Here is a 54,446-nt window from a genome sequence, read left to right as displayed (position 1 = left end):
CTCATAACCTGAAGGCCGCAGGTTCAAATCCTGCCCCCGCAACCAAACATTCCCCCTCGATCTCAGTGTGACAAGCCTCCCTCGGGAGGCTCTTTGCGTTCATCGGACGCCAGGAAATCCTGATCACTCGCAAACCGTCGTGCTTGCTGGAAACCGCTCAATGCCGCGAGAGAGCGGGCCTCACACCCGCTCCAGCGCCACCGCGATGCCTTGGCCGACGCCGATGCACATGGTGGCGAGCGCCTTGCGCTTGCCGGTGAGCGACAGCTCCAGCGCCGCTGTGCCCGCAAGGCGCGCGCCGCTCATTCCAAGCGGATGACCAAGTGCGATCGCTCCGCCATTCGGGTTCACGCGAAGATCGTCATCGGCGATCCCAAGCTGACGCAGCGTCGCCAGCCCCTGCGAGGCGAAAGCTTCGTTAAGTTCGACCAGGTCGAGGTCGTCGGCGGTCCAGCCGAGACGTTCCAGCAGTTTCTTCGCCGCCGGGGCCGGGCCGATGCCCATGATGCGCGGCGGCACGCCGGCGCTCACCCCGCCGACCACGCGGGCGATCGGCGTCAGGCCATGGCGGCGGGCGGCGGCTTCCGAAGCGAGGATCAAGGCGGCCGCGCCGTCATTGACGCCGGAGGCATTGCCGGCCGTCACCGTCGCGTCGGGCCTGCTATTGACCGGCTTCAGCTTCGCCAGCGCCTCCAAGCTCGTAGCGCGGGGATGTTCGTCCTGGCTGACATGAAGCGGCTCGCCCTTTTTCTGCGGCACGGGAACGGCGGTGATTTCCTGGCCCAGCCGGCCATTTTCCTGCGCGCGCGCCGCCTTCTCCTGGCTCCTGACCGCGAAGAGATCCTGATCCGCACGGGAGACGGCATAATCGGCCGCGACATTGTCGCCGGTCTCCGGCATGGAGTCGACGCCATATTGGGCTTTCATCAAAGGATTGACGAAGCGCCAGCCGATGGTGGTGTCATGGATTTCCGCCTTGCGGGAAAAGGCGCTCTCGGCCTTGGGCAGGACAAAGGGCGCGCGGCTCATGCTTTCCACGCCGCCAGCGATCATCAGCTCGGCCTCGCCGGATTTAATCGCGCGGGCGGCCATGATCACCGCATCCATGCCAGAGCCGCAGAGGCGGTTGACGGTCGTGCCGGTCACCGACACCGGCAGGCCGGCGAGGAGCAGCGACATGCGCGCGACATTGCGATTGTCCTCGCCCGCCTGGTTGGCGCAGCCGAAGATCACGTCCTCCACTGCCGCCCAATCCACGCCCTTGTTGCGTGCGACCAGCGCTTTGAGCGGCATGGCGCCGAGATCGTCCGCCCGGACGGTGGCCAGCGCGCCGCCGAAGCGGCCGATCGGCGTGCGGATATAGTCGCAGATGAAAACGTCGGTCATGGGAAGAACCTCAAGCAAGAGGGGAGTAGAGCGCCGGGGCCAGGAGATCGGTCACGGGCCCGTCACGGTGGAGCGCAGCACCGGTCATGGCCTGCAGCGTGTCGAAGGCGAGGCCCGGCCGCATCTCGCGCAGCACGAAGCGGCCCTCGACAATGTCGATCACGGCATGGCTGGTATAGACGCGGGTGACGCAGGCGACCCCTGTCAGCGGGAAGGAGCAGCGCTCCACCAGCTTCGGCTTGCCGTCCTTGGTCACATGCTCGGTGATGACGAAGACCTGGCGGGCGCCATGCACCAGATCCATGGCGCCGCCGACGGCCGGCACGCCCTTGGAGCCGATGCGCCAATTGGCGAGATCGCCGGTCTCAGCCACTTGGTAAGCGCCGAGGATCGCCACATCGAGATGGCCGCCGCGCACCATGGCGAAGCTGTCGGCATGGTGGAAGAAGGCGGCGCCGGGTTTCAGCGTCACCGCGCGCTTGCCGGCATTGATCAGATCCCAATCCTCCTCGCCTTCGGCCGGCGGCTCGCCGAAATCGAGAATGCCGTTTTCGGTGTGGAAGATCGTCTGGCGGCCCGGCGGCTGGTAGCGGGCGACCATTTCCGGAAAGCCGATGCCGAGATTGACATAGGTGCCATCGGCAATGTCCTGCGCGGCGCGCCAGGCGATCTGGGCATTGCTGAGCTTCAGCGCGTCAAAATCCTGGGTGCTCATGCGTAAACCGCTCCCGCGCGAATGAGGACTTCTTCCTGGGCCGGATCGGCGATCTCGACAACGCGGTCGACAAAGATGCCGGGAGTGACGACATGCTCCGGGTCGATGCCGCCAAGCGGGACGATCTCGGAGACCTGGACGATGGTGGTTTCGGCCGCCGTGCACATCAGCGGGTTAAAATTGCGCGCCGCCTTGTTGTAGGTGAGATTGCCGTGGCGGTCGCCGAGATGGGCCTTGATCAGCGCGAAATCGGCCTTCAGCCAGCGTTCCTGCACATAAGACCGCCCATCGAATTCGGCGATCACCTTGCCTTCGGCCAGCTCGGTGCCAAAGCCGGTCGGTGTGTAAAAGGCGGGAATGCCGGCCCCGCCGGCGCGGATGCGCTCGGCCAGCGTGCCCTGCGGCACCAGCTCCAGCTCGATCTCGCCTGCGAGGTAGCGGTCGGTGAAGGCGCGCGGGTCGGAGGAGCGCGGGAAGGAGCAGATCATCTTCTTGACCAGCCCCGCATCGATCATCGCGGCAATGCCGATCCGGCCATTGCCGGCATTGTTGTTGATGACCGTCAGGCCCTTTGGCCCCTTGTCGATCAGCGCGTGGATCAGTTCGATCGGCGCGCCGGAGCCGCCAAAGCCGCCGATCATCACCGTTGCGCCATCGCCAATGCCAGCGACGGCCTCGGCCGCGCTCGCCACTTGCTTGTCCATGTCGAAATCCTCCATCCGGCGCGGCGCGTGTGAGCGGCCGCATCGTCTGGAAGAAAGAATAGAGGCGTGGCCTGATCGACTTCAAGCCATTTGTGCGATATACGATATTTGTTCGATTATCGCACAAATTTAGGAGGGACGAATGGCCGTGAGCGAGCGCGACATGATGGGCGGGCTGGCCAAGGGGCTGAAGGTGATCGAGGCCTTCAGCGCCGAGCGTCCAAGACTGTCGATTGCCGAAGCGGCCGAGATCTCCGGGCTCGACCGGGCAACGGCACGGCGCTGCCTGCTGACGCTGGCCGAGCTCGGCTATGCCGCCTATGACGGCAAGTTCTTCACGGTGACGCCGCGCGTGCTCAGGCTCGGCACGGGCTGTCTCGCCACCATGCCGCTGCCGCGCATTGTCCAGCCGACACTGGATCGGCTCTCGGAAGAGATCGGCCAGAGCACCTCGGTTTCGATTCTCGATGCGGGGCAGATCGTCTACGTCGCGCGTGCCGCGCAGCAGAAGGTGATGTCGATCGCGCTGATGCCGGGCTCGCGCCTGCCGGCCTATTGCACCTCGATGGGCCGCGTGCTTCTGGCGGCGCTTGGTGAGGATGCGGCGCGGACCGCGCTGGAGGCCTCGCAGCGCCCGGCCCGCACGGAGCATACGATCACGGAGATCGAGGCGCTGATGGACGCGCTGGCCACGGTGCGCCGCCAAGGCTATGCCACCATCGACCAGGAGGTCGAGATCGGCCTGCGCTCGATCGCCGTGCCGCTTGTCAACATGCGCGGGCGGGTGGTCGCGGCGCTGAATGTCGGGCTCGCCGCACGTGGCGAGCCGATGGAGGCGATGGCAGACCGCTATCTGCCTGCGCTGAAAGCCGTGCAGGCGGAGCTTGCGGGCATGCTCACCTGAAGCTCATAGGAAACGACGCTGACGATTTATGGGCTTGGCGGCCCCCTGATCCGCCTGCCGGCACCTTCTCCCCGATGGGGAGAAGAGACCGAGGCGATAGGTGGCGCCTCAATCGAGCGCCAAGAAAAAGGCATGTCCGGCTTTACGGTGCTGAGGGCAGCATAGGACGGCGCGGCGCGTTTCTTCTCCCCAGCGGGGGTCTGAAGGACGGGACGAGACCCGTGGCTCGTCCCCGGTCGGGTGGCCCGAAGGGTCGGATGAGGGGGCCGCCTAGCCGTGAAACCTTTGTGTCGTGGACCACGATCAGGAATTGGTTCGACGCCCTAAACCTTTGGCATGCCGTCCGGCCGCGCCAGGCGACGCTGGGCGGCGATGCGGAAGGGGGCGTTCATCGCGCCGTAGCCGGCATAGGCGCCGCGCCGCTCGACGATTTCGAAGAAGAAGCCTTCGCCGAAGGTGCGGCTATAGATCTGAAAATATTCACCCCGGTCGTCGCGATCGTAGAGAATGCTCGCCTCCCTGAGGGCGTCGGAAAAAGCGGGTTCGAGGCCAAAACGCGCTTCCAGATCGTCATAATAATTGCGTGAAATCGGCAGGGCCTGGAAGCCAAGTGCCGCCAGTTGCTTCGCCGTGGCGAAGATATCGTCGGTGGCGAAGGCGATGTGCTGAATGCTGGTGCCGAAGCCTTCGGCCAGGAACTTGCCGGCAAAGGTCTTGCGGTTGTCGGCGCCGTTCATGGTGACGCGGAAACCCGCCTCAGGAAGGCTTTCGATCGCCTGGCTACGCACGAGGCCGCCGGGATCGACCACATCGACCATCGGCGTGCGTCGGGTTTCGAAGATCGAGGTATAGAACAGAAGCCAGGTCAGCATTTCGTCATAGCGCGTGGTCTGGGCCAGATGGTCGATCCGCCTGAGACCGGCATCTGCCTGCGGCGCGTCGGTCATGAGAGGTGCAAACTCCGTCTCCCAGACCGACGACAGCGCCGGCGAGCTGTCGAGAAAATAGATGACGCCATTGCCGACGCCCTGGATCGCGGGAATGGCGGTCTCTCCTGCCTGGCGCGGCTCGGCAAAGCGGGTGGCGTCCAGCGCCGAGGCCCGGTTCAAGGCGTTTTCGGCATTGTCCACCTTCAGGCCGAACGCATAGGCATTGGTGCCATGGACGGAGTAGGAGGCGCCGGCGAAGCTGGTGCCGCCGGTATCGCTGTTGATGACGATGCGGATGTCGCCCTGGCTGTACAGCTCCACGGGGCGGCTCCTGTGCTGTCCGGTTCCGGCAAAGCCGAGGCTTTGCAGAAGGGCTGCGAGATGGGCCTTTTCCTCGGCGCCAGTGGTGAATTCTACAAATTCAACGCCATCGACCGCAACGCGCGGCGGCATGTCGGTCAAGCCGATGCGGATGTCCGGCTCCAGCCGGCGCACCTGATCCATCAGATAGACGAGTGAGCGGTGCCCGTCCTCGGCCAGCGCCCGGGCCGAGCCGCCGCGAAACTGATCGTTGAAGATTTCGAGCGAGAGTGGGCCGGCATAGCCCGTCGCGGCCACCGCGCGCATGAAATCGACCACCGGCAGATCGCCTTCGCCGGGCATGTTGCGGAAGTGACGGCTCCAATAGAGCAGGTCCATGTCGATCAGCGGCGCGTCGGCCAGCTGGACGATGAAGATCTTGTCGCCGGGGATGGAGCGGATCGAGTTCGGATCGATCTTGCGCGACAGCGTGTGGAAACTGTCAAGGATCAGCCCGACCTGCGTATGATCGGCACGGCGCACGATTTCCCAGGCATCGCGATGGTCGTTGATATGGCGGCCCCAAGCCAGCGCCTCATAGCCGACGCGCACGCCGTGGCGGGCGGCACGCTCGCCCAGTTCGTGGAAATCGGCTGCCGCCCGGTCGATACCCCCGAGCGATACCGGCGAGACGTTCGAGCAGATCAGCATGAGGTCTGTGCCGAGTTCGCCCATGATGTCGAATTTGCGCTCGGCGCGCTCGAAAGCACGGGCGCGATGCGGCTCCGGCATGCCCTCGAAATCGCGGAACGGCTGGAACAGGGTGATCTCCAGCCCATGGTCGCGCGCCATTTTCGCCACTTCGCGCGGTGCGGCGTCATAGGTCAGAAAGTCGTTCTCGAAGATCTCGACGCCGGAAAAGCCCGCCTTGGCGATGGCTGCCAGCTTCTCGGGAAATTCGCCGCTGATCGAAACCGTCGCAATCGACGTGCGCATTGCGCGTCCCGTGGTCTGGCTCGTCATCTTGCCTTCCTTTCCGGCGTTCTGTACTGGTTGGTTAATATGAGGGCCTGCGGGAGGCGAGCCCGGGGGTGGATGAATGGCGACGCGCAAGGTGGCTGATAATGGTGGCGGGGAACACCGGCCGGCCAAGCGAGACCCCGAGGGGGTCCGGCGCGACATTCTCTCGGCGGCAATGGAGGAGTTTTCGCTGAACGGTCTGTCCGGCGGGCGGATCGATGAGATCGCCGCGCGCACCCGCACGTCGAAGCGGATGATCTATTATTATTTCGGCGACAAGGAGCGGCTCTACGAGCGGGTGCTGGAAGAGGCCTATGGCAAGGTGCGCGGCGGCGAGAGCGATCTGGGGCTCGACGCGCTGGAGCCGGTCGCGGCGCTGACCAAGCTCTGTCGCTTCACCTTCGACCATCACCGCGCCAATCCGGCCTTTATCCGCATGGTGATGATCGAGAACATCCATCACGGCCGGCATCTCCAGCATTCCGAGACAATCCGCGGCCTCAATCGGCCGGCCATCGAGGCGCTGGAGACCGTGCTGTTGCGCGGGCAGGCCGAGGGGCAGTTCCGCAAGGGACTGGAGGCGCTGGAGTTGCACTGGCAGATCAGCGCATTGTCCTTCTTCAACGTCTCCAACCGCGCGACCTTCACGGCGATCTTCGGCGATGGTCTCTTTGCCGGCGACGGACAGGAGCAGCTCTCGCGCCATGTGGCGGAGATGGTGCTGCGCTATGTGCTGACCCCGGATCATGTCGGCGCTATCGCTGCGACAGGCGAATGAGCTGGCCGAGCGCCACCGCATAACCTTCGACCCCGAGCCCGGCGATCACCGCTTCTGCCCGCGTCGAGACATAGGACTGGTGGCGGAAGACCTCGCGCTTGTGAATGTTGGAAATATGCACTTCGATTACGGGCCCTTCGAAGGCGTTGAGCGCGTCGAGGATCGCGATCGATGTATGGGTAAAGGCGCCGGGATTGATGACGATCCCCTGCGCCTGCGTTCGCGCTTCGTGGATCCAGTCGATCAGCTCATATTCACGGTTGGACTGGGCGAAGAAGATGTCGTGGCCCGCCGCTTCGGCAAGCTGACGGCAGCTTTCTTCGACATCGCCAAGCGTCTCGCGCCCATAGATCTCTGGCTGGCGCTGGCCGAGCAGGTTGAGGTTCGGGCCATTGAGGATGAAGAACAGGCTCATGCGACGGCCTCCGCTCGGCAGAGTTCGGTGAAATGCGCGCTCATGCGTTCCGCATCCGGCTCGCGCCCGCAGAACAGCCGGAAGGCGCCCACCGCCTGAAAGACGGCCATGCCGCCGCCGGGCAGGACGGCGCAGCCCTTGGCTTTGGCAGCCGCCAAGAGCGCCGTGACCAGCGGCATATAGACGATATCGGCGACCCAGTGCCGGGGCTCGATCAGATCGGCTTCAAGCGGCATGCCGGGATGGGCGGGCATGCCCATGGGCGTGGCGTGGATCAGGCCGTCTGCTTCAGGCATCGACTGGGCGGGATCCTCGACGGCAAAGGCGCGGTCTTCGCCGAAGCGGGCGTTTAGGGCCTTGGCCAGACTGCCGGCGCGCGCCTTGTCCTGGTCGAAAATATCCAGCCTCGCGATCCCGAGCTTCAGCGCCGCATGGGCCACGGCCACGCCGGCGCCGCCGGCGCCGATCAGCAGAGCCCGCTCGCGCTTGGCATCGGGCAGGCCGCGCTGGAAGCTCTCGTAGAAGCCGGACCAGTCGGTATTGTGGCCGAAGCGCTTTCCGCCACGAAACACCACCGTATTGACCGCGCCGAGCCTGCGCGCATCCTCGGAGAGGTCGTCGAGAAGCGGGATCACCGCCTGCTTGAACGGATGGGTGATGTTGGCGCCGGCAAAGCCGCGGCCTTCCAGCTCCGCCAGAAGATCGGGCAGGGCGCTTTCCTCCACCTTGCGGGCGTGGATATCGACCAGCTCATAGCGATAATCGAGCCCATGGGCCGTGCCCTCTCGCATATGCAGGGCAGGTGTCTTGGAGAGCTGAATATCGGCGCCGATCAGGCCGACCTGGAACTCGCTTGTCTCTGTCATCTCAGTGTCCGTTTACTCAGCGTATCGGTCATCCCGGATTGGAGCCGGTGGGTCCTTCGCGACAAGTCCTGATGTGGCACGGGGTCAACCCCCTCATCCGCCTGCCGGCACCTTCTCCCCGATGGGGAGAAGAAACCTCGCCGCGGCCTTTCGACCCCGATTAAGGCCGTTGCATTTGGCACCATTCTCCTCTCCCCAGCGGGGAGAGGAGAATGGTGAGGGCGCATCGCGGACCTGTCAGTCTCGGCAATTTTCCGCGACACCAACAGCGCTTAGTGATGCGCCAGTATCTCGCCCAGAAAGGCCCGGGTGCGCTCGTGTCGGGGCGCCTGAAAGAAGGTCTCGGGCGGCCCTTCCTCGATGACTTCGCCCGAGGCCATGAACACGACGCGATCAGCCACCTGCCGGGCAAAGCCCATTTCATGGGTGACGCAGATCATCGTCATGCCGTCGCGGGCAAGGCCGATCATGGTGTCGAGCACCTCCTTGACCATTTCCGGATCGAGCGCCGAGGTCGGCTCGTCGAAGAGCATGGCCTTGGGCTCCATGCAGAGCGCGCGCGCAATCGCCGCACGCTGCTGCTGGCCGCCGGAAAGCTGGGCCGGATATTTGTCGGCCTGGTCGAGAATGCGCACGCGGGCGAGATATTTGCGGGCGATCTCCTCAGACTCCGGCTTGGAAAGGCCCTTCACCCGCATCGGCGCCAGCGTGCAGTTTTCCATGATGGTCTTGTGCGGGAAGAGGTTGAAGCTCTGGAACACCATGCCCACCTCGCGCCTGACCGCATCGATGGCGTGGCCGGAATCGGTGAGCGTCGTGCCCTCGACGGTGATCTTTCCCTCCTGGATATCCTCCAGATGGTTGATGCAGCGGATCAATGTCGATTTGCCCGATCCCGAAGGTCCGCACAGAACGATCTTCTCGCCCTTGCGAACCCTCAGGCTGATGTTCTTCAGCGCATGATAGGCGCCATACCACTTGCCCACCCCGTCAAGGGCGATCAGCGGAACCTCGGCAGCCGTGGATTGCGGCATGGAACCCTCCCTCTTACTGCGCGGTGAAGGGGATGTCGGGCAGCTGTTCCGGGAATTTCGGAACCTCGCGCTTCATCCACTTGTCGTAGATCTTGGCCAGCTCCCCATCGGCCTTGATCTTGTCGAGGAAGGCGTTGATCGTTTCGTTCCAGTCCTTCTCGCCGGGCCGCGTGCCTGCGCCGTTGTAAAGCGTGGTCAGGTCGAATTTCGGTTCGTACTTGTCGGGCGCGGCCGTATTCAGCCGGTCGCCGTAGAACTGATTGCCGCCGACCACTTCGACCTGGCCCGACAGCAGCGCCTGAATATTGGCGGCATCGTCATCGAAACGCAGGATATTGGCCGACTTGGCGCCAGCGCTGATCGCCGTGTCCATCGCGCTGGACTTGGGCACGCCGACGGCGACGCCCTTCAGATCGTCATAGCCACCGATCTTCTTGTCCTTCGGGCCATAGACCGACAGAACGTTGCCGGCATAGGGCTTGGAATATTGAATGGTCTTGGCCCGCTCGGCGGTCATGCCCATGGTGGCGAAGAGCACGTCGACCTTGCCGGTCATCAAAGCGGGAATGCGGTTGGCGACTGCCAGCGGCACGAACTGCGCCTTCACGCCGAGATAATCGGCAAAGGCCTTGCCGATATCGGCATCCAGCCCATCCTGCACGCCGCTGGAATTGACGAAGCCCCAAGGCGCATTGTCGCCCTGGATGCCGATCACCACGGTGCCCTTGGCCTTGGCTTCGGCCACGGTGCCGGCCTGTGCTGCAAGCGGCATAAGGCCGAGCGCGGCCGTTGCGGCTGCGAGCGCGACAAAGGCGCGGCGGCGGCGGATCGTTGTTCTGGTCTGCGTCATCTCTTGCTTCCTCCTTGCAAAATCGATGAGGGGTTGGTCCGGTGGCACCTCCTGCCACCGGCATGCGTAATCTGTTTCAACGGGTCGCCGTCTGCAGCCGGCGCTCGGTGCGCGCGCCCCAGAGCGAAAGCGGCCAGCAGATCAGGAAATAGGCGAGCCCGACGATGGCAAAGACGGTGAGCGGCCGGAAGGTCTGGTTCGAGACGATCTGACCTGCACGCGACAGCTCGACGAAGCCGACAATGGCGGCAAGCGAGGTGCCCTTGATCAGCTGCACCAGGAAGCCGATCGTTGCCGGCAGCGAGATCTTGAAGGCCTGCGGCAGGACGACGTCCTTCATGGTCGAGACATAATGCAGACCCAGCGCCTTGGCTGCTTCCGTTTGTCCCTTGGGCACCGCCTGGATGCCGCCGCGCCAGATCTCGCCGAGAAAGGCGCTGGCATGCAGTGTGAAGGCAATCGCCACCGCCAGCCAGGCATCGATGTTCAGGCCGATCAGGGCGACGCCGTAATAGACGACAAAGAGCTGCATCAGGAGCGGCGTGCCCTGGAAGACGGCGATATAACCTGTGGTGACGCGCCTCAAGGCCGCGCTCTCGGCGGTGCGGGCGAGGGCGACGATCAGGCCGAAAATCCCGCCGCCGACAAAGCCGATCAGGGTCAGCGCCAGGGTCCATTTCAGGCCCTGCGCCAGGAAGAAGAGTTCGTTGGGGCCGATGCTTGCCATGATGTCAGCCTCACTTGACCGGATAGTTGAAGGAGATGCGGGAGATCAGCGCGAAGACGCCCATCATCAGCGAGGAAATCACGAGGTAGAGCAGAGTGATCGAGAAATAGACCTCGAAGGAGCGGAAGGTGTCGGCCTCGATCTTCTGCGCCACCGAGGTCAGCTCGTAAGCGGCGATGGAGGTACAGACCGACGTCGTCAGCGTCAGCATCACGAACTGGCTGGTGAGCGAGGGATAGACCGTGCGCAGCGCCGGCTTCAGGATGACGTGGCGGAAGATCTGGCCGCGATGCAGGCCGAGCGCCAGCCCCGCCTCGATCTGCCCTTTCGGAATGGCATCCACCCCGCCGCGAATGATCTCGATCGCATAGGCGCCGCCGTTCAGCGCCAGCGCGATGATGGCGGTCACTGTCGGGTTGAGGCGCACGCCGAGCTGGGGAAGGGCGAAGAAGATGAAGAAGATCTGCACCAGAAAGGGCGTGTTGCGGATCACCTCGACAAAGCCGATGACGAGCCCGCGCAAAAGCTTGAAGCGCGAGCGGCGCGCGACCACGCCGAGAACGCCGATGACGGTGGCCAGCGACATACCCGCCAGCGCCAGCCCGATGGTGGCGAGCGCCGCGAGCAGCAGCTCCGGCAGGCGCTCGATAACAGCTGAAAAATCGAGTGTGTAAGACATGATCCCTCCGGGCTTCTGCGGCTTGCGGCAGCGGAAACCGGTCCGTCCGGACTTGTTACCACACGCGCTCCTGCCGCTTTCGCCTTGATTGCGCCCGATAGCCCGGTCTCCTCCCGGCCTCGATCGCAGCTCCTCAAGATTGTTTGTACTGGTTAGTTCATTCTGAAGTCAAGCAAGCTCTGAAACCTGGAGGTTCATCTCCAGGCGCTCCTGCGTCTGGCAGGTGCGTATCGGGCAGGGGCTTATCGGTCATGACGTCGCCATCCGCTCCGCTCCGGGCGGCATCCGGCCCATCCGCTCGATCTGCCCGAGCAGCCTGTTTGCCGTCGTCAGCGCCACGCCCGTGGTCATCACCATCTGCGGCAAGGTGAGCCATTCCAACCCCCAGGCAGCACCTGAGCGTTCCTGTTCATGCACCAGCGCCTGATGCATGGCCGAGACCTGCGTGGCATTGAAGCGCGCCAGCGTCACCAGCAGTTCGGCGGCGACGGGGTTCTGCTTGTGCGGCATGGCCGAGGAGCCACCGCCACCGGACAGGCGGATCTCACCGCCCAGCTCCGCCATCAGCGCGATATCCTGCCCGAGCTTGCCGAGGCTGCCGGTGACCAGCGAGAGCAGGCCGGCAAATTCCGCCAAGCCGTCGCGCTGGCTCTGCCATTGCGGGCGATCAGCAAGGCCGAGTATTTCGGCAAGCCGGGCCCGCACGGCAGCGCCCTTCTCGCCGAGCTTATCCAGCGTGCCGGCCGCCCCGCCCAGCTGCACTGCGAAACCCTGCTCCGCATAAGAGGCGAGCCGGTCGGTGCTGCGCATCAGCAGCGCACGCCAGCTGGCGACGCGATCCGCCGCCGTGATCGTGATGGCCGCCTGCATGCGGGTGTGGCCCATCATGGAGCGCGCGCCGTCGCGTTCAGCAAGCACGCTCAGGGCATCCGTCACAAGGGTGAGCCGGTCCTTGAGCACATCCGAAGCCGGCTTAAGCCGCAGCATCAGGCTGGTGTCGATGACATCTTGGCTGGTCGCCCCGAAATGCACCGTCTCCGCCGCCTCGCCGCCGACAGTGCGGCGCAGCTGCCGCACGAATTCGGGAATGACCACCCCGTCCTTCGCCGTGCCCTCCCGCAAGCCGTCCATGTCCGGCTTGAAACCCTCGAGACCCTTGGCAATCGCGACAGCCGTTTCCTGCGCAAACACGCCGCAATCGGCCTCGGCCTGTGCCAAGGCGATTTCGAAGCGCAGCATGGCGGCGATATCGGCCTCGGCGGTAAACAGCGCGGCGAGTTCGGCATCCCCGAAAAGGCCGGCGAGAAAGGGATGTTCGAAGGGCGAGAGGCTCATGGGTGACAGGCTCTTGGATGAAGGGCTCTTGGGCGTCAGATATCGAAGAACACGGTTTCGTCCTCGCCCTGCAGGCGAATGTCGAAACGGTAGCTGGCCTCGCCATCCTGTCTGGCGATCAGGGTCGCCACGCGCGGCTTGTGTTCGATACGGGCGAGCACAGGGTCTCCCGCATTGGCCTGCGCCTCCTCGGGGAAGTACATGCGTGTGTGCAGGCCGATATTGATGCCGCGCGCGACGATCCAGAAGGTGATGTGCGGCGCCATCATCCGCCCGTCCTTGAAGGGCACGCGGCCGGGCTTGATGGTCTCGAACAGGAATTCACCGGTGTCCATGTCGCCGGGCGAACGGCCCCAGCCGGCAAAATGCGGATCGGCGCTGCCACGCGTTTCGCTCGGGCTGTTGTAGAGCCCATCGGCATCGGCCTGCCAGATTTCAACGAGCGCATCCTTCAGCGGATTGCCGCCGCCATCGATTACCGCGCCACGGATAGTGATGCGCTGGCCGCGTGCGGCTTCGCCATAGAGCTTGCCGGCGCCGAGATCGCGCTCGAAGACGCCGTGAATGCCGACGAAGTTGGGCGTGCAGCCGATATGGACATAGGGGCCTGCGGTCTGCGAGGCGCTTTCCTTGAGATAAAAGAGTGGCTGAACCATCTCAATTGCCCTCCGGGCGGTTCTCGAAGAAGGTGGAGTGGCGGCCGCGCAGTACGATGTCGAACTTATAGGCGCGCATGTCCATCGGGATGGTCGCGCTCATATCGAGCGGCGCGATCAGCCGGTCGATGGCGCCGGCATCGGGAATGGTGCGCACGATCGGACATTTGGCGATCAGCGGATCGCCCTCGAAATACATCTGCGTGATCAGCCGCTGCTGGAAGCCATGGCCGAAGACCGAGAAATGGATATGGGCCGGGCGCCAGTCATTCACTCCGTTCGGCCAGGGATAGGGGCCAGGCTGGATGGTCTTGAACCAATAGGAGCCATCCTCGTCGGTGATGGTGCGGCCGACGCCGCCGAAATTCGGATCGATGGCGGCGAGATAGGTTTCCTTCTTGTGGCGGTAGCGCCCACCGGCATTGGCCTGCCAGAATTCCAGAAGCGCCCCTGAGACGCCGCGCCCGCGCTCGTCCAGCACCCGGCCATGCACGAGGATGCGCGGGCCAACAGGCATTTCGCCCGGGCGGGCATAGTTGAGGATCAGGTCATTGTCCAAGGGGTTGAGCATGCCATGGCCGAAGACCGGCCCGGTGATCTCGCTCTTCGTCGCCTCCAGCGAAATCAAGGCCCGCTGGGGCGAGCGCAGCACGCTGGTCTTGTACCAGGGCGTGAAGGCCGGCGGGTGCATGTCGCGGTCGCGAGCAAAGAAGGGTCCGGTTTCGGGCGCGCGGTTGCTCATGCCTGCTTCTCCTCCTCCATCGCGGCATCGCGCTCGGCAAGCGCGCGCTTGGCGATCTTGAATGCGTGATTGGCGGCAGGCACGCCGGCATAGATTGCCACATGCATCAGCGCCTCGCGAATATCCTCCGCGCTCGCCCCGGTCTGGGCCGTGGCACGCACATGCATGGCCACCTCCTCGTCCTGCCCAAGCGCCGCCAGAAGCGCGATCGTCACCATAGAGCGCTCGCGCTTCGTCCATGTCTCGCCGGACCAGACCGTGCCCCAGGCGCCTTCGGTGATCAGCGCCTGGAAGGGCGCGTCGAACGCGCTCGCCTGGGCGCTCGCCCGGTCGACATGCGCATCGCCCAGCACGGCGCGTCGCGTCTGCATGCCCAGGGCATAGCGGTCAAGAGAGGGCGAAGGCATGTCAAAGCTCCGGCAGGCGGGTCAGGAAGTCGGCGACGCAGGCGGCATAGGCGTCCGGCTGCTCCAGGCAGGGAATATGGCCGCAGGCGTCGATTTCGGCATAGTGGCTGCCGGGGATCAGGGCAGAGAGTTCCCGCACCAGCGCCGGCGGCGTCGAGCCATCGCCGCTGCCGGCAATGCAGAGCGTCGGAAGCGCGACGCCGCGAAGCGCCTCGGTGAAGTCGGCATCGCGAACGGCAGCCGCGCTGCGGCAATAGCCTTCGACCTCCTGGCGGGCGAGCATGGTGCGGGCGCCGGCATAAAGCGGATTGTCGGCCCGGCGGAAGGCCGGCGTGAACCAGCGTTCCATCACCGGATCCACCATCGGGCTCAGGCCCTCCGCCTTGATCGCGCCGATGCGGGCATTCCACATCTCGGCCGTGCCGATCTTGTGCGCGGTATTGGAGAGAATGAGAGCCCGCACCCGTTCCGGATGGGACACGGCGATGGACTGCGCAACAAGGCCGCCGATCGACAGGCCCCAGAGGATGACGCGTTCGATGTCGAGATGCGCCATCAGCGCCAGAACATCGGCGGCGTGGGTTTCGATGCTGGCCGGCGCGGAGCCGGTTTCGGAAAGGCCGTGGCCGCGCTTGTCGTGGCGCAGGAAGGCATAATGCCTGCCAAGCGCCGCGACCACCGGATCCCAGATGCGCAGATCCGTGCCCAGCGAATTGACAAGCGCGATGATCGGACGGCCATCGCTGAGCCCATCAGCCTGATAATGGATCGCGGCATCGCCGACCTGCAGAAACTTCATGTCCTCTTTCCTCCTGCCATCACTCTGTCGCGATGAACCCGTTCGGTAAAATGAGATTTTGCACGGTTTCCATAACCTGCAAGTTATGGAAAGATCGTCTTGAGTGCATCGGGAGGGCGAGGACATGAAGCGGCCGGTTGTCGATCCGCGCATCAAGTTCCGGCATTTGCAGACCTTCGTGGAGGTTGCCAGGCAGAAAAGCGTGATGCGTGCCAGCGAGATCCTGCATGTCAGTCAGCCGGCGGTAACCAAGACGATCCGGGAGCTGGAAGAGATTTTGGGCATCGCTCTTCTGGAAAAGGAGGGGCGCGGCATCCGCATCAGCCGTCACGGCGAGGTGTTTCTGCGCCATGCCGGTGCCACGATGACGGCGCTGCGCCAAGCAGTCGATTCCGTCTCGCAGGCGAGCGCCGGCGTCGCAGTGCGCATCGGTGCGCTGCCGACGGTTTCGGTGCGGATCATGCCGCAGGCCATGACCAGCTTTCTCGCCGAGGAGACGGGAAGCCGCGTGAAGATCGTCACCGGCGAAAATGCCGTCCTGCTCGAGCAATTGCGCCTCGGCGATCTTGATCTCGTCGTCGGCCGCCTGGCTGCGCCCGAGAAGATGGCCGGCTTTTTCTTCGAGCATCTCTATTCGGAGCGTGTACGATTCGTCGTGCGCGCGGGCCATCCCTTGCTTGAGCCCGGCGCCGCGATCTTCGAGCGCTTGCCGGAGTTTCCCCTGCTGATGCCGACACGGCAATCGGTGATCGGGCCCATTGTCGAGCACTATCTGATCGCAAATGGCGTGCCCGCCATTCCCCAGCGCATCGAGACCGTCTCGGACGCCTTCGGCCGCGCCTTTCTGCGCGGCAGCGATGCGGTGTGGATCATCTCGGAAGGTGTCGTGGCCGCTGATATCGCGGATGGGACGCTTGCCTTGCTCCCTGTGCCGACGGGCGACACCAGCGGCCCCGTGGGCCTGACGATGCGGGCCGACATCCAGCCTTCGCTGCCGCTCTCCCTCATGATGCAGGCCATCCGCGCAGCGGCGGCGGATCTGGCTCTGTTGCCGTCGTGAGTTTTGGTCCTGGGCTGACCATCGTCGCAAAGTGGCAAAGCGCCCCTATCGGCGCCGCTTGCCACTCGGCGTCACGCTCACAGCGGCGACAGGCAGCGGCGTCTGCATGCTGCGGAAGGACGCGGCCTCGAGAATGTCTGCACGGCGTTTTGGCAAGGGCGTCGCATGCCACCAAGATGCTCAGCTGAGCAGCGATTTCGAGCGCCCTGAGGCGGTGCGACCTGCTCACTGCCGAGCGTAAGCACCTGATCGGATCTCCGGCAACCAGATCGGGAATTCCGCCGGCACTGGCAAGCCGAGGGGCGACATGCGCCCATGCAGCAAGTCCAGCACTGCAAGCGGCATATCCAGGACGACAGGCACCGAGCCGTCGGAAAAATCTCTGACGAGGCAAAGGTGGCCATACCGGTCACTCGGCTCGCGCCGGGCACTGCCCACCGCATGGCCGGTGATCGCCGCGTCAAGCGCGTCTTCGACTACCGTCCAGGAGAACAGGGGATCGGCGGCCGTGATGGCGGTGGCGTTGAGCCGGGCCAGATCGGACACGAAGCTGAAAACGACATCCGCACCCGCGCGGTCGCTCGCGAACCAGCGCGCCCGGGGCGCGTTGACCTCGGGATCACCGCGCATGGGGTCGAAGGCGCGCTTAGGTACCCAGCCGGCAAGCCAGGCATCGATCCGTCGCCCCTCCGCAAGCGCCTCGTCATCGCCTTTCAGCATGGCCGCTCCGTCAAGCCCTTCACGGGCAAGCCATGAGACTAGAATGGCGATCCGCTCGGCATCGCGGGCCAGGAATTGGGCAAGGTTCTCAGCCCGTTGCTCCCGTGTGAGCCTCCTTTGATCGCCCCGATGAAGCGGTGTGTCGGGTGGGTAGTCGCCAAGGCGCGCGGAGAGAAGCGCGTAGGGATCGCCGGAGGTTTCTCCGGACGTCACATCGAGACGCACGACCGAGCTGCCATCACGGTCTTGTCCGGACGAGGTTCGTCTGCCGAGCCAATCGAAAATATCGAACATGGTTGCGATCTGTAAGTCCGGGATGATGGTATCTCCAGCCGGCCTATTCGCAGCGTGGATGATGAATGAAGGCTTAGATCCTGTCGCAGGATGCGGCGAGATCACGATGTGGTGGCTCCGATCTAACCCTCCTCGGCTCGCGCCCTTGGCGATCAAATCGGCCGGTATAAGATCGACTATACCAAGCCAGCTTCAAAGGATGAAGCGGTTAATAGGGGTGCGTTGTCAGGGCATGACGTTAAGCGTAGCGCGTCCCGCACGAAGGCGATGATGCAGCCCGCAGGTCCGGCTCGTCGGGTGCGGGGGAGGAAATTGCTGTCTGGCTGTCGGGGGGCGATGGATCATGCATCATCCAACGCAAGAATAGTATATTTTACCTATATAATATATAGATAAATTAGCGCTGTCATCCTATCCTCCGGATATTGCCGGTCATGCCGTCCGTGACGAGCGACCAGGCATCGCGCCACTCAGTTGAGGAGGGAGACTATGAGCAGCATCGGCACGGCCAGCCTTGCGGCCGGTTCAGAAGCGGGCACCGCCGAGGGTGCGTTGGCCCAAGGGCGGCTGACCCTGCCGGAGGCCGTTGCGCAGTCCATCGGCACGGTGGCGCCCTCGGGCACGCCGGCGCTTGTTATTCCCGTGGTCTTCGCGGCAGCCGGCAATGGCACATGGCTCGCTTATCTCTTCGCGACGCTGGCACTCTTCTTCGTCGCCTGGACGATCAACCAGTTCGCCCGCCGCACCGCGACACATGGTGCGCTCTACGTCTTCGCGGGACAGGGGCTCGGCGGCTTTGCAGGCGTTGTTGCCGGCTGGTCGCTCCTCATCGCCTATCTCTTTACTGCCGGCGCCGTGATCGGCGGCTCGGTCAATTCCCTTCTCGTCCTTGCCCATCGTTTCGGCCTCGGCGCCTTCGATCCGGTCCTGACGCCGCTTGCCAGCCTCTTCGTCGTTGCCGGCGCCTGGTACATCGCCTATCGCGACATCCGCCTGTCGACGCGTACGACGCTCGCCATTGAGCTAGCGACCGTCATCTTGATCCTCGTCGTCGTCCTCGGATCGATTGTGCTGGGCGGTGCGGCAGTGGACCGGGCGCAGATCTCGCTTGAGGGTGTCGGCTTCGATCAGCTGCGGCTCGGGCTCGTGCTGGCCTTCTTCAGTTTCGTCGGCTTCGAAAGCGCGACGACGCTCGGCGCCGAGGTGCGCGATCCCCGGCGGGCGATCCCGCGCGCTGTTCTGCTGAGCGTCGGCGGCATCGGTCTTCTGTTCGTAGTCAGCGCCTACGGGCTGACCGCTGCTTTTCATCCGCTCGGCGTGACGCTGGACAAGGCCGAGGCGCCCCTGACGGCGGCGGCGGACGCGATCGGCATCGGCTTTGTCGGTCCGCTGATCGATCTCGGCGTCGCGCTCAGCTTCTTTGCCTGCACGCTCGGCAGCATCAATGCCGGCGCGCGCGTGCTCTACGCTCTCGCGCGCCATGGCCTTTTCCACCGCTCCGCCGGCACGGCACATCGCGAAAATGCGACGCCGCATGTCGGTGTGTCGCTGATCGCACTCGTTGCGGCAGTCCTCTCGCTCACCCTCACCCAGACCGGCCACGGCCTGCTCGACACGTTCGGCCTGCTCGGAACCATAGCGACCTACGGTTTCCTCTTCGCCTATGGGCTCGTGGCCGTCGGCGTCCCGTTTTTCCTCAGGCGGATCGGGCAGTTCCGGTCCTGGCATGCGATCATGAGCGCCGTCACGCTGGTGCTGCTCGCCATTCCGCTTGCAGGCAGCCTGTATCCGGTGCCGCCCTATCCGTTTTCGATCCTTCCTTATATTTTCCTGGCGCTGCTTGCGCTTGGCGTCCTCTGGTTCCTGGTTCTGAAGGCGCGCGCGCCGGCCTCCTTGGCCGCTCTGGAGGCGGATCTGCTCGTGACGGAGACGGGGGAGGGGCAGGCATGAGTGGCGATGAAAGCAATAAACACTGGCTCCGGCTGCCCGATGGGCGCAGGATCCGCTATGCCGCGTTCGGCGAGACTGGGCCCGTCCTTGTCCTGCTGCACGGCCTCTCCGATAGCGGCCGGAGCTTCGACACGATCCTGCCGGCGCTGCGTCGTCATGTCAGGATCATTGTACCCGATCAGCGCGGCCATGGCGAAAGCGACCCTGCGTCGGATTACGCGGTGGAGGCTTTTGCTGCGGATGCAGCATCGCTGATCACGGCGACAGGCGGAGCACCGGTCCATCTCCTCGGTCATTCGCTGGGCGCCATCGTCGCCCAACGCGTCGCCGCGCGGCATCCAGAGCAGGTGGTAAGCTTGACGCTGATTGGTGGCGCACGCACGGCGGCGGGCCATCCCGGCCTTCTCGACCTGGCGGATGCCCTGGCCGGCTTCGGCGCAGAGATCCCGCGAGACTTCATCGAGGCGTTCCAGCGCGGCACGCTTTTCCGCGCCATCGCGGACGAACGCTTCGCCCTTTTCGTGTCGGAGAGCTTGAAGCTGCGGCCGGAAACGTGGCGTGCGGCGGTCGACGGTCTTCTGGCTGACACGGATCCACCACCGTCCCTGCGTGCCGATCTGCCCGTCCTGGCTCTCTTTGGTGACCGCGATGCGGTTTTCGGCAAGGCCGAGCAGGCCCGGCTTGGCAGGGAGATTCCGCAGGCTCGCCTTGTCACCTATCGGGACGTCGGTCATGCTCCGCATTGGGAGGTTCCGGACGATGTGGTGCGCGATCTCGTCGCCTTTTTGCGGCAAGTGACATCGTCTGAGACGGCAAGTCAGGAGGAGGATGAGCATGCAAAGGGATAGACAGGGCCTTGCCGTGACCGGCGATGCCGCCTCGATCGAGGCGCTCGATGCGGCCGTTGCCGATTATTATGCCTGGCGCGGCGATCCCGTCGGCCGGCTACAGGCAGCGACGACCACCGATGGCCGCTTTCCGCTCGGCCATAGCGCCGTTGCCTCGCTCCTCCTTCTCAGCGGTTTTCCCGGCCATCACCCGGCTGTGCAGTCCGCGCTTCTTGCCGCCGAGGCGATCGACCCCGCAGCCGATGCGCGCGAGAGGCGGCATCTGGCGGCGGCAAAGGCCTTCGCCCGGGGCGCCATCGTCGGGGCAACCGAGATCTGGGAAGACATCCTTCTCGATCATCCGCGCGATGCCTTGGCGCTGCGTTTCGCCCATGACAGCTATTTCTATCTTGGCCATTCGCTGAGCATCCGCGATTCCGTCGCCCGCGTCCTTCCAGCCTGGGACCGGCAGGATGCGCATTACGGCCATGTCCTCGGCCAATATGCCTTCGGCCTGGAGGAGGCGGGCGAGCTTCTTCGGGCTGAGGCGGTCGGTCGAGAGGCGATCGCTCGCGACGAGGAGGATGGCTGGGCCGTCCATGCTGTGGCCCACGTGCTGGAAACGGCAAGCCGCCAGGCGGAAGGGATAGCCTTCCTGAAGGCCTCCCGCCCGGCCTGGAGCCGCGCCCATGCGCTGTCGATCCACAATGGCTGGCATCTCGCGCTCTATCTGATCGAGGAGGGGCGCACCGATGAGGTGCTGGCCGATTATGATCGGCATGTGGCGCCTCGGCTTGCCGATGACTCGCTTCTCGACCTTGTCGATGCTTCGGCTCTGCTCTGGCGTCTGGAATTGGCCGGCGCCGATGTCGGCCCGCGCTGGACACCGCTCGCCGCCCAATGGCTGCGCCATGTCGATGAACATGTGCTCGTCTTCAACGATCTGCATATCGCGCTCGCGGTCGGGCGCAGCGGCGACACTGAGGCTGTTGAGCGGCACCTCGCCTCGCTCGACCGCTATGAGCGGGAGGGTCAAGGCGACAATCGTGAGATCACGGTGGATGTCGGGCGGCGGCTGATCGACGCCGTGCTTGCTTTCGCGGGTGGAGACTATGCCCGGACCATCGACCTGATTCTGCCGGTGCGCTACAAGATTATCCGGATCGGCGGCAGCCATGCCCAGCGCGATCTGCTGACGCAGACACTGATCGCGGCGGCCGACAGGGCGGGCCGGCATAATCTCGCCCGCGCACTCCTTGCCGAGCGCCTGGCGATCCGGCCGACCGCCCGCACCCGCGACCACTATGTCCGCGTGGCCGCCTCTCGATAAGGCGGGATCGTTTTGGCTTCGGGCCTATCCATCCGTTGCCCGCGCAGGAATAGAGGGATGCGGGCAAGCAGGCCTTGCGTGTAGACGCGGCTCCGGCGCTCGCTGCGGCCCTGCTGGCAAACACCTTTGCCCCACTGCACTTATCCCTCCTCGACACGGCTGTGGACGCTTGGGCGGTTCGCAGTCCCTCGGTCGGTGCCTTGCGCTGACCGATCGATCCGCCGTAGCGGTCTTATCCTCGACCGTCATCCCACATCGTCGCCGATCAAACACTGTCCTCGCAACCCCATCACCGCTGTTCGCTCTCGCCAGAGCAGTGGCGATGTGATCTGCCCGGAATTTAAATGTTGCCATTGCAACATTTTTGATGTTGGATTTGCCACGTTGTTTGGGCGATCAAGGGCGAGAAATTGTTGTACGGCGAAGATTTTCTGGCGCGGCTGGGTAAGGGCGTTCGCAAATTGGGGCCGGTCTGGGGCCTCTCGCACGAGGCCGACCTCCGTTTGCTGACGATCTCGGAAAACGCCACCTTTCTGTTCGATGACAGGTCTCAGGCCCGCAAGCTGATCGTGCGGGTTCACCGCCCGGATTATCATACGCAAGACGAGATTCTGTCCGAGCTCGCCTGGATCGACGCACTGCGCCGGGATGGGGTGGTGGAAACGCCGAAGCCGGTTGCGGCGGCGGATGGCAGCCTGTTGCAGAGCTTCTCCGATGGCATGAGCCAGCGCTACGCGGTTGCCTTCGACCATATGTCGGGACGGGAGCCGGACGCGGAAGCCGACCGGGCGGCATGGTATGAGACGCTGGGCGAGATCAATGCGCGGCTGCATCAGCATAGCCGTGCCTGGTCCCGTCCGCAGCGCTTCACGCGCAAGATCTGGGATTTCGACCGGATCATCGGCGACGGCGCGCACTGGGGCGACTGGCGCCAGGCACTTGGCTTGACGGCGCAGGGCAGGGCGGTTCTCGAGCGCGCGCACACCCTCCTGCAGTCGCAGACGAAAGCCTATGGGTATGGTGCTGACCGCTTCGGCCTCGTCCATTGCGACATGCGCGCCGCCAACCTGCTCGTCGAGGGCGACCGCCTCGGCGTCATCGATTTCGACGATTGCGGGCTTTCATGGTTCGCCTATGACTTCGCTGCCGCAATCAGCTTCATCGAGCACGAGCCGTCTGTTCCAGAGCTGATGGCAGCCTGGCTGGAAGGCTATCGACGCACCGCGCCGCTGGCCGCCGAACACGCAGCCGCCTTGCCGATGTTCATCATGCTCCGGCGCATGCAGCTCACCGCCTGGATTGCATCGCATGCCGAAACGCCGACGGCGCAGGCCATGGGGACGGCCTATACCGATGGCACGGTGGCGCTTGCCGAGCGCTATCTCACGCAGCAGAGCTAAGGAACGGCGATGAGCATTGCCCAAAAGGAAATCCTCGATCTCAATCGCTTCGATGCGGCCTCCGTCCAGGGGCTGCCGCCCGCGCTCGCCGGGCAGGTCGCGCGCCGCCAGGCAAGCTTTGGCGCATCGTCGGTCCTGTTCTTCGAGCAGCCGATCGACATGGTTCGCGCCGAAGGTGCTTATCTCTACGATGACGCCGGGCGCCGCTATCTCGACGTCTACAACAATGTGCCATCCGTCGGGCATTGCCACCCGCGCGTGGTCGAGGCCATCGCCCGCCAGGCTGGTCAGCTGAACATCCACACCCGCTATCTCAACCAGGTGGTGGATGCCTATGCCGAGGATCTGCTGTCGCGCTTTCCCGCACCTCTCAGCAATGTCGTGATGACCTGCACGGGTAGCGAAAGCAATGATCTGGCGATGCGGATCGCCCGGATCGTCACCGGCGCCGAAGGCTTCATCGTCACCGAGGCGGCCTATCATGGCAATACGGCGCTGGTGACGGAAATTTCGCCTTCATCGCTGCGCAAGCGCAAGCCCGCGCCGTTCGTCGCGGTCGTTCCGGCTCCGCAGGCGCGCGACGGGCTCGATGTCGCCGAGGGCTTCGCCGCTTCCGTCGAAAACGCCATTGCGGAGCTTCAGGCACGCGGCATCGGCACTGCCGCGCTGATCGTCGATACGATCTTTTCCAGCGACGGTGTCTTTGCCGATCCGCCAGGATTTCTGCAGATGGCGGCGGCACTGGTGCACCGCGCCGGTGGTCTTCTGATCGCCGATGAGGTTCAGCCGGGTTTTGGTCGGACGGGGGGCGGTCTCTGGGGCTTCGAGCGTCATGGCATTACGCCGGATATCGTCACCATGGGCAAGCCGATGGGCAACGGCTTCCCGATGGGTGGTGTGGTCACACGGCCCGATTTCCTCAAGCAATTCTGCGAGGAAACCGGCTATTTCAACACGTTCGGCGGCAATCCCGTCGCCGCCGCTGCCGGGCATGCGGTGCTCAAGGTTCTGGACGAGGAAGGCCTGATCGATCGGTCGCGCGCGGTCGGCGACTATTTCCGTCGCAGCCTCCAGGCGCTGATGGCGGAGCATGCCGAAATCGGTGCGGTTCGCGGCGCCGGCCTTTTCATCGGGCTCGACTTCATCGCGCCGGCCACCGGCCATCCGGACACGGCGATTGCTACCTGGGTCATCAACCAGCTCAGACAGAAAGGCATTCTGATCGGCGCCGCCGGCAAATATGGCGCGACCCTGAAGATCCGTCCGCCCTTGTGCTTTTCGAAGGCGGATGTCGATGTCTTTGCCGGTGCGCTTGCCGACTGTCTCAAGGCGCGTTAGCGACCGCCTGACAGCCGGGCAGCGGAGCCGCTTTTCAAGCCAGACACAGGGCGAGCGAGGACACCGGACAGATCGGGTCGATTTCCGGCACTCAGTGTCCGACGTTCATGGTCGCCTCCTCCTGGCCGGATGAGTGCTTGATATTTCAATCGATTTGGAAAAATTTAAACCGATTTTTGCTCCGCAAACGTCCTTCGCGATGCTTTCGCTGTCGCACAACATCTGTAACAACCAAATGCGCCAAGGCTGGCTTTGACCAGCGGCACAGCAAGGCTGGCGTCAGCCATCGCGCCTTGCGCAGCCCCTGTCTTGGTCGATGCGCGATGCCTTAGCGAGGCGCCGCGCGGATGGATTGATGGCGGGCCATTTTCGCAGACGCCAATGCGTGCGGCCCATGGATGACGAGTAAGGACCGGGAGAGATAATGATGCAGAGCGAACAGCCGGCTTTTCAGATCGAAGGCGATGTGATGCCGCCGAAGGCAGGCACGGTGGATGCCTATCTGGCCGATTGGGCCGGGCAGGATGGTGCCCGGCGTGAGGTGGCGGATGTCATCCTGGCGCTGCTGGAGGCCTCGCGCCGCCTTGCGGGTCGTCTTGCCGAAGGCGCTTTGCCCGGCGATCCCGGTCTGCCGGCCGGCGCCAACACCGATGGCGACACGCAGAAGCGTATCGATGTCGCCTCGCATGATCTCTTCGTCGAGCTTCTGACGGAAGCGGGCGTCGCCATCATCCTCTCCGAAGAGGCGGCAGCGCCCGTTCCCGGCAAGGCCGGCGGCCGGCTCGCCGTCGCGGTCGATCCGCTGGATGGCTCCTCCAATGTCGGCACCGGCGCACCACTCGGAACCATCTTCTCGATCCTGCCCGCCGACGGGCCAGACCCCTTCCTGGTGCCTGGCCGCCGCCAGATCGCAGCCGGCTACGTCTCCTATGGTCATACCGTCGATCTCGGCTTCTCGGTGGGCCATGGCGTGGTGCTCGCTACCTTCAGCCCGTCGCAGCAACGCTTCCTGATCACCGGCAGCGCCACATCGCTTGCCGGCGACGCCAAGGAACTGGCCTTCAACGCGTCCGTCACGCCGCATCTACAGCCGGCCATGCGCCGCTTCGTCGAGGATTGCTGGGCCGGAAAGACCGGGCCGCGCGGCAAGAGCTACAATATGCGCTGGCTGGGTGCGCTCGTGGGCGATCTCCACCGCATTCTCAAGCGCAAGGGCCTATTCTTCTATGTCGGCGACGCTCGCCCCGGCTATGCCAAGGGGCGCCTGCGCCATGTCTACGAATGCAACCCCATCGCCTTCCTGGTCGAACAGGCCGGCGGCAAGGCCACCGATGGCGTGACCCCGCTGCTCGACCTCGTTCCGACGGGCCACCATGCACGCGTGCCCCTCGTCTTCGGCGCGGCCGAAGAGGTCGATGCCGTCGCGGACTATCTCCAGACGGGCACGGCCCAGGCGGCGGAATAAGCAGGCGAACGCAAAGGCCGGTCAGGCGGAGAGATCTTCGCCTGATCAGCCTTTTCGAATTTCGGATAGATGTGCGGGGTGGGAGCGGGCGATGATCTGCTGAGGCTTCGGCTTGATGGCGAAGCTAGCTTTGCGCCTGATCCCTCTTGCGGATGACGCATGGGTGCATCGTCGAGGCTGGCGTGGCCATCTAGCAGGACGGATAGGAGGCGGTGTGCAATCCGTTTGATCTTGCATGCCGTGAATGGTGGCGCGGGTTGCAAAATCCGACCCAGCGGCAATCAAGCTTGGGCTGCGCCGTTTTGGCGGCTCATGTCGGCAAACCATATGCTGCCGCTCCACGGGACTCGTCACACCCTTCTCGCCTCACGCCATAAGAGGTCAAGGCGATCGCGTCGCGCATCAGTTCCATGAGCAAGAAGGCGAGATCCGTCTTGTGGTCGATCGCTGGACGAAGGCTTTGCGATCCATTTCTTCGCCTCAGCAGAGAGAAGCTTGTCCGAAGAACTGATAGGCAACGACGCCGTCAAGTGACGGCGTCATGTCGCGTGCGAAGCGCTTAGGCAGCGCGTTCGTCTTCATCGGCTGAAGCCCTTCGTCGAAGGGCCGGTGCCTTAGCGCTGAGCGGCGCTGCGGGCAACGCTGTGGATGTCGGTGCGGTCGATGCCGAGGTCATGCAGTTCGCGGTTGGTCATGCGGCCAAGTTCGCTGACGGTCTGACGATACTGGCGCCAAGCGGTGAAAGAGCGGGCAAAGGTCATGGGTCGTCTCCTGATCGGGAGCCATGCGCGGCTCCGGCGCGTGAGGCCCGTCTCGCCTTGATCGGCCGGCCTCCTTGCGGGTGGCTTTGTTTTCGTGCCGCCCGTTTCGATGAGCTCAATATACGTCTCTGCAGCCCCCGCGAACCAGCGCGGATGCGGAAGGTCACCCGTGCGTTTTGCGCATGGATGGCGTCCGCGAGACATGGCACAGCCTGGTGGAACCGCCATCGACGGAAGGAGCTGTGACCTGTCCAAATTTCTTTCGGCGAAGGGGAAGCTGCCGACGCCTGGCCGAGCGGCCGATCCGGCAGGTTGGAACGCTGCAGGGAGCGGCCCGGAGCGCTGCCGCGCCGGGCTTTCAAGATCCGTCACACATTGCATCCGAGACGGTAAAAACTTAGCCGCTGGAATAATCTAAACCCCTGTTTATACGATCTTTTTCGTTGACGTCTTTGGCGCGTCATCCTAAAGGCTGCCGGGCGGCGATCAGCGGATCGGGCCTTCGGCTGGGCTGCAAGGCTTGCGCCGTGCGTCTTCGTCTCAACCCTGCCTTCAAACGGCGTCAGCCAGAAGCCGACCAAGCAGCCCGTTCACGTTTCCCCCGTCCGTCGCGAAGGATGCGCCATGTCGCCGATCGCCATTTTCGTGCTGGCCTTCAGCATGTCCGTCGATGCGTTTGCCGTCTCGGTCGGGCGCGGTGCCGCCTTGCAGCGACCACCTTTGCGCGAGAGCCTGCGCACCGGTCTGGTCTTTGGCCTGGTGGAAGCGATCACGCCGCTGATTGGCTGGGCGGCCGGCGTCGCAGCCAGCCGCTATATCCAGGCGGTCGATCATTGGATCGCCTTCGGCCTGCTCGGCGCGGTGGGGCTGCATATGCTGGCCAATGCCTTCGGTCAGGGTGAGGCAGAGGAGACGCCGGTCTCGCGCACGTCACTGCCGATGCTGATCGCCACTGCGGTCGGCACCAGCCTCGATGCCATGGCCGTTGGGGTTTCACTTGCCTTCTTCGATGTCAATATTCTGGTCATGGCGTTGGCCATCGGCCTCGCCACCTTCCTCATGTCATCCGGCGGCATGCTGCTTGGCCGGGTCATCGGTGTGCGTTTCGGCCGCTATGCTGAGGCACTGGCCGGCATCGCGCTTGTCGGCATCGGTCTGTCGATCCTGATCGAGCATCTCAGCGCCTGAAGGCCGGGCATCATGCCTGGCCGTTGCGCGCCGCAATTTCCTCCATCACCGCATCCGGCGCCACGTCGCGCTTCAGCTCTTCGACCTCGGGATCTTCGGGCCGCTCCACCTGAAGATGCCGGGCGATGGCATCGACCATGGTGATCAGCCGGGTCGTTTCATGCTCGTTGAGCAGGTTGACCTGCAGGTCGAGATCGGCGCGCGCATCGTCCTCGGCGGCCATGCGGTTCTGGTTGATCAGGACGAAAGTCGAGAGGAAGATCGCTTCCACCGAGGCGATCATCGCCAGCACGACCAGCGTCGGATCCCAGGCCGGGAGAAAGGGCACGAGCCCGAGATTGATGAGTATCCAGCCGCCGAACAGTACCAGATGGATATAGACAAAGGTCATGCTGCCGGCGAAGCGGCTGATGGCCGCCGCCGCCTTCTCCTCCGGCCCGGCGCGCTGCTGCACCGCTTTGCGCCGTGCCACCAAGGCGTCGATATTGCGCCTTAGTGTCGGATTCAGCGCCGGCTGCGCGGGGCTCGTGGGGCTTGCCGGCGGAATAGGGCGCTCTTGATCCATGCAATCTCTCCTGGCTGGCCGTGCCGAACCGGGCAGCAGGGAAAAAGATGCGTGATGTGGAAACGGTCCAGGCTTACCGCCGTAAGAAGCGCTGCCCGCTCTTCGGGCGCCTCACTCCGCCGCCAGCGGCCGTTCGTCCTCCGGAGCGGCTGTGCCATGGTCGGCCTCGGCCGGCTTGCGACGGAAGAGCCGGGCCGGAAGGTGCGACAGGCGGTCCATCTCGACGAAGATTACCGGCGTGATGAACAGGGTCAGCGCCTGGGAGACGAGCAAGCCGCCGACGATGGCAATGCCGAGCGGCTGACGCAGCTCGGAGCTGGCGCCGGAGCCGATCGCGATCGGCAGCGCGCCCAGCAGCGCGCAGAAGGTTGTCATCATGATCGGGCGGAAGCGGCGCACGCAGGCTTCGTGGATCGCCTCGGACGGGCTGGCGCCGGCGCCGGAGCGCAGGGTTTCCAAGGCGACGTCGATCATCATGATCGCGTTTTTCTTGACGATACCGATCAGCATCAACAGCCCGATCAGCGCGATGATCGAGAGGTCGTAGCCCATCACTTTGAGCGCGATCAGCGCGCCGAGTGCTGCCGAGGGCAGGCCGGAGAGGATGGTGAGCGGGTGGACATAGCTTTCATAGAGCACGCCGAGAACGACATAGATGGTCAGCACCGCCGCCAAGATCAGCATCGGCGTCGAGCCTTGCGACTGCTGGAAGATCTGCGCCGAACCGCCATAGGAGGTGAAGACGTCGGCCGGCATTGAAAGCTCGGTCTTGATCCTGTCGATCGCCGCTGTGGCATCGCCGAGAGAGACGCCCTCCGGCAGGTTGAAGGAGACGGTGGTGGAAACCAGCTGCCCCGTCTGGTTGATGGTCACGGGCCCGGTGGTGCGGTTGACATGGGCGAAGTTCGACAGCGGCACCAGCGCGCCGCCCGCGCCCGGCACGCGGATGCGCGCCAGCGAATTCTCGTCCCATGGGCGGTTCGTGTCATATTCGACGATCACGTCATAGCTGTCGCCGGTCGACTGGATCTGCGTCGGAGCATAGGTGCTGAAAGCCTGGCGCAGCGTCGTGCGCAGCACATCGGAGGAGATGCCATAGGTGGCCATTTTCTCCTCGTCGATGGCGATATCGGCCTGCAGCGCCTTGTTCTGCGCATCGGAGACGAGATCGGTAAAGCGGCCGTCGCGGCGCATCGCTTGGAGGATCTTGTCGGCCCAGATATTGGTTTGCGCGGCATCCAGCGCCTGGACGACGAGCTGATACTGGCTGGCCGTCTGTCGCCCGCCGAAGCGGATGTTCTGCTGCGGCGTGATATAGCCCTGCAGGCCGGGAATGGTCGAAATCGCCTTGCGAAGCTCCACCAGCGTCTGGTCGAGCGGCGGACGCTCCTCCTTCGGCTTCAGCTCGACGAACATGGTGCCGTTGTTCAAGGGGCTGCGAACGCTGCCGCCGGCAATCGACATGACATGGGCGACGGCCGGGTTTTGGCGCACGAGATCGGCGGCCTTGTTCTGCAGCTCCACCATGGCGGGATAGGAGATATCCTGCCGGGCGCGGGTGGAGATGTTGAGCCGACCGATATCCTCCGTCGGGAAGAAGCTCGCTGGCAGCGTCATGAACAGATAGACCGTGAGGCCCACCGAGGCGAAGAAGATGAGCATGACGAAGCCGCGATGGCGCAGGCACCAGGCAACGGCCGCGCCATAGCCGCGCGTGGTGGCGGCAAAGCCTCTGTCGAACCAACGGATGAGCAGCGGCGGGCGCGAGTGGCCGCCGGAAAGCCGGGCGCCGAGCATCGGCGTCACCGTCAGCGAGACGAAGACCGAGGCGATGATGGCGATCGACACGACCATGCCGAATTCGTTGAAGATGCGCCCGACCACGCCGCCCATGAGCAGGATCGGCAGGAAGACGGCGATCAGCGACACCGACATGGAAATGATGGTGTAGCTCACTTCGGACGAGCCGAGGAGGGCGGCCTGGCGCACGGGCATGCCCGCTTCCACATGGCGCAGGATATTTTCCAGCATGACGATGGCGTCGTCCACCACCAGGCCGACGGCGAGCGTCAGGCCCAGCAGAGAGATATTGTCGATGCTGTAATCCAACACATACATCACGCCGAAGGTGGCGATCAGCGACAGCGGCACGGCGAGACCCGGAATGATCGTGGCGGTCAGGTGGCCGGTGAAAAGATAGATCACCAGGATGACCAGGCCGATGGTGAGGATCAGCGTGAACTTGACGTCCGAGATCGCCTCGCGGATCGGCTTGGAGCTGTCGTTCATCACGGCTGTTTCGACCGAGGCCGGCATCACCGCATGCAAGGCCGGCAGCTTGGCCTGGATGGCGTCGACCACCTCCACCGTATTGGCGCCCGGCTGGCGCTGGATCGCCAGCAAAATGGCGCGGTTGCCGTCATACCAGCTGCCGGTCTTGGTGTTGGCCACACTGTCCTGCACATCGGCGACATCGCTCAAATGCACCGGCGCGCCGTTCGGCGTCGCGATGACGAGCGAGCGGAACTCGTCGGCATTGGTGCGCTGGGTGTCGGCATTGATGGTCAGGCTTTGGCTGGCATTCTGGATGGTGCCGACCGGCAGCTGGCTGTTAGCGGCCGACACCGCCTTGTTGACCGTGTCGATGCCAAGGCCGCGGCTCAAGAGCTTGTCCGGGTCCACCTCGATGCGGACGGCATAGGTCTGCGCGCCATAGACGGTGACTTCCGCCACGCCGGGAAGGGTGGAGAGCGAGGGGGAAATGATGTTTTCGGCGATATCGTCGAGCTTGCTGCGCGGCATGGTATCGGAGCGCACGGCAAGCAGCATGACGGGCGCATCGGCCGGGTTGGTCTTTCGGTAGCTCGGCGGCGTCGTCATATTGTCGGGCAATTGCCGGTTGGCAAAGGAGATCGCCGCCTGCACATCGGCCGCCGCCGCATCGATGCTGCGGTTCAGGTCGAATTGCAGGACGATATTGGTATTGCCGAGCGAATTGGTGGCGCTGATTTCGCTGATGCCGGGAATGGTCTGGAATTGCTTGATCAGCGGCGTGGCGACCGAGGTCGCCATGGTCTGCGGCGAAGCGCCGGTCAACGAGGCGGAGACGCTGATGGTCGGAAAATCGACCTTCGGCAGGGCGGCCACCGGCAGGAGACGATAGCCGGCGAGCCCGGCCAAAAGCACGCCGATGGCGAGAAGCGTGGTGGCGACCGGGCGCTCGATGCAGAAACGCGGGATCATCGCGCCAGCTCCACGCTCGCCTTGTGGGACAGGGGAGCCGGATCGGCGGCGGCCAGATCCAGCGCCTGATCGTCGAAGCTCTCCTTGACCTGTTGGCCCGGATAAAGTGCGGCCTGGCCTTCGATCACCACATGGTCTCCCGGCGAAAGCCCTGCGGTCACGGAGGTATAATCGCCATTGACGCGGCCGACCTCGACATTGGCCACCGCCACCTTGCCCTCATGCACGACATAGGCGATCGACCCATCCGGGCCGGGCCCGACGGCGACCGTCGGCACCACCACCTGGGGCGCATCGTTCTTCAGATGCAGCACGATATTGACGGACTGGCCAGGCCAGAGCGCACCGGAGGGATTGTCGAAACGGGCCTTGACCAGAATGGTGCCGGAGGCCGGATCGACGGCATTGTCGAAGAAGGAAACGGTGCCGGTGCGCACCTGCCCCTTGTCGCTTGAGGGCACGGTGGTAACCGAAACGGAGCCATCGGCCATGGCGAGCCTCAAGCGCCGCAGGCTGCGCTCTTCCAGATGCACGCCGACATAGACGGGATCGAATTTGGTGATCTTGACCACGGAAGCGCCGGCCGAAAGATAGGCGCCGGGGCTGACCAGGATTTCGCCGAGGCGGCCATCGAAGGGCGCGCGGATTTCGGTATGTTCGAGCAGAACCTGATCGGCCGACAGCGTCGCCTTGTCTGCCTCTACGGTGGCGGCAGCCTGATCGCGCGCCGATTGCGCCTGATCGAGCGACTGTTGCGTGCCTGCCTTGGCGTTGACGAGATCATGGGCGCGGCGCAGCGCCGTTTCGGCCTCCGACAGCGTGGCGCTGTCGCGCAGGATCGCGGCATTGTCCTTGGCGACGGCCGCGCGGGCCGTGCGGTCGTCAAGCTTGACGATCAGGTCGCCTGCTTTCACCGTTTGCCCGTCCTGGGCCACCAGTTCGGTCACGCTGCCCTGCTCGCGGGCGGCGAGCGTCGTCGTCTGGTCGGCCACGGCAAAGCCGGTGGCGGGAATGTCCATGGGCAGGATGCCGGTCTGCGCCGCCACGGTCTTGACGGCGGCCGGCCCACCACCGCCATGGCGTCCACCGCCCTTGCCGCCCGTCTGGCCGCTTTGCCCATCCTTCCCAGGCTGGCCGTTCTTTCCGCCTTCGCCGCCCTTCCCACCTTGGCCGCCCTGGCCAGCCGTGCCGCCTTGATCGCTCTCGCTGTCATGGCGATGCTGGCCGCTAGTGCTCTCGGCCTGGGCCGTTTGCGTGCTGCCGGCAAGCGCCTTCAGACCGGGGATCTCGAAGGGTGCTACCGCCTGCAGCCTCGCCGCCAGGTCCGGCAATTCGCCGCGATAGGCCCAGGCACCGGCACCAAGCGCACCGATAAGGACGAGGGGGATCCAGACTTTCTTCATGCGGGGTCCTCTTGGCGCGGCATCGCGAGGCGGCGAAAGGGATCGGAGACCGGCACCCATCCAAGAGGTGGACCAGATCTCGACAACCCAGGAATACAGCCCGAATTGCGGCGCTAAAAAGACACATTTGGTCAGACAAACCGGCCTAAAGCCTTCTTTCGGCTTAAATTTTTGTAATGTAATCCGTTGATGAAATTAACGACCGTCCGCTCTCGCAGGTGTAGCCAATGCAAAAGTCGAGCCCCTGCCGGGGCTTAGAGATCCGGCCTTGTTTATAAGCGGGGCGTAGAAGAGGCTGAGAGCGAAGCCTCACGCTAATCTCCCCGATTAGCGCGAGCTTGCCGAGTGTTCGTTGGGCGGGGGCCGCGCAGCTGGCCGTGTCCGGTCTCATCTTGCCCATGGAGAAGACGAGACCGGGAGGCCGAGACGTCGCAGTCCCTAGACGCCTGCTTTTGCCGTCAGAAGGCGCCGGCGGCGAGCAGGCGCTGGGCGCGACGGCGCAGGAGGGCCAGGAAGAGAAGGCCGGCGGCGGCCATGGCAGCTCCGGCCAGCGGGACGGCGCTGTAGCCGAGGCCGGCATCGATGACCAGGCCGCCGGCAGCCGCGCCTACGGCATTGCCGAGATTGAAAGCACCGATATTGAGCGCGGAGGCAAGGTTCGGCGCTTCGGCCGCTTCCTCCATCACCCGCATCTGCAAGGGTGCCACCAGCGCGAAGCTCGCAATACCCCAGAGGAAGATCAGCACGGCGGCGAGCGTGGCCGAGCCCGCAAGCACCGCCAGTAGTATCAGCACGACAACGAGGCCGGCCAGCGAAGCGGCAAGCGTGCCATCGACCGAGCGGTCGGCAAAGCGGCCGCCGACCCAGTTGCCCGCCGTCAGGCCTAGGCCATAGACCACCAGCATGGCGGTGACGAAGCCGGTGGAGGCGGCGGCCTCGCTTTTCAGGAGCGGCACGATATAGGTGAAGACGGTGAACATGGCGCTGGCGCCGACCACGGTGAGCGCCAGGGCCGCCAGAACCGGCCCGCGCGCCACCACGGCGAGTTCACGCTTGAGATCGCCGCCCGTATCGGCCGGAAGAGCGGGCAGCGACAGGCGCAGCGCCAGCATGGCCAGCGCACCGATCCCCGCAATGCCCCAGAAGGCCGCGCGCCAGCCCAGCACCTCGCCGATCCACGCCGCCAGCGGCACGCCGCCCACAGTGGCGATGGTCAGCCCGGAGAACATCGCGGCCACGGCCGCCGCGCGCTTGTCCGGCGAAACGACACTTGCGGCGACGACAGAGCCGACACCGAAAAAGGCGCCGTGGTTGAAGGAGGTGACGATGCGCGCCACCATGAGCATCTCATAGGAGGTCGACAGCGCGGAGAGGAGATTGCCCAGCGTGAAAATGCCCATGAGCCCGACGAGCAGCCGGCGGCGGCCGACCCGGGCAAAGGCCAGCGTCATCAAAGGCGCACCGATCAGGACGCCCAGCGCATAGGCGCTGACCAGCAGCCCGGCCGCCGGAATGGAAACGCCGAGGTCATGGGCGATCAGCGGCAGCATGCCCATGGGCGTGAATTCCGTGACCCCGATGCCGAAGGCGCCGATTGCCAGGGCGAGAAGGGAGGGATTGATCATGGCGTGATCCTTACATGGTCATTTATGCGTGCCCTTCATATGGCGCAGGGCGGCAAGGCGCGGTAGACCGCTTATTGGATCAGGATCTGTGCGTGGGAGTCACAAATGCAGCGAGATCGCATAGACCGCACAAGCGATATGCAGGTGTTTCTCGCCGTGCTGAAAGCGGGGAACCTCTCCGCTGCCGCGCGGGCGCTGTCTCTGACGCCATCGGCCGTTAGCCGGATCGTCGCGCGGCTGGAGGCGCGGCTCGGCGTGCGCCTGCTGATCCGTACCACACGGCGGCTGGCACCGACGGTGGAGGGCGAGGCCTATGCCGCCGCGGCCCGACGCATCCTGGCCGATATTGAAGAGACCGAGAGCCGGCTTGCCGATCAGGCGGCGCCGCGCGGCCGCGTGCGCGTCAGTGCAGCCTCTGCCCATGGCCGGTTGGTCGTGGTGCCGCTGCTCGGCGCCTTCGTGGCGCTTTATCCCGGCATCACCATTGAGATCGATCTCAGCGACCGGCTAGCCGATGTGCTAGGCGGTCAGGCGGATGTGGCCATCCGCTTCGGTCCGCTGACGGATGGGCCGCTGACCGCCCGCCGCCTGGGCGAGACCGGGCGTACCGTGATCGCATCGCCTGCCTATCTTGCCCGTCATGGGGCACCTCAAGTGCCGTCCGATCTGATCCGACACAATTGCATCGACTTCAGCTTTCGCCGCATCGAGCCCGGTTGGCCCTTCCGGGAGAACGGGCGCGACATTCTGCTGGCGGTGCAGGGCAATATCCAGGCCAACAATGGTGAAACGCTAGTACAGCTGGCGCTGCAAGGCATCGGCATCACCCGCGTCGGCAATTTCCACATCGAGGAGGATCTGGCGGCGGGGCGCGTCGTGCCGCTGCTGGAAGATTATAATCCCGGCGATCGCGAGGCCATCCACGCCGTATTTCTCGGCGGGCCGGCAATGCCGGCGCGGGTGCGCGTGCTGGTCGATTTCCTCGCCGCGCGTCTGGGCCGCCCATCGCGCGGCTGATCTTTCCCGTTCAAAGATTTGTGAGGCCCGCATGCTTCAGCGCCGATCTGCGGACTTACTTCCACAGGGCAAGCCCTCGTTTATGCGCGGCGCGGAGCTTTGATAGGGGCCTAAACCTGCGCATTTTGCCAGGATTTGGCTGGAAACGCTGCCGTGAGATCGTCGTGATGGCGAAGACATTTTTCCTTCATTGTCTTTTCTGAGTGAACAGTGCGTTGCGGTGAACGCAGTTTTGCGGCGCGAAAAAATCGCCTAGGCCTTTGGCGGGGCAGGATTGCCCGGACATGCCGAACGGATCCAGCAGATATGCTGCACGGACGGCATGCAGGAACAAAAATGACAGGAAGCCTGCAGGCGGATCCACGGGATCGCCGCATGCCCGGATGGAGACAGACCTATGCGATTGAACACCGTGCTCGCCGCCGCCCTTCTCGCTCTTTCGGCTTCGGCCGTTTCGGCGCAGACGATCGACGTTCCCGCCGGGACCTATGTGGCCGATAAGGCCCATACCAACCTGCTTTGGACCGTCAGCCATTTTGGCCTGTCCAACTATATCGGCCGCTTTGACGAGATTGATGCCAAGCTCGCACTCGACTCGAAGGACCCGGCCAAGTCCAAGCTCGAGGTCACGGTCGATCCGAAGTCGGTCGATACCAATGACGGCGCTGTCGGCAAGGATTTCAACGCTGAAATCGCCAGCGAGATGTTCTTCGATGCGGCCAAGTTCAGCAAGATCACCTTCGTTTCCAAGGAGATCAAGCTGACGGGCAAGGATACTGGCACCGTGACCGGCGACCTGACTTTCCACGGCGTGACCAAGCCGGTGACGCTGGACGTGAAGATGAACGCCGCGCTGAATCCGCATCCGATGAGCAAGAAGCCGACCGTCGGTTTCTCCGCTACGGGCACGATCAAGCGTTCCGAATTCGGCGTCACCACGCTCGTTGGCCCCGTGAGCGACGACGTCAAGCTGACGATCGAGACCGAATTCGTCGCGCAGTAAAAAACTGCCCTTCGCCTATTTCGCTGCCGCTCGCTTTTGGAGCAAGCCGCCTCTCGCGATCGTGAGGGGCAGGCAGCGTCAGCGTGTGTGGTGACCGCCTGTGGCTTTTGCCCAGGCGGTCACCGACCAATCCCCCTCACTGCGCGCCCAGCCGCCATGCCAGAGGGCGTATCTTCAGGAGCATGCGATGCGGTCTCATCAGGCAAGTGGTCGTCTCGAAGGCTATAATGCCGGTGCCATGATCCTGCATTGGGCGATTGCGCTCGCCATCCTGTTTCAGCTGGCGATCGGCTTTGCCATGATCCGGCTCGATCTCTTCCCGCGCGATCTGCGCTTCACGCTGATCCAGTGGCACAAGACGGTGGGGCTTACCGTCCTGGCGCTGACGCTGGCGCGCATCGCCTGGCGCCTGTTCAATCCGCCGCCTGCCCATCCGCCCATGCCCAAGGCCGAGAAGGCGTTGGCAGGGCTGGTGCATGGGCTGTTCTACGTGCTGATGCTGGCCGTGCCGCTGTCCGGCTGGGTGCTGGTGTCGGCCTCCAGCACCAAGATCCCGACGCTCCTGATGCTCTCCCAGGCATTGCCCTGGCCGAACCTGCCCCTGCCGGCGGGCCTTGCCGACGCCTCCGGCCGGGCATTGGCCGAGCGGGCGCATATGCTGCTGGCCTATTCCTTCGTTCTCCTGATTGGCCTGCATCTGGCCGGCGCGATCAAACATGCGTTGATCGACCGGGCGCCGTCCTTTTCGCGCATGCTGCCGGTTGGCGGGCTCCATCGCCAACAAGGCGCGCTGATCGCCATTCCCGTGGCCGCTGCCGCCGCTATGGTCTTCCTCGGTGGCGGCGTGCTGGCCGGGCGGGAAAGCGCACCGTCCGCGCCGAAGCTGGCCGGGGCGGCTGCCCCCGCCGCTGCGCCGGCTGCGTCTGCCCCGGCTGCAACGGGCTGGGTGATTGACAAGCCGGCCTCTCATCTCGGCTATTCCGTGACCTTCTCCGGCAAGAGCGTGGCCGGCACGGTGGATGGCTGGAACGCGGCGATCACCTTCGATCCCGACAATCTCGCCAGCGCGCGGGCCGAGGTCGAGGTCGACACCGGCTCCATCACCATCGACGACGCCTTCATCCGCTCCAACCTTGCCGGCGCTGACGGCCTTGACGTCAGCGCCTTTCCCAAGGCGAAGATCATGCTGACGGAGTTTGCCCGCACCGAGACTGGCTATCTGGCAAAGGGTACGCTGACGCTGAAATCCATCACCGCCCCAATCACGCTGCCCTTCACCTTCACCGAAGCCGCCGACGGCACCGCCACCGTGACCGGCACCGCCGACCTCGACCGCGCCACGTTCAAGCTCGGCCAGGAAAACGACGCCAAGGGCGAATGGCTCGCGCCGGTGATCAAGGTGGAGCTGACCTTGAAGGCCCGCCGCAGCGGCGCGGGGGCGTGATCTGATCAACGCGATCCGGGCTTGGATTCATTTGCCGGATCGTGGATCTCTTCAAGCATCGCTTTTTCCAGCGAAACGACTGCATCAATGAACTCCGGAAAAATCGCATTAATCAGGTCAAAATTTGCGGCAACCTTTTCAGGTTTTAAGTCGAACCCGTATTTATGGCGCACCAGATGTCTAAATGCCTTGAGTTCGAATAGATGGTCGTAGAGGCTGAGGTTCAGAAGTGCAGGTCGTCGTCCATTGATAGCCGCAGCCATTTGATCAAGGATATCCTGATGTGCGGATCCGCCTGTCGGGACATAGTCATCCACATCCCTGGCGATGCTAAGCAGAATATCTTCTATTCCGTTATAGACGTTATGAATCCCAGCAGCGACCGCAGATACCGCGCCCCAATCCCCTGCCAAAACCTCATGTGAGTGGGCCTCGTAATAATGCGCCATCTGCGCGAGCTCTCGCTCGGTGCGCGCGATCCTTGGGGAAAGCTTCGCGAATTCTGCCAGGCTAAAGACCGTCATTCAGGAACTCCCGCAGGCGATCTTCAGTCAGATCATCCTCGAAAATCAAATCATACGGCATGGCAAAGGGCCGCATGCTTTCTGCCACCAACCGCTCGATGACGATCCTAGATTTGCGATCATGTGCACCGCGCGCAAGAAGATCCACATCCGAATGGGCACGAAAATCGCCGCGCGCGAATGAGCCGATCACCGTCAGGTCGAAGCCTTGCGATTGTGCGGCATGCAGCACATGCGCCACAGCCTGTGAGGCCTCGGCGTGACGCTTCGCATATGCGCGCGCGTTCAGATGCTCCATCCTGTTCATGCGTCGTCCCTGTGCTGCCAGCCACTCTGGTCGAGCAAGCCTACACTATACGATCCGTCTGCCGGCCGGAAGCGCGCCCCTCGTCTACCAGTCCACGCCGCCCGGCTCATGCGCCCCAACGTGCCTCCGCCAAGTCGATTTCGCGGATGAGCTTGCGAGCGATATCGTCGGGCAGGCGGCGGGCGCGGCTGGCCTTGAAGATCGCCTCGCGCTCGGCGCGAATGGCTGTCAGGCGCAGTTGGCGCTCTGCCGCTTCCATCCGGCGCAACTCCTCCGCCTCGCTGCCGGTCTTGGTGCGGCCTTCGATGCGCTGCCGATAGATTTCCAACAGCCGCGCGCCGATTTCCGCATCCGTCTCGCGCGCGCCGTCGGCTTGTTCCATTCGGGCTTCCAGCGCGCGGATTGCCGCCTCGGCCGCCTCGATGCGGGCCGCATCCTCCTTGGTCGCTTCTTCGGTTTCCGGCGGAAGCTCCAGGTTCTTCAAAAGCGGCGGCAGACCGACGCTGGCTGCCACCAGCGAAACGATGATGACGCCGGCGGCCAGAAAGATTGCCAGATCCCGTGCGGGGAAAGGCGCGCCATCGGGCATGGCGAGCGGCAGTGTCAGGATGCCGGACAGCGTGATGGCGCCGCGCGCGCCGGCAAGCGAGGTGGCGATCACCAGCCGGCGATGCGGACGCGGCGGCGTCAGACCCTTTTGCGCCGCGCGATAGAGCGTCAGCCGCAGCGAGACCCAGACCCAGGAGACGCGCAGGATGCCGAGCGCCAGATTGATCGCCACCACATAGACCACCAGCCACAGTGGATCGTGATGGCCTGTTTCGCGCACCACCTCTGCCGCACCGGCGACAATGCCGGGCAGCTGCTCGCCGAGAATGACGAAGATGACGCCGTTCAGCGCAAATTGCACCGTGTCCCAGACGACGCTGCGGCGCACCCGCGTCGCCGCCATCACCTGGCCGCGCTGTTCGACATAGCTCATGGTGATGCCCGCTGCCACAGCCGCGAGAATGCCGGAGCAGCCGAGATGCTCGGCCAGGAGATAGGCGGCGAAGGGGATCAGCAGGCTGATGAGAATCTGCACGCTGGTATCTTCGCCGATCCGGCGGGAGACGGCGTCCTTGGCCACCATCACCGCCCAGGTGACAGCGATGCCGATGGCCACGCCGCCCAGCGCCAGCCAGACGAAGGTGCCGAGCGCGGCGGTGAGCGAGAAGCTACCGGTGAGCGCCGCAGCCACGGCAAAGCGCATGCAGACCAAGCCGGAAGCATCGTTGAGCAGGGATTCGCCTTCCAGAATATGCATGAGCCGCTTGGGCACGGGTACCCGCGCGGCAATGGCCGAGACGGCAATGGGATCGGTGGGAGAGAGGATGGCGGCCAGCGCGAAGGCCACCGGCAGCGGCATGGACGGAATCATCAGATGGATGAACAGGCCGACACCCAGCACCGTGAAGACCACCAGCCCCAGTGCCAGCTCCAGGATCACGCCTTTGTCGCGAAACAGACCTTCCTTGGGAATGCGCCAGCCATCGAGAAACAGAAGCGGCGGCAGGAAGAGCAGGAAGAACACCTCCGGCTCCAGCGTGATGCTCGATCCCGTGCCGACCGAAATCGCTGCGCCAAGCGCGATCTGGACGAGCGGCGCCGGCACGCCGACAGGCGAAAGCCGCACCAGCATGCTGCTGACGACGACCGCCAGAAGCAGGACCAAGACGATGGCGATGCTTTCCATGAGACCTCCGCGATGAGAACAGGCGCCTGCCCAACGGCCCAGACCGGCCTTGGTTTGAAAAGACTACCTGCGCTTTGCCATGACGGCCGGCCTTTGTCAGCGTCGATGGCAGGGCGCACAGTGCGAAAGCAGCGACGACGGAGACGAACGTTCTGCAGATGAGGCGCCAAAATGGCTCAAAAACGCTCACGCGGCAGATTTTTGCTGCATTGCAACTTTCTCGCGTTAGCATAGCCTTTTACGCGCGCTCAAACGGGTCGCGCACGTCGATCTTTGCTATAGGGCCGCATGGGGTCCGGCGCATGGCAGGCGAGGTGAGCAAGATTTCGCCTGCATCCGGTGCCATGCTGGCAGGCGCGCGCGGCAAAGTCGGCAGGCGGAAAGCGGTGGGTGGGACGACGAATGGCCGGGACAAACAAGGTGACGCAGACGGTATCCCGGGAGAGCGGCCGGCTGGATGATCCGTTTCTGACGCAATATTCGATCGACGCCATCACCGACATGATCATCTGGGTGAATGAGGAAGGACGCTATGTCTTCTTCAACAAGGCGGCGACGCGGCTTCTCGGTTATCCGGCCGACGAGCTGTTGAACCTCCGGGTCTATGATATCGATCCGGATGTCGATCTCGTGCGATGGCGGGCGCACTGGGCGGAGCTGAAGCGCAAGGGTTCCCTGACGCTGGAATCCACCAACCGCGCCCGGGACGGAGCCTTGGTGCCGATCGAGATCCTGGCGAATTTCGTTGTCTACCGCGGCGTCGAATATAATTGCGCCGTTGTGCGCGATATCACCGAGCGCAAGCGCGTCGAGGCGGAGCTGCGCGCGCTTAACGAGCGCGTCTTTCATCTGAGCATGACCGATGCGCTGACCGGCATCGCCAACCGCCGCAGCTTCGACGAGCGGCTGGCGATGCAGATGTCGCGGCTCAATGATCCGCGGCTGGCCCTGATGCTGCTGGACATCGACCATTTCAAGGCCTTCAACGATGCCTATGGCCATCCCCAGGGCGATGCCTGCCTGCGCAGCGTGGCAACCGCTATCGACAGGACCGTGCGCGGGGCCGGCGGTTTTGCAGCCCGCTTCGGCGGCGAGGAGTTCGCCTGCATTCTGCCTGGCCTTGAGGAGGCGGAGGCCTTTGCGCTTGCCGAGCGTGTGCGACAGTCGGTGCTGTCGCTGGCCATCGTCCATGGGGCACTGCCGGGATTGGCGGAGTGGGACGGGCAAGCGGGAGGCGCCATGCCCGATATGGCTAACAGGGCGCCACCGCCCGGTCATCCAGAGTCCAGTCCCTTGCTGCCCGGATTTGTCACCGTCAGTCTCGGCATCGTCTTCGCCGAACCCTGCGCCGGCTTGAGCGCGGGCGAGCTTTTGATGCAGGCCGACGTCAATCTCTACCGCGCCAAGCGCGAGGGGCGGAACCGCTTAGTCTTCACCCGTCTCTAGATCTGCGGCATCGAAGAGCCGTCTTGCCTGATCCTTCGCCGTTGCCCGCCCTTGCCTTTTGCGCGCCCGGCATTGTAAGCCGCCATCGGCTTTTTAGATTTTTCTGAGAAAGGACTGCGCCATGGCGGCCGATGATGATGACTATGTCTATGACGAGGCGACTGGCGACTGGCGGCCGAAATCCGAGCTAGCGGCGGCGGCCGCAGCGGCATCCGAAGTGCGTGATGCGGCCGGCAATGTGCTGGTTGACGGCGATTCCGTGACGCTGATCAAGGACCTCAAGGTGAAGGGCGCCAACCAGACCCTGAAGCAGGGAACGGTGATCCGCTCGATCCGCCTCACCGACAATCCCGAGGAAATCGACTGCCGTCACGATGCCATCAAGGGCTTGGTGCTGCGGACGGAATTCGTGCGCAAGCGATAGCGTCTTGTGCCGCTGGTCGCGTCACTTGGCGACCAGCATGGCGCTTGCGCGCCTGCTACCCTTCCTGAATTGTGACCGGCTTAGGCACATAATCGACATTCGGTTTCCCCGGCCGATCTCCGCCTCGGCTGCGGGAAAAAACCTGTCTCAGAACAGGCGTTATTTTCCCGCGCGGGCTGCGGCCATATCGAGCGACGCCATGGCGAGGCGGGCCGGGTCGCTGCCGTTTTCTTCAGACGACAGCACCATGCGGCCCTTGGCGCGCTCGTCCACCGCCCAGTTGAACAGCGTAATCGCGTCGCGGGCGATATCCGTTACTTTGGCCTTGTTGCCGAGACGCGCCTGAATCTTGGCAACCACCTCATCCGGTATCTGCAGCCGAAGCTCAGCCATGACCTTTTTCCTCCGCCAGGCCCGATACGAGTCCCGAAAACATCCATTTTCGGTCCAGTCATGAGAGAGTGCGGGGGTTTCCATGGGAAAATCAAGTCTACGGCATGTATTTTTTCGGACTATGAGCAGAAAATTAAGAGCTGCTTTTTGCGGATGCTGATGACACCAGATGGAAAGGCTTGAAAAGACTGAGGACTTGCGTTCGCCAATCCCGCAGCATCCAGCCTTCACCGATCGCTGACGGCGGCGCGCGGATTGGCCCAGGGTTCCTGGTTGGAGCGTGGCAGCGGTGATTTGCCGAGAATATGGTCCGCCGCCTTCTCGCCGGTCATGATCGAGGGGCCGTTGAGATTGCCGTAGGTCACGTGGGGGAAGATCGACGAGTCGGCCACGCGCAGGCCCTCGACCCCGATCACCCGGCATTCCGGATCGACCACGGCCATGGGGTCATCGGCCCTGCCCATGCGGCAGGTGCCGCAGGGGTGATAGGCGCTTTCCAGATGCTCGCGCAGGAAGGCGTCGATCTGCTCATCCGTGCGCACGGCCTCGCCCGGCTGGATCTCGGGGCCGCGAAAGGCGTCGAAGGCCTTCTGGCCGAAGATCTCGCGCGTCAGCCGCACGCAATGGCGGAATTTCTGCCAGTCTTCCGGATGGCTCATATAGTTGAAGCGGATCACCGGATCGGCCGAAGGTTCGGGTGAGCGCAGCGTGACATTGCCCCGCGATTTCGACAGGTTGTAGCCGACATGGACCTGGAAGCCGTGGCTCTTGGCCGCTGCCTTGCCATCATAGGAAATCGCCACTGGCAGGAAGTGATATTGAATGTCGGGCTGCCTCAGCCCGGGTGCCGAGCGCAGGAAAGCGCAGGCCTCGAACTGGTTGGAGGCGCCCAGCCCCCCCTTGGACAGGAGCCATTGCGCGCCGGCCACCCCCTGCCAGAACCAGGGAAGCCAGGAATAGAGCGAGACCGGCTTGGTCGAGACCTGCTGGAAATAAAATTCCATATGGTCCTGCAGATTGGCGCCGACGCCGGGCCGGTCTGCGATCACGGGAATGCCCATGGCCTGAAGATGGGCCGCCGGGCCGATGCCGGAGAGCATCAGAAGCTTCGGCGAATTGAAAGAGGAGGCAGAGACGATCACCTCGCGTCGGGCGCGGATGGTCTTGAGATCCTTGCCCTGGCGGATCTCGACGCCCTTGGCCACACCGTTCTCGATGACGATCCGCTCGGCCAGCCCGTGGACCACCTCGACATTGCCGCGCTTCAGCGCCGGGCGCAGATAGGCATTGGCCGCTGACCAGCGTTGGCCCTTGTAGATCGTCTGCTCCATCAGGCCGAAGCCTTCCTGCTTGGAGCCGTTATAATCGGCGGTCTCCTCGAAGCCGGCCTGCTTTCCCGCCTCGATGAAGGCATGGAACAGCGGGTTTTTCACCGGCCCGCGCTGCACATGCAGCGGCCCATCGGTGCCACGCCAGCCCTCCTCGCCGCCGTGGGAGGTTTCCATCCGCTTGAAATAGGGCAGCACATCGGCATAGGCCCAGCCGCTGGCGCCGAGCGCCTCCCAGCGATTGTAGTCCTCGGCATGGCCGCGCACATAGACGAGCCCGTTGATCGAGGAGGAACCGCCCAGCACCTTGCCGCGCGGCGCGGTGATGCGGCGGTTGTTCAGATGCGGCTCGGGCTCCGAGAGATAGCCCCAATTGTAGCGCTTCATGCTCATTGGCCAGGCGAGTGCGGCCGGCATCTGGATGAAGGGCCCGAAATCCGACCCGCCTGCTTCGATGACGATCACCTTGTGCCGCCCATCTTCCGAGAGACGGTAAGCAATCGCCGAGCCCGCCGAGCCGGAGCCGACAATGACGAAATCCGCTTCTGTGGTCATGATCTTCATTCCCTCATATGCTAATGGAGGCGGCGGGCGGATGGAGAGGTTTTGAAATGGCCGGTGACAACGTCTTGAACGGGATCGACATTCGAAGGGTGACGATCGACGGCAAAGCCTATGTTCAGATCGGCGAGGAAGATTTCGAGGATCTGATCGATGGCTTGCAAGCCGATGTGATTCTCGCCCGCATTGCTGCTGGCGAGGAAACCTGGCCGCATGAGCTTGTTGTGGAGCTGATGAACACCGACAGCCCCATCCGCACCTATCGCACCTATCGCAACCTCACCGTTTCCGAGCTTGCCGCCGCCGCCGGCATCTCGCAGCCCTATCTGTCGGAGATCGAGGCGGGCAAGAAAACCGGCTCGGTCGACGTGCTCAAGCGTATCGCCGGCGTGTTGAAGGTCGATCTGGACGATCTCGTGGTCGAGCGCGACGCCCATCAATAGGGCGCCTCGACCTTGCCCATGCCTACATAGACGGTCTTCAGCTCGCTATAATGCTCCAGCGCGGCCAGCGCGTTCTCGCGGCCGAAGCCGGATTGCTTGGAGCCGCCGAAGGGGATTTCCACCGGGCAGAGATTATAGCTGTTGATCCAGAGCGTGCCGGCTTCCAGCCGGTCGGCCATGCGATGGGCGCGCGTCATGTCGGCGGTGAAGACGCCGGCTGCGAGGCCGAATTCGCTGGCATTGGCGCGCGCCAGCACCTCGTCCTCCTGCTCGAAGTCCAGCACGCACATGACAGGGCCGAAGATCTCCTCGCGCGCGATGGTCATGGTGTCGGTGACGTCGGCAAAAACGGTCGGCTGGATATAGGTGCCTTCGCCCGGCACATGGTTGGGGATCCCGCCGCCGGTGACAAGCCGCGCGCCTTCGGCTTGGCCCTTGGCGATATAGTCGAGCACCTTGGCGCGCTGGGCCGCCGAGACCATCGGCCCGAGCTGGGTGGCCTCATCGAGCGGGTCGCCGATCTTGATCGCCTCGGTGCGGGCCTTCAGCCTGTCGAGGAAAGGCTCCTTGATCGCCTTGTGAACGAAGACACGCGTGCCGTTGGAGCAGACCTGGCCGGTGGAGTAAAAATTGCCGAGCATGGCGCCGCCGATGGCGGAATCGAGATCGGCATCGTCGAAGACGATCAGCGGCGACTTGCCGCCAAGCTCCATCGTCACATGCTTCAAATGGCCGGCGGCGGCCGCCGCCACCTTGCGCCCTGTCGGCACCGAGCCGGTGAGCGAGACCTTGGCGACATCGGGATGTTCCACCAGAAGCGGCCCGGTGGTCCGGTCGCCCTGGATGACGTTGAACACGCCCTTGGGCAGGCCGGCTTCGATCAGGATCTCGGCGATCTTCAAGGCGCCGAGCGGGGTGTTTTCCGAGGGCTTGAACACCATGGCATTGCCGGCCACCAGCGCCGGCGCGCCCTTCCAGCAGGCGATCTGCTGTGGATAGTTCCAGGCGCCGATGCCGACGCAGACGCCGAGCGGCACGCGCTTGGTATAGGCGAAATCCGCCCCCAGCGGGATATGGCTGCCATTGAGACCGACGGCGGCGATGCCGCCGAAGAATTCGAAGGCGTCTGCCCCGGAGGTCGGGTCGGCGACGATGGTTTCCTGGATCGGCTTGCCGGTGTCGAGCGTTTCCAGCTCTGAAAGCTCGCGGTTGCGCGCGCGCATGATCTCGGCGGCGCGCTTCAGGATGCGCCCGCGCGCCGTCGGGCTCATCGCCGCCCAGTCCTTCTGCGCTCGCTTGGCGGCGGCGACCGCCTGTTCCACGATCGCCGGTGTCGCGGCATGCAGCCTCGCGATCACCTCGCCGGTGGCCGGATAGATGCTTTCGAAGGCGGTGCCGGCAGCGTCCTCGACATAGGCGCCGTCAATGAAGTGGGAGGCGGGCGGTTGGGCTCTCATCGGGTCATTCCCCTCGCGGATAGCGTTTGGAGTCCTCGAGATTGTCGAGGTTCATATGGTTGCGCATGTAGCGTTCGGAAGCTTTCTGGAGCGGCTGGTGGTCCCAGGGGTAATAGGCGCCGTTTCGAAGCGCCTCATAGACCACCCAGCGCCGCGCCTGGCTTTCGCGTACGGCAGCATCGAAGGCCTCCATGTCCCAGCGCGCCTCGCGCATCTGGCGGAAGGCTTCCAGTGTCGCGATGCTGACGCTGTCGGGCGGATCGAGCGCGAGATTGGTCAGCTCCAGCGGATCGGCCTCAAGGTCGAAGAGCTGGTCGGGATCGAGCGCGCAGTGGGTGTATTTCCACTTGCCCTCGCGGATCGCCACCATCGGCGCATAAGAGGCTTCGGCCGCATATTCCATCAGGACAGGGGCGGTGCGTTCGGCCGCGCCTGAGATCACCGGCAGCAGGCTCTCGCCATCGGTCCAGGGCATGATCTCGTCCATCGAAATGCCGGCGAGATCGCAGAGCGTCGGCGTCACGTCGAGATTGGAGACGGGTGCCTTGTGCAAGCCCGTCGCCACACCGGGACCTGCGATCATCAAGGGCACGCGGGCCGAGCCTTCGAAGAAGTTCATCTTGAACCACAGTCCGCGCTCGCCCAGCATGTCGCCGTGATCGGAGCAGAAGAGGATCAGCGTGTCGTCCAGCATCCTGGTCCGCGTCAAGGTGTCGATCAGCTCGCCGACCTTCTCGTCCAGATAGGAGATATTGGCGAAATAGGCGCGGCGGGAGCGGCGGACGTTTTCGGCCGAAATGTCGAAGCTGGCATAGTCGCAGGAGGCGAGGATGCGCCGGGAATGCGGGTCTTGCTCGGCGAGCATGCCGATCTCGGGCTCCAGATGGGCGCAGTCCTCATAGAGATTCCAGAATTTGCGCCGGGCGACATAAGGGTCATGCGGATGAGTGAAGGAGGCGACGAGGCACCAGGGGCGGCGGCCTGGGTCGTCGTTCTCGCGTGCAAGATGGTAGAGCTTCTGATTGGCGAGGAAGGCGACCTCGTCGTCATATTCCATCTGGTTGGTGATCTCGGCCACGCCGGCGCCTGTTACCGACCCCATATTGTGATACCACCAGTCGATCCGCTCGCCGGGCTTGCGATAATCGGGCGTCCAGCCGAAATCGGCCGGATAGATATCAGTGGTCAGCCGCTCCTCGAAGCCATGCAGCTGATCCGGCCCGACGAAATGCATCTTGCCCGACAGCGCGGTGTAATAGCCGGCGCGGCGCAGGTGATGGGCGAAGGTCGGGATGGAAGAGACATATTCGGCGGCATTGTCATAGACGCGCGTGCGGCTCGGCAATTGCCCAGCCATGAAGGAGGCACGCGCCGGTGCGCAGAGCGGCGACGAGGTGTAATTATTGGCAAAGCGGGCCGAGCGCGCCGCCAGCTCTTTGAGATGCGGTGCGTACAGGAAATCGGCCGGTCCATCGGGGAAGAACGTGCCGTTGAGCTGGTCGACCATGATGATCAGGATATTGGGCTTGGCGCTCACCGGATGTCTCTTTCTCTTGCGGTCTCATATGGGTGGTGTGCGGACGGGGACAGTGTGGCGAGCTGGCGGCTGACATGGTCCTCCACCAGGGCGACGCAGGCCTCGGCGCCCAGCGGCGCGGCGCCGAGAGCTTGCCGCAAATAGAGCCCGTCGATCATCGCAGCCGCGCCCTCGGCGATCCGGGCTGCGTCATCCCTGCCGCCAAGCGCGCGCAGCGCATCGATGAGGTTTGAGCGCAGGCGTCTGGCATAGAGCGTCAAGAGCCGGCGCAACGGCTGGGAGCGCTGCGCCTCGCTGTAGAAGGCGAGCCAAGCCGCCACTGTTTCCGGTTGAAATTGGTCTGCCTGGAAGCTGACGCGGATCAGGATGGACAGTCGCGCGCGCGGCCCGTTGGCAGCTTTAAGCTGCGCCACCACGTCCTGATGTAACCGGCTCAGGAGCATGCGCATGGTGGCGATCAGCAATTCGTCTTTGGAGCCGAAATAATGATGGGCAAGCGCCGGCGAAACGCCGGCCTGCCGGGCGATCACCGACATGGTCACTCCAAGCGAACCATGATCGGCAATCGCGCGCAGCGCGGCATCGGTCAGCGCTTGGCGACGTATGGGCTCCATTCCGATCTTCGGCATGCGGCCTCTTGGCTTACGGGTTGGGTCGGGCGAAAGCCGCTCATGCGGCTCGTCCGGGCTTATTGGTCAGCGTAGGAAAGGCGCGGCCTTCATCGTCTCGGGGATCGGCACGCCAAGTCGCGACAGCACCGTCGGCGCCAGCTGCAGCTGGTCGAGCAGCGTATCGGCTTCGGGCCCCTCGCCGCCGCCGAACCAGTAGAAGGCCACGTCCTGCATCTCTGGATCGCGCCCGCCATGATGGCCGCGATCGGTCTGGCCGTGGTCGGCGGTGACGATCACCTCATAGCCCCCCTTTCGCCAGCGCGGCAGGAACTGGGCGAGCTGCGCGTCGATGGTGAAGCAGGCGCCGTCCATCTCCGTGCAGTCATGGCCGTAGCGGTGGCCCATGCTGTCGAGCGTGCAGGTGTGGAGGATGCCGTAATCGATGCCGAAGCGCTCGGTCATCATCGTCAAGGTGGCGAAGAGATCGAGATCGCTTGGGGTCATCTGGTTCTGGTGGTTGTAGCCGGCCATGGTGTGGAAGCGGCCGTGATGGATCGGGCCCTCGGCTTCGTCATAGTCGAGATCGCGCACGGGGTCGAAGGGCGCGCGCTGGAAAAAGGTCGACCAGAAGGAGTGCGTCACCGCGCCCGTCTCGCCGCCGGCCTTGGCAACCTCGGAGAAGATGTCCGGCTGCGAAACACGAAACAGCATCTCGTTGGACAGCACGCCATGGACCTGCGGCGTCACGCCTGTGTGGATCGAGGCATAGCAGGAGGCCGAGGTCGAGGGCAGCACCGAGCGCATGCGCCAGACACGGGCCTCGCCCGCCTGAACCCAGCCTTCGAGATTGCCCATGAGGCGGCGGGCATTGCGCCAGGGCTGGCCGTCGAGAATGATCAGAAGAAGCTTGCGGGCAAGAGGCATGGCAAATCCATTTCAAAAAGAGGCTTGTTCGCCGTCGCGACAAAACCCGACCGAACACCTGTTCCGATCGGATTCGACCCTTACGGCGCTCCGATGTCATGGCCATGTCATGGCCGGATCAGAGACCTCAGGATCAGCCCAATCAAGGATACTCTTGTATTTTTGATTGACTGCACAATCAACAAAAATCACCGCGCGATGCGGTTCGACACAAGCGACACCTGAGAGCGTCGCATGGCTCGCCTGCGTTGATGAAGCAGCGCAAAATTTTTGCTAAAATACGTTTGTAATCATCATGGAACTGTCATATTCGCGTAAGCCTTCGTTGAGGCCGAGGATCTACCGTTTCGCCAACTGTTTGAAGCCCTTTCCTCCGCAGAAGGCGTTTTCTCATGTCTCCGTCTCTCAGCCGGCCCCTCTTGGTCGACCCGGTCCGTCCAGACGAAATTCTGTCCCTTGCCAAGCTTGCCTTACAGCCGGCCTTTCAGCCGATTGCCGAGGCCGCAACCGGCCTCGTCTTCGGCTATGAATCGCTGATGCGCGGGCATGACAGGCTGGGTTTTCACTCGCCGCACGATCTTCTCGACCGTGCCGAGGCTGAGGGGCAGTTGCTGCCGCTTGAGCAGATGGTGGCCAGCCGGGCGCTTGCCATCTTTGCCGATCTCACCGATTTTTCCACGCGTACGCTGTTTCTCAATGTCGACAGCCGCATGGCCGGCGACCTCGTGATTTTCGCCCAGCGCCTGTCCGCCAGCCTGGCGGCAGCCCTTATCCCGGCTTCTGCGATCTGCTTCGAAATGTCAGAGCGTTTCGATCATTTTGCCGGCGGGGCCGATCTCGCGGCGGATTTCCGCAGGCTCAACAGCATGGGCTTCAAGCTGGCGATCGACGATTTCGGCGTCGGCTTCAACGGCATGAAGCTGCTCTGCGACCTGCCGGTCGATTATATCAAGATCGACCGCTATTTCGTCAGCGAGATCGAGCGCAACGCGCGCAAGCGCCACGTGCTGCGCCAGCTGGTCAACGCCTCCCACAGGCTGGGCACGCGGGTGATTGCGGAGGGCGTGGAAAACGAAGCGGAATTCCTGATCTGCCGCGATCTCGGCTGCGATCTGGTTCAGGGCTACTACGTGGCGCGGCCCACCAGCGACCCCATGAGCCTGCAGACTTCCTATCCGCATCTGGAGCAGGCCGGGCGGCGGCGCGTGGCAAACGGCACGCTGGACTCGGTGTTGATCCGCCAGCAGGTCGAGGCCGTGCCCACCGTTCTGGAAAACGAAGGGCTCGACGCCGTGTTCGACTTCTTCCGCCAGTCGCCCGAGCGCAGCTTCGTGCCGGTCACGAATGCCAATGGCGAGCCGCGCGGCATTCTGCACGAGCATTATTTGAAGGAAATGATCTACCACCCCTTCGGCCGCGATCTCCTGCAGAACAAGCTCTATCGCCGTACGGTGCGCGATTTCGTCATGCCGGCGCCGATTGCGGATCTGGACATGCCGACCGAGGAGATCCTGCGCGCCTTTGCCGATATGGATGGCAGCGATTGCGTGATCCTGACCGAGAATATGCGCTATGTCGGCATCCTCTCGGCCTCCGCGCTCCTGCGCATTCTGCATGAAAAGCAGCTGAAACATGCCCAGGAGGAAAACCCGCTGACCGGCCTGCCGGGCAACCGGGCGATCCGCGATTATATCCAGACCCTGGTGCAGGATGGCGACGAGGAACGCTTCGTCTGCTATTGCGACTTCGACAATTTCAAGCCCTATAATGATGCCTATGGCTTTCAAAAGGGCGACTTGGCCATCACGCTCTTTGCCGCGCTGATGCGCCGTCACTTCATCGGCGAGGGTACCTTCATCGCCCATGTCGGCGGCGACGATTTCTTCGTCGGCGTGCGCGGCATGCGGCGCGCGGACCTGGAAGTGACATTGACCCGGCTTCTCGCGGACTTCACCGGCGATGTGCGCCAGCTCTACGGCAGTCAGGACCTCGCCAATGGCGGCATTCAGGGCACCGCCCGCGACGGCTCGCCCGCCCGTTTCCCCCTGATGCGCTGCTCCATCGCCGTGCTGATGCTGCCGCGCGGCCAGGTTTTCTCCCACGCCCAGCCCATCAGCATGCGCATCGCCAAGGCGAAGAAGCACGCCAAGTCGAGCGTGACCGGCTTGGTCTTCGACACGGTCGATGGCGGAATTGTCGCTTGAGGCAGTAAGAGCAGTTTCGGCCGAAGCGGAGTCGCTTTGGCGTCAGACAACGCGGAAAAACAAACTTACTGAGCATCTGCTCTGACGCCCTGTTCGTTGGATATTCTCTAGGCTGGCTCGGGCGGCCATTCTGCGATAACGCCAATGGGTAGCCAGGGGTTTCGGTTGAGCTACCTTCGAGGTTCATCAACCGCGGAATGTTCGACCACTGTCGAATTAGGCACGATCAATGGCTCACTAGAAGCCATGCGACCGGTTAACATGGCTAGGTCATTGGCCAGGATTGGTCACCGAGCTGCGGAATGTGTCACTAAAAGCGTTGACATGGAAGGAGTGGCACGCGATAGGACTTGCGAATACATCAGCGGGCGGGCAGTGACATTGGAGATAGTAAAAAAGCTCAATGGTCATTCGGGGTGTCAAGTAGATCTTTGCCGGGATGGTGCGAATTACTTCATTCGCAAGTCTTCGGGAAGTGCTTCCTACGGGCCGCGATTAATGCGTCAGGTTGAGAAACAGCAGCGACTTAGAAAAATCATACCAGTCCCGCAGGTCGTCCGCTGCTATTTCGATAAAAATCCGATCTCTTATGATATGGAGTTCATCCAAGGGCTAGATTTCCGACAGGCATGTCTCTCCAAGCCTATGTCCTGGATCAACGTTTTCGTCGAGTGCATGTGCACCCATTTCAAGGCTCTCGAAGGTGCGGCCGTTAAGGCAGATCTTCAATCGGCTTTCAAAAGCAAACTCGTTTCACTGCAAGATGTCCTTTATGCGCATCAGGCCGGTAAGGTCCGTGCATTGATTCCAGTGCTCGAAGCCTTACTAGCCTACGACTTTTCCCGCTTGCCAGCCACGGCAAGTCATGGGGATCTGACGCTGGAAAACATTATCTTCAAAGGTGACGGAGACGTGGTTTTCATCGACGTCCTGGACGGAGACTTGGAAAGTTTCTGGATGGACATCGCCAAGATAACCTATGACCTTGAGATTGCATGGTCGCTTCGTTCATCGTTGTGGCAGTCGGATCATTCGCCGGATGATCGGCTTCTACGCATGCTTAGCCGATATCTATCGGAGGAGCTGGGCATGGTAATCGCGCAGAAATTTCCTGAGGCGGTGCCGCATCTGCCTGCCCTGAAAGCCATTCAAGCTTTGCGCGTGCTCCCGTATAGCCATAATGAGCAAACCATCGACAAACTGGCGAGCTATGTCGCCAAACTTCCAATTCCAGTCTAAGGCTGTTGCTATGACGAACGGAACTGTTCTTCTTCCCATTGCGGGCCGATCATCTCGTTTTCCGGGGACGCGGCCGAAATGGTTGCTAACGGCGCCTAGTGGCGAGCTGATGCTGGAACGCGCACTTCGCTCAATTCCTGATTATGCAAACCATCGGATTGTCGTTGGGGCCCTGCGCGAGCATCTTCGCAACGCGGGCGGGGCGGAAGCAATTGAGCGGGCGCTTGGCGACATTGTCGAAATAGTCGAATTCGAAGACGTGACAGCCGGGCCGGCTGCAACCGTCGCCGAGATGATCAAGAGAGCGTCGGTCACTGGCCCTATCTTTATCAAGGATTGCGACAGCTGGTTTTCCCCTCCGGCAATTGTATTCGACAACAACATTAGCATCGTCGATCTACGAGATTTTCCAAATACACGGAATATTCCTGGCAAAAGCTTCGTCATCCTGAACGACAACCTCGTCGTTGAGGAGATCAGGGAGAAGTATATCTGCTCTCCCTATATCTCCGTTGGCGGCTACGGCTTCGCGCAGGCAAGTGAATATCTGTCCTTCTTCGAAAGGCTCGCGCTGGATCAATCGGATGCCGAACCGTTCATCTCGCATGTCATCTTAGAAGCAATCCATGCGGGATCGGTGTTCCGCGGCTCTCCTGTCGCCAGCTATTTCGACGTGGGGACGCTGGAAGCATGGAACGAGTTTAGAGAAAATGCCAACCTCTATCTCATGGATATTGACGGTGTCATCCTGAAGAATGCGGGACAATACACCGCACCACTTTGGGATGACGATGATGTGCCGCTTCAAGACAATGTTGATACGCTCAAGGCGCTGATCGCAAAGGGCGCGCAGATCGTGTTCATCACATCGCGTCCGGAAAAGTATCGTGCCAAAACCGAGGCGGCTTTGAAAGCATGCGGGCTGTCATGGCACGCGGCTGTCTTCGGTGTTTCACACAGCCGGCGGATTTTAGTAAACGACTTCGCACCATCTAACCCTTATCCATCCGCTGTTGCCGTGAATCTTATTCGGAATGGAAACGACTTAAAAAAATACCTTAAGTAGGGTCAAAATCTAAAGCGTGTCGCTGTAAACCATGATTCATGGTTCCAGTTTGTCTTGCTCTGTGATTCACTTTGCCCATGGAAGGAGATGCACCATGGGCAAGCCGCATCCGATCGAGTTGCGTGAGCGTGTCGTTGCGTTTGTGAATGAAGGGCATAGCAACCGTGAAGCCGCTCGGCATTTCCGGGTTTCGCCTCGGTTCGTCAACAATATGATGATGCTGCATCGGTCATCCGGTTCTCTGGCCGCGGCCAAGCAGGGCCACCCGCCTGGTGGTGGGAAGCTTATGGCCCATGGTGACTGGGTCCGCGAGCGGATGTCGGCCCATGGCGAAACGACTTTGGACGAACTGTGCGTTGCGCTTGCGG

General features: G+C 63.5%; 49 protein-coding genes and 1 pseudogene. 20 read left to right on the top strand and 30 right to left on the bottom strand.

Annotated features, from left to right (window positions below):
• Positions 1 to 180: 180 nt before the first annotated feature.
• The 3 genes from pcaF to BMX61_RS22545 are packed head-to-tail and all read right to left on the bottom strand — an operon-like array spanning position 181 to position 2,805.
• Positions 181 to 1,386, bottom strand: coding sequence for a 3-oxoadipyl-CoA thiolase (pcaF, locus tag BMX61_RS22555; protein WP_075625405.1), 1,206 nt, complete (start codon positions 1,384 to 1,386; stop codon positions 181 to 183).
• A gap of 10 nt (positions 1,387 to 1,396) precedes the next feature.
• Positions 1,397 to 2,101, bottom strand: a complete 705-nt coding sequence (locus BMX61_RS22550) for a CoA transferase subunit B (RefSeq protein WP_075625406.1) — start codon at positions 2,099 to 2,101, stop codon at positions 1,397 to 1,399.
• The gene (locus BMX61_RS22545; protein WP_075625407.1) at positions 2,098 to 2,805 is read right to left on the bottom strand and encodes a 3-oxoacid CoA-transferase subunit A; all 708 of its coding nucleotides are present in this window, start codon (positions 2,803 to 2,805) and stop codon (positions 2,098 to 2,100) included. Before BMX61_RS22545 ends, BMX61_RS22550 begins: the two co-directional genes overlap by 4 nt.
• Positions 2,806 to 2,947: 142 nt before the next feature.
• Between BMX61_RS22545 and BMX61_RS22540 the strand changes: the two genes are divergently transcribed.
• The gene (locus BMX61_RS22540) at positions 2,948 to 3,709 is read left to right on the top strand and encodes an IclR family transcriptional regulator domain-containing protein (protein WP_075625408.1); all 762 of its coding nucleotides are present in this window, start codon (positions 2,948 to 2,950) and stop codon (positions 3,707 to 3,709) included.
• 323 nt (positions 3,710 to 4,032) lie between these two features.
• Here BMX61_RS22540 and BMX61_RS22535 read toward each other — a convergent pair whose 3' ends face one another.
• A complete protein-coding gene (locus tag BMX61_RS22535; protein ID WP_075625449.1) occupies positions 4,033 to 5,934 on the bottom strand; it encodes a bifunctional sugar phosphate isomerase/epimerase/4-hydroxyphenylpyruvate dioxygenase family protein in 1,902 nt (633 codons plus the stop codon).
• A 103-nt stretch (positions 5,935 to 6,037) separates the two neighbouring features.
• On the opposite strand from BMX61_RS22535, the gene BMX61_RS22530 reads away from it, so the two are divergent.
• Positions 6,038 to 6,736 carry a TetR/AcrR family transcriptional regulator gene (locus BMX61_RS22530; protein ID WP_075625409.1) on the top strand — a complete coding sequence of 233 codons (699 nt, stop codon included), beginning with the start codon at positions 6,038 to 6,040 and terminating at the stop codon, positions 6,734 to 6,736.
• Here BMX61_RS22530 and aroQ read toward each other — a convergent pair.
• The 11 genes from aroQ to pcaD all read right to left on the bottom strand — a co-directional run bounded on the left by aroQ (position 6,714) and on the right by pcaD (position 15,246).
• Entirely contained in the window at positions 6,714 to 7,151 is a 438-nt protein-coding gene (gene aroQ, locus BMX61_RS22525; RefSeq protein ID WP_075625410.1) for a type II 3-dehydroquinate dehydratase, read from the bottom strand. The two genes, BMX61_RS22530 and aroQ, sit on opposite strands and share 23 nt — an antisense overlap.
• On the bottom strand, positions 7,148 to 8,017 hold the full coding sequence (locus BMX61_RS22520) for a shikimate dehydrogenase (RefSeq protein ID WP_075625411.1): 870 nt from the start codon (positions 8,015 to 8,017) through the stop codon (positions 7,148 to 7,150). The genes aroQ and BMX61_RS22520 overlap by 4 nt, the downstream gene beginning before the upstream one ends.
• Before the next feature lie 272 nt (positions 8,018 to 8,289).
• Positions 8,290 to 9,051: an amino acid ABC transporter ATP-binding protein gene (locus tag BMX61_RS22515; RefSeq protein ID WP_075625412.1), complete on the bottom strand. Its 762-nt coding sequence runs from the start codon at positions 9,049 to 9,051 to the stop codon at positions 8,290 to 8,292.
• A gap of 13 nt (positions 9,052 to 9,064) precedes the next feature.
• Positions 9,065 to 9,901, bottom strand: coding sequence for a transporter substrate-binding domain-containing protein (locus BMX61_RS22510; RefSeq protein ID WP_075625413.1), 837 nt, complete (start codon positions 9,899 to 9,901; stop codon positions 9,065 to 9,067).
• 76 nt (positions 9,902 to 9,977) lie between these two features.
• Positions 9,978 to 10,628, bottom strand: a complete 651-nt coding sequence (locus tag BMX61_RS22505; RefSeq protein WP_075625414.1) for an amino acid ABC transporter permease — start codon at positions 10,626 to 10,628, stop codon at positions 9,978 to 9,980.
• A gap of 10 nt (positions 10,629 to 10,638) precedes the next feature.
• Entirely contained in the window at positions 10,639 to 11,307 is a 669-nt protein-coding gene (locus BMX61_RS22500) for an amino acid ABC transporter permease (RefSeq protein ID WP_075625415.1), read from the bottom strand.
• Between the two features lie 249 nt (positions 11,308 to 11,556).
• A complete protein-coding gene (locus BMX61_RS22495) occupies positions 11,557 to 12,642 on the bottom strand; it encodes a 3-carboxy-cis,cis-muconate cycloisomerase (RefSeq protein WP_075625416.1) in 1,086 nt (361 codons plus the stop codon).
• Positions 12,643 to 12,677: 35 nt separating this feature from the next.
• Positions 12,678 to 13,298, bottom strand: coding sequence for a protocatechuate 3,4-dioxygenase subunit alpha (gene pcaG, locus BMX61_RS22490; RefSeq protein WP_075625417.1), 621 nt, complete (start codon positions 13,296 to 13,298; stop codon positions 12,678 to 12,680).
• A gap of 1 nt (position 13,299) precedes the next feature.
• Positions 13,300 to 14,040, bottom strand: coding sequence for a protocatechuate 3,4-dioxygenase subunit beta (gene pcaH, locus BMX61_RS22485; protein WP_075625418.1), 741 nt, complete (start codon positions 14,038 to 14,040; stop codon positions 13,300 to 13,302).
• On the bottom strand, positions 14,037 to 14,447 hold the full coding sequence (gene pcaC, locus BMX61_RS22480; RefSeq protein ID WP_075625419.1) for a 4-carboxymuconolactone decarboxylase: 411 nt from the start codon (positions 14,445 to 14,447) through the stop codon (positions 14,037 to 14,039). Before pcaC ends, pcaH begins: the two co-directional genes overlap by 4 nt.
• A 1-nt stretch (position 14,448) precedes the next feature.
• Complete coding sequence (gene pcaD, locus BMX61_RS22475) at positions 14,449 to 15,246, bottom strand: 3-oxoadipate enol-lactonase (protein WP_075625420.1); 798 nt, start codon at positions 15,244 to 15,246, stop codon at positions 14,449 to 14,451.
• Positions 15,247 to 15,370: 124 nt separating this feature from the next.
• On the opposite strand from pcaD, the gene pcaQ reads away from it, so the two are divergent.
• The gene (pcaQ, locus tag BMX61_RS22470) at positions 15,371 to 16,306 is read left to right on the top strand and encodes a pca operon transcription factor PcaQ (protein ID WP_075625421.1); all 936 of its coding nucleotides are present in this window, start codon (positions 15,371 to 15,373) and stop codon (positions 16,304 to 16,306) included.
• 225 nt (positions 16,307 to 16,531) lie between these two features.
• On the opposite strand, the gene BMX61_RS22465 is transcribed toward pcaQ, so the two are convergent.
• Positions 16,532 to 17,425 carry a hypothetical protein gene (locus tag BMX61_RS22465; protein ID WP_139198991.1) on the bottom strand — a complete coding sequence of 298 codons (894 nt, stop codon included), beginning with the start codon at positions 17,423 to 17,425 and terminating at the stop codon, positions 16,532 to 16,534.
• Between the two features lie 384 nt (positions 17,426 to 17,809).
• Between BMX61_RS22465 and BMX61_RS22460 the strand changes: the two genes are divergently transcribed.
• From BMX61_RS22460 to BMX61_RS22435, 6 genes are all read left to right on the top strand, one after another.
• Positions 17,810 to 19,270 (top strand): APC family permease, encoded by a 1,461-nt coding sequence (locus tag BMX61_RS22460; RefSeq protein ID WP_083639175.1) that lies wholly within the window; start codon positions 17,810 to 17,812, stop codon positions 19,268 to 19,270.
• Entirely contained in the window at positions 19,267 to 20,118 is an 852-nt protein-coding gene (locus tag BMX61_RS22455) for an alpha/beta fold hydrolase (RefSeq protein WP_075625423.1), read from the top strand. Before BMX61_RS22460 ends, BMX61_RS22455 begins: the two co-directional genes overlap by 4 nt.
• Complete coding sequence (locus tag BMX61_RS22450) at positions 20,105 to 21,427, top strand: tetratricopeptide repeat protein (protein WP_083639176.1); 1,323 nt, start codon at positions 20,105 to 20,107, stop codon at positions 21,425 to 21,427. The genes BMX61_RS22455 and BMX61_RS22450 overlap by 14 nt, the downstream gene beginning before the upstream one ends.
• A gap of 410 nt (positions 21,428 to 21,837) precedes the next feature.
• Positions 21,838 to 22,827, top strand: a complete 990-nt coding sequence (locus BMX61_RS22445) for a phosphotransferase enzyme family protein (protein WP_075625425.1) — start codon at positions 21,838 to 21,840, stop codon at positions 22,825 to 22,827.
• 9 nt (positions 22,828 to 22,836) lie between these two features.
• Positions 22,837 to 24,165, top strand: coding sequence for an aspartate aminotransferase family protein (locus tag BMX61_RS22440; protein ID WP_075625426.1), 1,329 nt, complete (start codon positions 22,837 to 22,839; stop codon positions 24,163 to 24,165).
• Positions 24,166 to 24,592: 427 nt separating this feature from the next.
• Entirely contained in the window at positions 24,593 to 25,630 is a 1,038-nt protein-coding gene (locus BMX61_RS22435) for a class 1 fructose-bisphosphatase (RefSeq protein WP_407703820.1), read from the top strand.
• A 614-nt stretch (positions 25,631 to 26,244) separates the two neighbouring features.
• Here the strand turns inward: BMX61_RS22435 and BMX61_RS22430 are convergent.
• On the bottom strand, positions 26,245 to 26,391 hold the full coding sequence (locus BMX61_RS22430) for a DUF1127 domain-containing protein (protein ID WP_075625428.1): 147 nt from the start codon (positions 26,389 to 26,391) through the stop codon (positions 26,245 to 26,247).
• Positions 26,392 to 27,015: 624 nt separating this feature from the next.
• Between BMX61_RS22430 and BMX61_RS22425 the strand changes: the two genes are divergently transcribed.
• A complete protein-coding gene (locus tag BMX61_RS22425) occupies positions 27,016 to 27,579 on the top strand; it encodes a manganese efflux pump MntP (protein WP_075625429.1) in 564 nt (187 codons plus the stop codon).
• Between the two features lie 10 nt (positions 27,580 to 27,589).
• Here BMX61_RS22425 and BMX61_RS22420 read toward each other — a convergent pair whose 3' ends face one another.
• The 4 genes from BMX61_RS22420 to BMX61_RS22405 all read right to left on the bottom strand — a co-directional run bounded on the left by BMX61_RS22420 (position 27,590) and on the right by BMX61_RS22405 (position 34,415).
• A complete protein-coding gene (locus BMX61_RS22420) occupies positions 27,590 to 28,144 on the bottom strand; it encodes a DUF1003 domain-containing protein (RefSeq protein ID WP_075625430.1) in 555 nt (184 codons plus the stop codon).
• Positions 28,145 to 28,255: 111 nt separating this feature from the next.
• Positions 28,256 to 31,387, bottom strand: a complete 3,132-nt coding sequence (locus BMX61_RS22415) for an efflux RND transporter permease subunit (RefSeq protein ID WP_075625431.1) — start codon at positions 31,385 to 31,387, stop codon at positions 28,256 to 28,258.
• Complete coding sequence (locus BMX61_RS22410) at positions 31,384 to 32,790, bottom strand: efflux RND transporter periplasmic adaptor subunit (protein WP_075625432.1); 1,407 nt, start codon at positions 32,788 to 32,790, stop codon at positions 31,384 to 31,386. The genes BMX61_RS22415 and BMX61_RS22410 overlap by 4 nt, the downstream gene beginning before the upstream one ends.
• A gap of 458 nt (positions 32,791 to 33,248) precedes the next feature.
• Positions 33,249 to 34,415, bottom strand: a complete 1,167-nt coding sequence (locus BMX61_RS22405) for an MFS transporter (protein WP_075625433.1) — start codon at positions 34,413 to 34,415, stop codon at positions 33,249 to 33,251.
• A 105-nt stretch (positions 34,416 to 34,520) separates the two neighbouring features.
• Between BMX61_RS22405 and BMX61_RS22400 the strand changes: the two genes are divergently transcribed.
• The 3 genes from BMX61_RS22400 (at position 34,521) to BMX61_RS22390 (ending at position 37,879) form a co-directional block, all read left to right on the top strand.
• A complete protein-coding gene (locus tag BMX61_RS22400; RefSeq protein ID WP_075625434.1) occupies positions 34,521 to 35,432 on the top strand; it encodes a LysR family transcriptional regulator in 912 nt (303 codons plus the stop codon).
• Positions 35,433 to 35,829: 397 nt separating this feature from the next.
• Complete coding sequence (locus BMX61_RS22395) at positions 35,830 to 36,435, top strand: YceI family protein (RefSeq protein ID WP_075625435.1); 606 nt, start codon at positions 35,830 to 35,832, stop codon at positions 36,433 to 36,435.
• Between the two features lie 187 nt (positions 36,436 to 36,622).
• The gene (locus BMX61_RS22390; RefSeq protein WP_075625436.1) at positions 36,623 to 37,879 is read left to right on the top strand and encodes a cytochrome b/b6 domain-containing protein; all 1,257 of its coding nucleotides are present in this window, start codon (positions 36,623 to 36,625) and stop codon (positions 37,877 to 37,879) included.
• A gap of 5 nt (positions 37,880 to 37,884) precedes the next feature.
• Here the strand turns inward: BMX61_RS22390 and BMX61_RS22385 are convergent, their stop codons facing one another.
• From BMX61_RS22385 to BMX61_RS22375, 3 genes are all read right to left on the bottom strand, one after another.
• The gene (locus tag BMX61_RS22385) at positions 37,885 to 38,403 is read right to left on the bottom strand and encodes a ribonuclease toxin HepT-like protein (RefSeq protein WP_234794790.1); all 519 of its coding nucleotides are present in this window, start codon (positions 38,401 to 38,403) and stop codon (positions 37,885 to 37,887) included.
• Positions 38,390 to 38,701, bottom strand: a complete 312-nt coding sequence (locus BMX61_RS22380) for a nucleotidyltransferase domain-containing protein (RefSeq protein ID WP_234794789.1) — start codon at positions 38,699 to 38,701, stop codon at positions 38,390 to 38,392. The genes BMX61_RS22385 and BMX61_RS22380 overlap by 14 nt, the downstream gene beginning before the upstream one ends.
• Positions 38,702 to 38,816: 115 nt before the next feature.
• Complete coding sequence (locus BMX61_RS22375; RefSeq protein ID WP_075625438.1) at positions 38,817 to 40,445, bottom strand: Na+/H+ antiporter; 1,629 nt, start codon at positions 40,443 to 40,445, stop codon at positions 38,817 to 38,819.
• A gap of 402 nt (positions 40,446 to 40,847) precedes the next feature.
• Here BMX61_RS22375 and BMX61_RS22370 point away from each other — a divergent pair, with 402 nt between their 5' ends.
• Positions 40,848 to 41,891, top strand: a complete 1,044-nt coding sequence (locus tag BMX61_RS22370; RefSeq protein ID WP_083639178.1) for a GGDEF domain-containing protein — start codon at positions 40,848 to 40,850, stop codon at positions 41,889 to 41,891.
• A gap of 121 nt (positions 41,892 to 42,012) precedes the next feature.
• Positions 42,013 to 42,315, top strand: a complete 303-nt coding sequence (locus tag BMX61_RS22365) for an alkylphosphonate utilization protein (RefSeq protein ID WP_075625439.1) — start codon at positions 42,013 to 42,015, stop codon at positions 42,313 to 42,315.
• Between the two features lie 159 nt (positions 42,316 to 42,474).
• Here BMX61_RS22365 and BMX61_RS22360 read toward each other — a convergent pair whose 3' ends face one another.
• On the bottom strand, positions 42,475 to 42,708 hold the full coding sequence (locus BMX61_RS22360; protein ID WP_075625440.1) for a hypothetical protein: 234 nt from the start codon (positions 42,706 to 42,708) through the stop codon (positions 42,475 to 42,477).
• A 227-nt stretch (positions 42,709 to 42,935) separates the two neighbouring features.
• Positions 42,936 to 44,591, bottom strand: coding sequence for a choline dehydrogenase (gene betA, locus BMX61_RS22355; protein WP_075625453.1), 1,656 nt, complete (start codon positions 44,589 to 44,591; stop codon positions 42,936 to 42,938).
• A gap of 56 nt (positions 44,592 to 44,647) precedes the next feature.
• On the opposite strand from betA, the gene BMX61_RS22350 reads away from it, so the two are divergent.
• On the top strand, positions 44,648 to 45,040 hold the full coding sequence (locus BMX61_RS22350) for a helix-turn-helix domain-containing protein (protein WP_075625441.1): 393 nt from the start codon (positions 44,648 to 44,650) through the stop codon (positions 45,038 to 45,040).
• Here the strand turns inward: BMX61_RS22350 and betB are convergent.
• The 4 genes from betB to BMX61_RS22330 all read right to left on the bottom strand — a co-directional run bounded on the left by betB (position 45,034) and on the right by BMX61_RS22330 (position 49,569).
• Positions 45,034 to 46,497, bottom strand: a complete 1,464-nt coding sequence (gene betB / locus BMX61_RS22345; protein ID WP_075625442.1) for a betaine-aldehyde dehydrogenase — start codon at positions 46,495 to 46,497, stop codon at positions 45,034 to 45,036. The two genes, BMX61_RS22350 and betB, sit on opposite strands and share 7 nt — an antisense overlap.
• A 4-nt stretch (positions 46,498 to 46,501) precedes the next feature.
• Positions 46,502 to 48,034, bottom strand: a complete 1,533-nt coding sequence (gene betC, locus BMX61_RS22340; RefSeq protein WP_075625443.1) for a choline-sulfatase — start codon at positions 48,032 to 48,034, stop codon at positions 46,502 to 46,504.
• Positions 48,031 to 48,663 carry a transcriptional regulator BetI gene (gene betI, locus BMX61_RS22335; RefSeq protein ID WP_075625444.1) on the bottom strand — a complete coding sequence of 211 codons (633 nt, stop codon included), beginning with the start codon at positions 48,661 to 48,663 and terminating at the stop codon, positions 48,031 to 48,033. The genes betC and betI overlap by 4 nt, the downstream gene beginning before the upstream one ends.
• 66 nt (positions 48,664 to 48,729) lie before the next feature.
• Positions 48,730 to 49,569 carry an alkaline phosphatase family protein gene (locus BMX61_RS22330; protein WP_075625445.1) on the bottom strand — a complete coding sequence of 280 codons (840 nt, stop codon included), beginning with the start codon at positions 49,567 to 49,569 and terminating at the stop codon, positions 48,730 to 48,732.
• Between the two features lie 392 nt (positions 49,570 to 49,961).
• Here BMX61_RS22330 and BMX61_RS22325 point away from each other — a divergent pair, with 392 nt between their 5' ends.
• The 4 genes and pseudogenes from BMX61_RS22325 to BMX61_RS22310 all read left to right on the top strand — a co-directional run.
• Entirely contained in the window at positions 49,962 to 51,773 is a 1,812-nt protein-coding gene (locus BMX61_RS22325) for a bifunctional diguanylate cyclase/phosphodiesterase (protein ID WP_075625446.1), read from the top strand.
• A gap of 324 nt (positions 51,774 to 52,097) precedes the next feature.
• Positions 52,098 to 53,012: a phosphotransferase family protein gene (locus BMX61_RS22320; RefSeq protein ID WP_139198990.1), complete on the top strand. Its 915-nt coding sequence runs from the start codon at positions 52,098 to 52,100 to the stop codon at positions 53,010 to 53,012.
• Positions 52,954 to 54,078 (top strand): NTP transferase domain-containing protein, encoded by a 1,125-nt coding sequence (locus BMX61_RS22315; RefSeq protein WP_083639179.1) that lies wholly within the window; start codon positions 52,954 to 52,956, stop codon positions 54,076 to 54,078. Before BMX61_RS22320 ends, BMX61_RS22315 begins: the two co-directional genes overlap by 59 nt.
• A 94-nt stretch (positions 54,079 to 54,172) precedes the next feature.
• Positions 54,173 to 54,446, top strand: a pseudogene (locus tag BMX61_RS22310) (IS630 family transposase); the annotation flags it as partial.

The organism is Xaviernesmea oryzae (genome assembly GCF_900109605.1).
Lineage (GTDB): Bacteria > Pseudomonadota > Alphaproteobacteria > Rhizobiales > Rhizobiaceae > Xaviernesmea > Xaviernesmea oryzae.
The sequence above is the reverse complement of the archived record's forward strand: the minus strand, read 5'-3'. Positions and strand labels throughout refer to the sequence as shown.

Excerpts from the sequence above, each read along its gene's own strand:
- BMX61_RS22550 (WP_075625406.1), bottom strand. The coding sequence starts at position 2,101 with ATGAGCACCCAGGATTTTGACGCGCTGAAGCTCAGCAATGCCCAGATC.
- BMX61_RS22370 (WP_083639178.1), top strand. The coding sequence starts at position 40,848 with ATGGCCGGGACAAACAAGGTGACGCAGACGGTATCCCGGGAGAGCGGC.
- BMX61_RS22530 (WP_075625409.1), top strand. The coding sequence starts at position 6,038 with ATGGCGACGCGCAAGGTGGCTGATAATGGTGGCGGGGAACACCGGCCG.
- BMX61_RS22435 (WP_407703820.1), top strand. The coding sequence starts at position 24,593 with ATGCAGAGCGAACAGCCGGCTTTTCAGATCGAAGGCGATGTGATGCCG.
- BMX61_RS22450 (WP_083639176.1), top strand. The coding sequence starts at position 20,105 with ATGCAAAGGGATAGACAGGGCCTTGCCGTGACCGGCGATGCCGCCTCG.
- aroQ (WP_075625410.1), bottom strand. The coding sequence starts at position 7,151 with ATGAGCCTGTTCTTCATCCTCAATGGCCCGAACCTCAACCTGCTCGGC.
- pcaH (WP_075625418.1), bottom strand. The coding sequence starts at position 14,040 with ATGAGCAACCGCGCGCCCGAAACCGGACCCTTCTTTGCTCGCGACCGC.
- pcaD (WP_075625420.1), bottom strand. The coding sequence starts at position 15,246 with ATGAAGTTTCTGCAGGTCGGCGATGCCGCGATCCATTATCAGGCTGAT.
- BMX61_RS22500 (WP_075625415.1), bottom strand. The coding sequence starts at position 11,307 with ATGTCTTACACACTCGATTTTTCAGCTGTTATCGAGCGCCTGCCGGAG.
- BMX61_RS22540 (WP_075625408.1), top strand. The coding sequence starts at position 2,948 with ATGGCCGTGAGCGAGCGCGACATGATGGGCGGGCTGGCCAAGGGGCTG.
- BMX61_RS22430 (WP_075625428.1), bottom strand. The coding sequence starts at position 26,391 with ATGACCTTTGCCCGCTCTTTCACCGCTTGGCGCCAGTATCGTCAGACC.
- BMX61_RS22505 (WP_075625414.1), bottom strand. The coding sequence starts at position 10,628 with ATGGCAAGCATCGGCCCCAACGAACTCTTCTTCCTGGCGCAGGGCCTG.
- BMX61_RS22385 (WP_234794790.1), bottom strand. The coding sequence starts at position 38,403 with ATGACGGTCTTTAGCCTGGCAGAATTCGCGAAGCTTTCCCCAAGGATC.
- pcaC (WP_075625419.1), bottom strand. The coding sequence starts at position 14,447 with ATGCCTTCGCCCTCTCTTGACCGCTATGCCCTGGGCATGCAGACGCGA.
- BMX61_RS22360 (WP_075625440.1), bottom strand. The coding sequence starts at position 42,708 with ATGGCTGAGCTTCGGCTGCAGATACCGGATGAGGTGGTTGCCAAGATT.
- BMX61_RS22545 (WP_075625407.1), bottom strand. The coding sequence starts at position 2,805 with ATGGACAAGCAAGTGGCGAGCGCGGCCGAGGCCGTCGCTGGCATTGGC.
- BMX61_RS22325 (WP_075625446.1), top strand. The coding sequence starts at position 49,962 with ATGTCTCCGTCTCTCAGCCGGCCCCTCTTGGTCGACCCGGTCCGTCCA.
- BMX61_RS22495 (WP_075625416.1), bottom strand. The coding sequence starts at position 12,642 with ATGAGCCTCTCGCCCTTCGAACATCCCTTTCTCGCCGGCCTTTTCGGG.
- BMX61_RS22425 (WP_075625429.1), top strand. The coding sequence starts at position 27,016 with ATGTCGCCGATCGCCATTTTCGTGCTGGCCTTCAGCATGTCCGTCGAT.
- BMX61_RS22315 (WP_083639179.1), top strand. The coding sequence starts at position 52,954 with ATGAGCAAACCATCGACAAACTGGCGAGCTATGTCGCCAAACTTCCAA.
- BMX61_RS22400 (WP_075625434.1), top strand. The coding sequence starts at position 34,521 with ATGCAGCGAGATCGCATAGACCGCACAAGCGATATGCAGGTGTTTCTC.
- BMX61_RS22455 (WP_075625423.1), top strand. The coding sequence starts at position 19,267 with ATGAGTGGCGATGAAAGCAATAAACACTGGCTCCGGCTGCCCGATGGG.
- BMX61_RS22410 (WP_075625432.1), bottom strand. The coding sequence starts at position 32,790 with ATGAAGAAAGTCTGGATCCCCCTCGTCCTTATCGGTGCGCTTGGTGCC.
- betI (WP_075625444.1), bottom strand. The coding sequence starts at position 48,663 with ATGCCGAAGATCGGAATGGAGCCCATACGTCGCCAAGCGCTGACCGAT.
- BMX61_RS22330 (WP_075625445.1), bottom strand. The coding sequence starts at position 49,569 with ATGCCTCTTGCCCGCAAGCTTCTTCTGATCATTCTCGACGGCCAGCCC.
- betB (WP_075625442.1), bottom strand. The coding sequence starts at position 46,497 with ATGAGAGCCCAACCGCCCGCCTCCCACTTCATTGACGGCGCCTATGTC.
- BMX61_RS22350 (WP_075625441.1), top strand. The coding sequence starts at position 44,648 with ATGGCCGGTGACAACGTCTTGAACGGGATCGACATTCGAAGGGTGACG.
- BMX61_RS22415 (WP_075625431.1), bottom strand. The coding sequence starts at position 31,387 with ATGATCCCGCGTTTCTGCATCGAGCGCCCGGTCGCCACCACGCTTCTC.
- BMX61_RS22510 (WP_075625413.1), bottom strand. The coding sequence starts at position 9,901 with ATGACGCAGACCAGAACAACGATCCGCCGCCGCCGCGCCTTTGTCGCG.
- BMX61_RS22365 (WP_075625439.1), top strand. The coding sequence starts at position 42,013 with ATGGCGGCCGATGATGATGACTATGTCTATGACGAGGCGACTGGCGAC.
- BMX61_RS22535 (WP_075625449.1), bottom strand. The coding sequence starts at position 5,934 with ATGCGCACGTCGATTGCGACGGTTTCGATCAGCGGCGAATTTCCCGAG.
- pcaQ (WP_075625421.1), top strand. The coding sequence starts at position 15,371 with ATGAAGCGGCCGGTTGTCGATCCGCGCATCAAGTTCCGGCATTTGCAG.
- BMX61_RS22405 (WP_075625433.1), bottom strand. The coding sequence starts at position 34,415 with ATGATCAATCCCTCCCTTCTCGCCCTGGCAATCGGCGCCTTCGGCATC.
- BMX61_RS22395 (WP_075625435.1), top strand. The coding sequence starts at position 35,830 with ATGCGATTGAACACCGTGCTCGCCGCCGCCCTTCTCGCTCTTTCGGCT.
- BMX61_RS22520 (WP_075625411.1), bottom strand. The coding sequence starts at position 8,017 with ATGACAGAGACAAGCGAGTTCCAGGTCGGCCTGATCGGCGCCGATATT.
- betA (WP_075625453.1), bottom strand. The coding sequence starts at position 44,591 with ATGACCACAGAAGCGGATTTCGTCATTGTCGGCTCCGGCTCGGCGGGC.
- BMX61_RS22440 (WP_075625426.1), top strand. The coding sequence starts at position 22,837 with ATGAGCATTGCCCAAAAGGAAATCCTCGATCTCAATCGCTTCGATGCG.
- pcaF (WP_075625405.1), bottom strand. The coding sequence starts at position 1,386 with ATGACCGACGTTTTCATCTGCGACTATATCCGCACGCCGATCGGCCGC.
- BMX61_RS22420 (WP_075625430.1), bottom strand. The coding sequence starts at position 28,144 with ATGGATCAAGAGCGCCCTATTCCGCCGGCAAGCCCCACGAGCCCCGCG.
- BMX61_RS22320 (WP_139198990.1), top strand. The coding sequence starts at position 52,098 with ATGGAAGGAGTGGCACGCGATAGGACTTGCGAATACATCAGCGGGCGG.
- BMX61_RS22380 (WP_234794789.1), bottom strand. The coding sequence starts at position 38,701 with ATGGAGCATCTGAACGCGCGCGCATATGCGAAGCGTCACGCCGAGGCC.
- BMX61_RS22460 (WP_083639175.1), top strand. The coding sequence starts at position 17,810 with ATGAGCAGCATCGGCACGGCCAGCCTTGCGGCCGGTTCAGAAGCGGGC.
- BMX61_RS22390 (WP_075625436.1), top strand. The coding sequence starts at position 36,623 with ATGCGGTCTCATCAGGCAAGTGGTCGTCTCGAAGGCTATAATGCCGGT.
- BMX61_RS22515 (WP_075625412.1), bottom strand. The coding sequence starts at position 9,051 with ATGCCGCAATCCACGGCTGCCGAGGTTCCGCTGATCGCCCTTGACGGG.
- pcaG (WP_075625417.1), bottom strand. The coding sequence starts at position 13,298 with ATGGTTCAGCCACTCTTTTATCTCAAGGAAAGCGCCTCGCAGACCGCA.
- BMX61_RS22375 (WP_075625438.1), bottom strand. The coding sequence starts at position 40,445 with ATGGAAAGCATCGCCATCGTCTTGGTCCTGCTTCTGGCGGTCGTCGTC.